This is a genomic window from Pantoea sp. B9002 (assembly GCF_013385945.1).
GTDB lineage: Bacteria > Pseudomonadota > Gammaproteobacteria > Enterobacterales > Enterobacteriaceae > Pantoea.
This window is the reverse complement of the sequence record NZ_JACAPA010000008.1, coordinates 1-57,671: the sequence shown is the minus strand read 5'-3', so window position 1 is coordinate 57,671 and position 57,671 is coordinate 1. Positions and strand designations below refer to the sequence as shown.

Here is a 57,671-nt window from a genome sequence, read left to right as displayed (position 1 = left end):
CAATTCCCGCCACCGAAGGCCTGCAAAGCCGCTGGCTGCAGCTGATGATGGATCCGCAGCTTGATCAGCAAGGCATGCAAGCGCTGATGGATCGTTACGGCGATAAAGCCATGGGCGGCATGAAAATGGATCATGGCAACATGGCGATGAGTGATAGCGCGAAGCCGATGGATCATGGCGATATGGCGATGGATCACGGCAGCCACGGCAAAACTGCCGCCTATGATTTCCATAACGGCAACAAGATCAACGGGCAGGCATTTAACATGACCAAGCCGATGTTCAACGTGGAATTGGGCAAAGTGGAGAAGTGGACGATTTCCGGTGAAGGCGATCAAATGCTGCATCCGTTCCACATTCACGGCACGCAATTCCGCATCCTGTCCGAAAACGGCAAGCCGCCTGCGCCACATCGCGCAGGCTGGAAAGATATCGTCAGCGTTAACGGCTGGCGCAGCGAAGTGCTGGTGCGCTTCAACTATGTCGCCAACGCCGACAATGCGTACATGGCGCATTGCCATCTACTGGAGCATGAAGATACCGGCATGATGCTCGGTTTTAGCGTCAGTTAACCGCAGCCTCCAGCGCCAGGCGGATATCTTCGATCAGGTCGTCAGGATGTTCGATACCAATCGACAAGCGCACGGTCGCATCGGTGATGCCAATACGCTGTCGTACATCCTGCGGCACGCCCGAATGGGTGGTGCTGGCAGGATGGCTGGCGAGCGACTCGGTGCCACCGAGGCTCACCGCCAGCTTGAACAGTTCCAGCGTATTAAGGAAACGGAACGCCGCCGCTTGCCCGCCACGAATATCAAACGAGAAGGTTGAACCGGCGCCGCTGCACTGGCGCTGATACGTTTTGCCCGCCGGACTTTCTGCCGCCAGATACGGCAGCCAATGCAGTTTTTCCACCTGCGGATGATCGCGTAAAAACGCCGCCACTTTCTCGGCATTGCTGGTGGCTTTCTCCATACGCAACGACAGCGTTTCCAGCGAGCGGCCAATCATCCAGCTGGAGTGCGGATCCAGCTGCGTACCGATGGCGCTGCGCAGCGAACGCACTTTCCCCACCAGCGCTTTACTACCCAGCACCGCACCGGCAATCAAATCCGAATGGCCGCCGACATATTTGGTCAGTGAATAGAGCGACAAATCTGCGCCATGCTGCAATGGCTGCTGAAACACCGGCCCCAGCAGCGTGTTATCGCAGGCGAGAATCGGTCGTGAACCTTGCTGCTGCGCAATCACATCCGCCACTTGCTGCATCAACTGAATGTCCACCAAACTGTTGGTGGGATTGGCGGGCGTCTCGATCAGAATCAGCGCCACGCGTCCGCGCTGCCACGCCAGCTTCGCCGCTTCATGCACCTTATCTTCATCGGTGCCATCACTGAAACCCACCGCTTTGATCTCCAAATCGTGCAGCGTTTTGCTCAGCAGCGTTTCGGTGCCGCCGTACAGCGGCTGGGAATGCAGAATCACTTCGCCCGGACGCGCAAACGTCAGCAGCGTGGTGGCAATCGCCGACATGCCGGAGGAGAACAGCGCCGCACTTTCCGCGCCTTCATACACCGCCAGCCGATCCTCAACGATTTCGCTGTTGGGATGGTTGAAGCGTGAATAGACCAGTCCGCCACTTTTGCCTTCCGGCGGCTGCTTGCGCCCGGCGACGAAATCGAAAAAGTCCTGTCCCTCTTCGGCGCTGTTAAACACAAAGGTGGAGGTGAGAAACACCGGCGGTTTCACCGCGCCTTCTGATAACTGCGGATCGTAACCGTAATTCAGCATCTGCGTTTCCGGGTGCAGCTCGCGCGTACCAATCTTGGTTTTTTTACTGGATGAAGCGGTCATAGGAACTCCAGAACTCGGCGGTGAAGGGGCGGACATGTTCCTACAGTTAACGCCAGCGCGATAAATTTCGCCACGGAATCGTTTGCGTTCTGTGCGCGGCGTTAGACGCTGGCTCGACTATGATAGACTTCGTGGCTTTCCAAAAACCGTAACTGGACGCATGCAATGAAACATACCGTCGACGTGATGATCTCCGAGCAAGAGATCGCAACCCGAATTGCCGAACTGGGCAAGCAGATCAACGAGCACTACCGCGACAGCGGCAGCGAAATGGTGCTGGTGGGTTTGCTGCGCGGCTCCTTTATGTTTATGGCCGATTTGTGCCGCGCCATCGACGTGCCGCATGAAGTCGATTTTATGACTGCGTCAAGCTACGGCAGCGGCATGTCGAGCAGCCGCGATGTGAAAATTCTCAAAGATCTTGATGAAGACATTCGTGGCAAGGATGTGCTGATCGTGGAAGACATCATCGATTCCGGCAACACGCTGAGCAAAGTGCGTGAAATCCTGCGCCTGCGCGAGCCAAAGTCATTGGCGATTTGTACCTTGCTGGATAAGCCAGAGCGACGCGAAGTGGACGTCACCGTCGAATACGTTGGCTTTACCATTCCCGATGAGTTCGTGGTCGGCTTTGGTATCGATTACGCCCAGCGCTATCGCCATCTGCCGTATATCGGCAAAGTTATCCCGACCGGTGAATAACCGCACAATCGTCCAAGGCTAAACTTCCCCGCCTGCGATACACTGCGCAGCCCGTAAGCCAACGGTTTATGGGCTGGCTCGACTCTCTGCTAAACTCCATTGATTTCTTAATGTTAATGACCGCGACATCGCTCGTGCGCATTTTCATTTTCATAGGCCTTTGATGTCTCTACAACAAGGTATGGATTCGCAATGACATATGCACTGGAAATTTCCGGGCTGACCAAAACCTATCCCGGCGGCGTACAGGCGCTGAAAGGACTCGATCTCAACGTGGAAGCGGGCGACTTTTACGCCTTGCTGGGGCCAAACGGCGCCGGTAAATCCACCACCATCGGTATTATCAGCTCGTTAGTGAATAAAACCGGCGGCAGCGTGCGCGTGTTTGGTTACGACCTGCAAAAAGACATGGTCAACGCCAAGCGCCAGCTCGGTCTGGTGCCGCAGGAGTTCAACTTCAACCCGTTTGAAACCGTGATGCAGATTGTGGTCAATCAGGCCGGTTACTACGGCGTTGAACGTGCTGAAGCTAACAAGCGCGCGGAAAAATACCTCAATCAGCTCGATCTGTGGGGCAAACGCAACGAACGCGCGCGCATGCTTTCGGGCGGTATGAAGCGTCGTCTGATGATTGCGCGTGCGCTGATGCATGAGCCGAAGCTGCTGATCCTCGACGAACCGACCGCGGGCGTGGATATCGAACTGCGCCGTTCGATGTGGAGCTTCCTGAAAGAGCTGAATATCAAAGGCACCACCATCATCCTCACCACGCACTATCTGGAAGAGGCGGAAATGCTGTGCCGCAATATCGGCATTATTCAGAGCGGCGAGCTGGTGGAGAACACCTCGATGAAAGGGTTGCTCTCCAAGCTGCAATCCGAAACATTTATTCTCGATCTGGCGCCGCGCAGCCCGCTGCCGCAGCTGGAGGGCTTCCAGTATCGTCTGGTCGATACCTCGACGCTGGAAGTGGAAGTGATGCGTGAGCAAGGTCTGAACAGCGTGTTCAGTCAGCTGAGCGCGCAGGGCGTGCAGGTGCTGAGCATGCGCAATAAAGCTAACCGCCTTGAGGAGCTGTTCGTCAGCCTGACACAGGGAAAAACAGGAGTGAAAGCATGACGCACTTGTATTGGGTGGCGCTCAAGAGCATCTGGAGCAAAGAGATCAACCGCTTCGCCCGCATCTGGATTCAGACGCTGGTGCCGCCGGTGATCACCATGACGCTCTACTTCATCATCTTCGGCAACCTGATCGGTTCACGCATCGGCGATATGCACGGTTTCAGCTACATGCAGTTTATCGTGCCGGGCCTGATCATGATGGCGGTGATCACCAACGCTTACGCCAACGTGGCGTCGTCGTTCTTTAGCGCCAAGTTCCAGCGCAACATTGAAGAGCTGCTGGTAGCGCCGGTGCCAACGCACATCATCATCGCCGGTTATGTCGGCGGCGGCGTGGCGCGCGGCGTGTGCGTGGGGATTTTGGTTACCGCGATTTCGCTGTTCTTCGTGCCGTTCCACGTACATTCGTGGTCGATGGTGGCGCTGACGCTACTGCTGACGGCGATTCTGTTCTCGCTGGCGGGCCTGCTGAATGCGGTATTCGCACGCACCTTTGACGATATCAGCCTGATTCCCACCTTTGTGCTGACGCCGTTAACCTACCTCGGCGGCGTGTTCTATTCGCTGACGCTGCTGCCGCCGTTCTGGCAAGCGGTGTCGAAGCTGAATCCGGTGGTGTATATGATCAGCGGCTTCCGTTACGGTTTCCTCGGCATCAACGATGTGCCGCTGGTGTTCACGCTGTCGGTGCTGATCGCGTTTATCGTGGTGTTTTATGTGCTGGTGTATTCGCTGATTCAGCGTGGGCGCGGGTTGCGTACGTAGGTTTTAGTGCGGCGTTCAAGAAGGTCGCCATGAATGGCGACCCTACGATAACAAGGGCGGGATTTAATCCCGCCCTTGTTATATCAGGCGACCTGGACCGGCAACGCCTTAGCGAGGCGCTTCATTTCGTTATCGCCTTCGAAGTAGGCGACTTTCGGCTGCCAGCTGCGCGCGACTTCATCTTCGACCTGCACGTAAGAGCAGATGATCATGATATCGCCAGCGCAGGCGCAGCGCGCGGCGGCACCGTTGACTGAGATGATCTTCGAGCCACGTTCAGCGGCAATCGCGTAAGTGGAAAAACGCTGGCCATTGGTGACGTTGTAAATGTCGATGGCTTCGTATTGCAGAATGCCGGATGCGTCGAGGAAATCCTGGTCAATGGCGCAGGAACCTTCGTAATGCAAATCTGCCTGAGTGACTTTAACGCGATGCAGTTTGCCTTGAAGTACGGTGCGAATCATAACTGTCTAACCTTGTTAAGCTGCCAATAAACGACGGAAAACTACTCCGTCAGATCCACTTGCTGATTATCAATCAGACGCGCATTGCCGAGCCATGCGGCCATCAAAATCACCGCGCGCTGGCTGTCCACGTTCAGCGCTTGTAAGGTTTCGGCATCGCAAATCGCCAGTCCATCCGGACGGAAACCCTTCTCACGCAACGCCACTTCCGCGTGCTCGATAATCTCTTCGACATGGCGCTCGCCGTTGCTCAGACGTGCGGCCATGCTGTTCATCACCTGGCTGAGACCGGCGGCGATGTTACGCTCGTCGGCGGTGAGATAGCCATTGCGCGAACTCAGCGCCAGACCATCTTTCGCGCGCACCGTTGGCACGCCCACAATCTCGATATCGAAGCCCATATCCGCCACCATCTTGCGGATAATCGCCAGTTGCTGGAAATCCTTCTCGCCGAAGCAGGCGATGTCTGGCTGCACCAGATTAAACAGTTTGCTGACGATGGTGGAGACGCCGCGGAAATGTCCCGGACGGCTGGCACCTTCCAGCAGCGATGATAAACCCGGCACTTCCACGAAGGTTTGGCTATCCAGGCCTTGCGGATAGACATCCGCGGGCGCGGGTGCGAACACCAGATCCACACTATGACGATTTAGCTTCTCGCAGTCGTCCTGCAGCGTGCGCGGATAGCGCGCCAGATCGTCGGGACGATCAAACTGCATCGGATTGACGAAAATCGATACCACCACAACGTCGGCGCGCTCGCGCGCTTCATCGACCAACGTCAGATGACCGTCGTGCAGGTTGCCCATAGTGGGCACCAGCGCGATACGTTTACCTGCCTGACGCCAGCGACGAATTTCACGACGCAGCATCGGCAGTGTTTCAATGATCAGCACTGCAAATCTCCTGATTTACTGGAAACTGTGTTCAGCGGCTGGATAGAGGCCCGCCTCAACGTCGGCGATATATTGGCGAATCGCCGCACGAATGTCGCCGGTTTCTGCGAGGAAATTTTTGGCAAATTTGGGAATGTGACCGCCGGTAATGCCAAAGGCGTCGTGCATCACCAGAATCTGGCCGTCAGTGACGTTGCCCGCGCCGATGCCGATCACCGGCACCGACAGCGCTTGGGTCACGCGTTCCGCCAGCGCCACCGGCACGCACTCCAGCACCAGCAGCTGCATACCGGCGGCTTCCAGCGCCAGCGCATCGGCCAGCAGACGTTCAGCGGCGGCTTCATCGCGGCCCTGCACTTTATAGCCACCGAAGATGTTCACCGACTGCGGCGTCAGGCCCAGATGACCGCACACCGGCACGGCGCGCTCGGTTAGCATTCGCACGGTTTCCGCCAGCCACTCGCCGCCTTCCAGCTTCACCATATTGGCGCCCGCGCGCATCAGCTGTGCGGCGTTGTTGAAGGTCTGTTCCGGCGTGGCATAACTCATAAACGGCAGATCGGCCATCAGCAACGCCAGCGGCGCGCCACGGCGCACGGCGGCGGTGTGATAGGCGATATCGGCCACGGTGACCGGCAAGGTCGATTCGTGGCCCTGCACGGTCATGCCGAGCGAATCGCCAATCAGCATCACCTGAATGCCTTCATCGGCAAACAGGCGGGCAAAACTGAAGTCGTACGCCGTCAGCGTGGCAAATTTGCGGCCGCTGGTTTTGAGTTGGCGTAAATGGGAGAGGGTTGTTGGTTTCATCACACGCTCCAGAGTTTTCTGATGCGCGCAGTGTACTACGGCTTACTCAGACCACAAACGGATAGCGCTGCGATCCAGGGTGGCAAGAATCACAGATAAGGCTTGTCCATTCGGCAGCGACACTTGCGGGGCAATTTCCAGCAGCGGCACCAGCATAAAGGCGCGATTGTGCATGTCGTAATGCGGCACGGTCAGGCGCGGCGTGTTAATGGTGGCGTCGCCAAACAGCATGATATCGAGATCCAGCGTGCGCGGTCCCCAGCGTTCAGCTTTGCGCACGCGGCCGTGTTGCAGCTCAATGCGCTGGGTATGATCGAGCAGCGCGTCGGCGTCCAGCGCGGTTTCCAGCGCCACCACCGCATTAAGGTAATCAGGCTGATCCGGCGGGCCGTACGGCGGTGTGCGATACAGGGAAGATGTGGCGATGCGCGAGGTGTGCGGAATGGCATCGAGCGCGGCCAACGCTGCATCAACCTGATGCAGCGGATCGGCCAGATTACTGCCTAATGCGAGGTAAACGCGGGTCATTGCGGACTGTTTGTGCGAGGCCCGGTTGGACGGCGACGCGGACGGCGCGGTTTACGGCGCGGGGCCGGATCGTCGCCCAGCGTGGTCATCATGGTTTTCTGCTGTACCGGTGCCGCCGCCTGGAACTCGCCCCACCAATGCGTCAGCTTTTGCAGCTCAGGATTGTTTTCCACGTCGGCACGCAGCGCCATCAAATCGTAAGCGGCACGGAACTTAGGATGCTCCATCAGCTTCCACGCACGCTTGCCATGACGACGCGACATGCGCAGCTGCAGCTGCCAGATATCACGAATCAGCGTGGTGATACGCTTGGGAATCGCCAGCGCGCGGCAGGCTTCATCCAGCGTTTCGTTCATCGACAAGGCGAAAGCATCGTAGTAGGTCAGGCCGCTTTCCTGCGCAATGCGTTCGGCGGATTCCAGCTGCGGATACCAGAACATCGCGGCAAACAGGAAGGCCGGATTGACGCGCATATCATTTTGCAGGCGGGTATCCGTATTTTTCAGAACCTGCGCCAGCATACGTTCCATCAGGCTGTCGCTTTCGGCGGTGAAGCCGCGCGTTAGCATCGGGAACAGCGGCTGGAACAGCTGATATTCACGCATCATCTGATAGGTGCGGTAGCCGTAACCAGCTTGCAGCAGCTTGAGCGACTCTTCAAACATACGCGCTGGCGGAATGTCATTCAGCAGCGTTGCCAGACGCGGGATCGGCTCGGCCGTTTCTGCCGCGATACGCATCTGCAGCTTGGCGGCGAAGCGCACCACGCGCAGCATGCGCACCGGATCTTCGCGGTAGCGCGTTTCCGGATCGCCAATCATACGAATGATGCCTTCGTGCAGATCGTGCAAGCCACCGACGTAATCACGTACGGTGAAATCGGCCACGCTGTAATAGAGGCTGTTGATGGTGAGATCGCGGCGCTGGGCATCATCTTCAATGCTGCCGAAAATGTTGTCGCGCAGCAGCATGCCGTTCTGGCCGCGCTGCGAGCTGTTGCGATCTTCTTCGCTCTCTTCATGATGATGACCACGGAAGGTGGCGACTTCGATCACTTCCGGACCGAACATCACATGTGCCAGACGAAAACGACGACCCACCAAACGGCAGTTGCGGAACAGCTTACGCATCTGTTCAGGCGTGGCGTTGGTGGTGATATCAAAGTCTTTCGGCTTGCTGCCGAGCAGCAAATCGCGCACGCCGCCGCCAACCAGGTAGGCTTCGAATCCGGCTTTATTCAGGCGATAGAGCACTTTGAGGGCGTTTTCGCTGATATCTTTGCGTGAGATGTTGTGGCTTTCTCGTGGAATGACAGTCATCTGACCAGGACTTTCAGCTTCCACCTCTTCAGGCGCCTCCTCATCACGCTTGAGGACTCTCCGGCAAAAATTAGCGACTCGGGTAAAAATGGGACACCTCGACAGTGAGAAAAAGGGTGTTAATAAAATCAGCGGCTAATCATAGCCTGTTGAGAACCATTTAGGAATGGTGATGTCGTTTCATCCTCTTTAAGACCGTTCTGCAACGGAATCAGGCGGATATTCCACTGCGCGACGGCCTGTTTCAACAGGCTTTCCAGCGATTCATCCTGCCAGCCTGGCGAAACCGGCTGGCCAAGAAAGCGCAAAGCCTGCACCAGCAGCGGCCGCGCATCGCCATCCGGTAGCGCGGGCGCATGATTCTGCTTGGAAAGCTTGTTGCCATCGCGATTAACCGCCAGCGGCAAATGCAGGTAATCCGGCACCGGCCAGGCAAACTGCTGATACAGCGCAATCTGGCGCACCGTTGGCTCAATCAAATCCGCGCCGCGCACGATTTCCGTCACGCCCTGAAAATGGTCATCAACCACCACCGCGAGATTGTAGGCAAACAGCCCATCACGGCGGTGGATAATAAAATCTTCCTGCGCCAGCTGCGCTTCAGCCTGCAAATGGCCGCGCAGGCGATCGTTAAAGCCGTTAACCGGCGCATGCTGACGCAGGCGCAGCGCGGCGTTGTCCGGCGGCAGCTGCAAATCGCGACAGTGACCATCATAAAAACCGCCCAGCTGCTGGATGCGGCTGCGCGTGCAGGTGCAGAAGTAACTTTGTCGATGGGTTTGCAGCCAGCTCAGCGCGGCGCGATAGGCGTCGTGGCGCTGTGACTGCCACAAAACGTCGCCATCCCAGTAAAGACCATAATGTTCCAGTTGCTGCAAAATACGCGTTGCGGCACCGGGAACTTCACGCGGGGGATCGATATCTTCGATGCGCACCAGCCAGCGTCCCTGTTGCGCGCGCGCACTCAGGTAACTGCCTAACGCAGCAATCAGCGAACCAAAATGGAGGTCACCAGAAGGAGAGGGGGCGAAACGCCCAATGCAGTTTGAAGGATTCATAACGAAGTGTACCGCACGTCGGGAAAACAGGGATTTTCCCGGCTGTGCGGTAACAATTTGCTCACGGCCATTAGCCAGCCATCTGCTTCTCGCGGATTTCTGCCAGCGTTTTGCAGTCAATGCAGAGATCGGCAGTCGGACGCGCTTCAAGGCGGCGAATACCAATTTCTACACCGCAGGAGTCGCAGTAACCGAAATCGTCGTCATCCACTTTCTTGAGCGTTTTCTCAATCTTTTTAATGAGTTTGCGCTCACGATCGCGGTTACGCAATTCCAGGCTGAACTCTTCTTCCTGCGCAGCACGGTCGACCGGATCCGGGAAGTTGGCAGCTTCGTCCTGCATATGTGACACAGTGCGATCTACTTCATCCCGAAGTTGGTTGCGCCAGGCTTCCAGAATCTTACGGAAATGGCCTAGCTGGGCGTCGTTCATATACTCTTCGCCCGGTTTCACCTGATAAGGCTCAACTCCAGCGATGGCGAGGATACTCAGGGACGATGTTTTACGGTTTTGCCCTTCTTGCATGTTGTTTCTCCTGGATAACACGCACTTCCCTAGATACGTCAAGTTGCATGTGCGTTGACTGTGTGCCTGCAACCTGAACGATTTAGGGCTTATCGATTCCCATAAAGGGAAAAAAACAGGCCGCTATAAATAGCAGAAGCAATCAAGGTTGGCAATTATTCCTGACCACTACTTGACAAGCCTCTGAACAATCGCGTATTCAGCGCCTCGCCCAGAATATTCCTATCACACCAAATTGCTATAAATATTACAACGCTACGTTAATCGGTTGCGTAAGTAATATCTTTAACGGTGAAATTTGAGCTTGATACGCCAAAACTTCCACACCACAACGCTGCGCCTGTTCCAGTAGTTCTGCGTAGTGCACGTCGATATGGCGTGCCGGGGAAACGTCCTCAATCCCCGTATGCAAAACTGCGAACAACAAAACGGCTCGATGACCTTCTGCCACGATGGTGCTCAATTCGCGCAGATGTTTCTGTCCACGAGCCGTCACCGCATCCGGAAAATAGCCTTTACCTTCCTGTAAAAGGGTGACGGACTTGACTTCAATATAGCAGTTGGATCGGCCATCCGCTTGCAGCAGGAAGTCAATTCGGCTTTTTTCCGTGCCGTATTTCACTTCAGGCTGGCAGCGGCTGTAAGCGGATAATTCCGGAATGCTGTCGAGCGTCAGCGCCTCGCGCACCAGCTGATTGGCGCGCAGCGTATTCACGCAGATCCAGTGGCCTTGTTGGGTCTCGGTGAGTTCCCAGCTGTGCGGATATTTTCGCGTGGCACTGCAGGATGTCGAATACCACACGGTATCGCCCGGCGTGGCGCAGCCGGTCATCGCGCCGGTATTGGCGCAGTGAATGGTCAGCGTTTCACCTTCTGGTGTAACCACATCGGCTAAAAAGCGTTTGTAACGGGCAATCAAGCGGGCGGGTTTGAGCGGCGGATCGAACTCCATTTACTCTCCTGTGGTTGATAGTAGCGGCCAGCGGGCCAGCGCCTGATAACGCGTGCGGCCGCGCGTCACGTTCGAAGTGAACAACGCAAAATGGCGGATATCGGTGCGCCAGTGGAAACCGCGCGCTGGCAGCGCGATCTGTGACGCCGCGTTGCGCAACAGCGTGACGTGCGGATGAAACGGCTGCGGGCTCTGCGCACAGCCATGACGTGCCGCTTGCGCGCGCAGCAGGCTGGCGAGCTGCAGTAATCCGCGCGGCGCACGCTGGCAGCCGAGCCATACCACGCCGGGACGCGGCCAGTGACCGGCGTCATCCAAATCGAGGGCAAAACCGGGCTGTTCGATGCGTGAGGCCAGCAGTTGCAGCTTGCGTGACGTCTCATCGCTGACCTCGCCGAGAAACGCCAGCGTCAGGTGGAGGTTAGCCGCCGCCACCGGTTTTCCGGCTTCGGCAGCAAAATTATCCGCGCGCCACTGTACCAGCTGTTGCTGGAGCGGAGCGGGCAGTTCAAGAGCAAAAAACAGACGTTGCGTTGCCAGGTTGGCCTCCGGTAATCCGCGCCTCAGAGTGCTACAATGCGCGCCATCTTAGCACAGGCATTTTGGGAGTTGAGTTTGAGTGAGTTACCGGTAAGCGAGGTGCTGCCTGCGTTGCTGGACGCGCTGGCGCAGTCGCCGCAGGTGTTGCTGGCGGCGCCGACCGGCGCAGGTAAATCGACCTGGCTGCCGTTACAGCTGCTGCAACACGCCCAATTGCCCGGCCGCATCATCATGCTCGAGCCGCGCCGACTGGCGGCGCGCAACGTGGCGCAGCGTCTGGCAGAACTGCTTGGCGAGCAGCCGGGCGGCACCGTTGGCTATCGCATGCGCGGTGAAAACTGCTGCGGTGCCAACACGCGCCTCGAAGTGGTCACCGAAGGCATTTTGACGCGCATGTTGCAGCACGATGCAATGCTGGAAGGCGTCTCGCTGGTGATTCTCGATGAATTCCATGAACGCAGCCTGCAGGCCGATCTGTCGCTGGCGCTGCTGCTCGATGTGCAGCAAGGATTACGCGACGATCTGAAAATCCTGCTGATGTCAGCCACGCTCGACAATCTGCATTTGCGTCAGCTGCTGCCAGATGCGCCTTTTGTGGTCTCTGAGGGCCGCAGCTTCCCGGTTACGCGCCGCTATGCTTCGCTCAACAGCCAGCAACGTTTTGAAGAAGCGGTAGCGCGTGAGGTGGCGCAACTGCTGCGCGAAGAGTCAGGATCGCTGCTGCTGTTCCTGCCCGGCGTGGCGGAGATCGAACGGGTGAAGCGCGAGCTGGAAGCGCGGGTCAGTGACGAGGTGGATCTTTCTCCTTTATATGGCGCGCTGTCGCTGGAGGCGCAACGCCGCGCCATCCTGCCGTCTCCGGCGGGTCGCCGCAAAGTGGTGCTGGCGACCAACATCGCCGAAACCAGCTTGACCATCGAAGGTATCCGTTTAGTGGTCGATAGCGCGCTGGAGCGCTCGGCGCAGTTTGACGTGCGCAGCGGCGTGACGCGGCTGCAAACGCAGCGTATCAGCCAGGCGTCGATGACGCAGCGCGCCGGTCGTGCTGGCCGTCTGGAACCAGGCATCTGCCTGCACTTACTGCCGCAGGAGCAGGCGCTGCGTGCTGCGGCGCAGAGCGAACCGGAAATTCTCAACAGCGATTTGACCTCGCTGCAGATCGATCTGCTGCAATGGGGTTGTCAGAATGCGTCGCAGCTTATGTGGCTTGACGCGCCGCCGCCGCGCAACTTGCGTGCGGCGTGCGAGCGGTTAGCGCAGCTAGGCGCGCTGGAGAATCACCAGCTCAACGCGCGCGGTCGCAAGATGGCCGCGCTGGGCAGCGATCCGCGCCTGAGCGCCATTCTGGTGGCCGCCGGGCAAAATAGTGATGCCATCGCCAGCGCCGCGCTGCTGGTGGCGATTCTGGAAGATCCGCCACGCAGCGGCAGCGCCGATCTGCGTGATGCGCTTAATCATCCGCAGCCGCACTGGCAGCGCCGCGCGCGTCAGTGGCAGAAGCGCCTCAACGCCAGCGGCGGCACCATTAATCCCGACCTGTTCCCGCAGCTGCTGGCCGCCGGTTTTGCCGATCGTCTGGCGCAGCGTCGTGGCGACAGCGCGCGCTATCAGCTGGCGAACGGCATTGGCGCGATGCTCAACGAGCAGGATGGTTTGAGCCGCTATGAGTGGCTGATTGCGCCGACGCTGTTGCAGGGCGCCAGCGCCGCCGATGCGCGCATGTTGCTGGCGCTGCCGGTGGATATCGACACGCTGCGCCGCGCGTGTCCAACCTTAATTGAGCAGCGCACCGACGTGGAGTGGGACGAGGAGAAAGGTACTTTGCGCGCGTGGAAACGCGAACTCATTGGTGCGCTGGTCCTGAAAGCACAGCCGCAGGCGCGTCCGGAGGCGGAAATATTGCATCCGGCGATGCTGCGCTGGATCCGCGAAAAAGGATTGTCGGTGTTGGGCTGGAAAGAAGACGCTGAACAGCTACGCTTGCGGGTGCATTGTGCCACGCAGTGGCTGCCGGAAGAGGCGTGGCCGCCGCTGGACGATGAGAGCCTGCTCGACACGCTCGAAAGCTGGCTGCTGCCGGAGATGAGCGCGGTGCGCGATCTGAAAGGATTGCAGAGCATCAATCTTGTCAGCGCATTATTACATTTGCTGACATGGTCACAACGTCAGCGGCTGGATACTGTGCTGCCAACTCATTACACTGTGCCGACCGGAAGCCGCCTGCCGATCCGCTACGATGCGGAGAAGCCACCCGCGCTGGCGGTGCGGATTCAGGAGATGTTTGGTGAAGCACAGAATCCGGCGGTGGCCGATGGCCGCGTACCGCTGGTGTTAGAGCTGCTCTCGCCCGCGCACCGTCCGCTGCAGATCACCCGTGACCTCGCGGCGTTCTGGCGTGGTGCGTATCCCGAAGTGCAGAAAGAGATGAAAGGGCGCTATCCAAAGCATCCATGGCCGGACGATCCGGCCAACGCCTTACCCACAAGGCGGACCAAGAAATTTTCATCGTGAAACGCTGTGGATCGAATTCAGAGGGTTCTGCCATGCGTAGCACGAGAAAGCAGTTAGAGTAACGGCCGCCGCCGTAGCAATACCTGGAGAATAAAAGCATGTCTGGGAACGATCGCGAACCTATTGGGCGCAAAGGAAAAGCGCCAAAGCCGCCGCGCAGCACTGCGCGTCGGGGTCGCCGCAGGGAACTTGATGATGATATCGATCAGGACGATTTTGACGAAGAAGATGAGGAGAGTGGACCGGTGCCACCAAAAAGTAAAAAACGTCCGCCACGCGGCAAACGTCGCTGGTTAGGCTGGTTGATTAAACTCTTCCTGGTCTTTGTGGTGGTGATGGCTGCCTGGGGCGTCTATCTCGACTCGGAAATCCGCAGCCGCATCGACGGTAAAGTGTGGCAATTGCCGGCCGCCGTTTATGGCCGCATGGTCAGCCTCGAACCGGGCATGTCGTACGACAAAAAAGAGATGATTGCGCTGCTGGAAGGCACGCAGTATCGCGAAGTGTCGCGCATCACCCGTCCGGGCGAGTTTAGCGTCAAAGGCAACACCATTGATCTGCTGCGCCGTCCGTTTGATTTCCCGGACAGCAAAGAGGGGCAGATCAACGCGCGCCTGACGTTTAGCAACAATGAGCTGAGCGAGATTAAAAACCTCGATACCGGCCGCGATTTTGGCTTCTTCCGCCTCGATCCGCGCCTGATCACCATGTTGCAGTCGCCGAACGGTGAACAGCGTCTGTTCGTGCCGCGCGCCGGTTTCCCGGATCTGCTGGTTAGCACCTTGATCGCCACCGAAGACCGCCATTTCTACGAGCACGACGGCATTAGCCCGTACTCAATTGGTCGTGCGTTCCTCGCCAACATCACCGCCGGTAAAGCGGTGCAGGGCGGCAGTACGCTGACGCAGCAGCTGGTGAAAAACCTGTTCCTCACCAACGAGCGTTCGCTGTGGCGTAAAGCGCGTGAAGCCTATATGGCGGTGATCATGGATGCGCGCTACAGCAAAGATCGCATCCTCGAGCTGTATCTCAACGAGGTGTATCTCGGCCAGACCGGCAACGATCAGATCCGCGGCTTCCCGCTGGCGAGCTTGTACTACTTCGGTCGTCCGGTGGATGAGCTGAGCCTCGATCAGCAGGCGATGCTGGTCGGCATGGTGAAAGGCGCGTCGCTGTACAATCCATGGCGTAACCCGAAACTGGCGCTGGAGCGACGTAATCTGGTGCTGCGTTTGTTGCAGCAGCAGAACGTCATCGATCAGGAACTGTATGACATGCTGTCGGCGCGTCCGCTTGGCGTTCAGCCGAAAGGCGGCGTGATCACGCCTCAGCCAGCGTTCATGCAGATGGTGCGTAACGAGCTGCAAGCCAAGCTCGGCGACAAAATGAAAGATCTCTCCGGCGTGAAGATTTTCACCACGCTGGATGCGATTTCGCAGGATGCCGCGGAGAAAGCGGTAATTGAAGGCATTCCAACGCTGAAAAAACAGCGTGGCCTGAAAGATCTGGAAACCGCGATGGTGGTGGTTGACCGATTCAGTGGTGAAGTGCGCGCCATGGTTGGCGGTGCCGATCCGCAGTTTGCCGGTTACAACCGCGCGCTGCAGGCACGTCGTTCGATTGGCTCGCTGGCAAAACCGGCCACCTATCTTACCGCGCTGAGCCAGCCGAACAGCTATCGCCTCAACAGCTGGATCGCCGATGAGCCGATTGCGCTGAAACAGCCGAACGGCAGCATCTGGAAACCGATGAATGACGATCGTCGTTTCAGCGGCAAAGTGATGCTGGTGGATGCGCTGACCAACTCGATGAACGTGCCAACCGTCAACCTCGGTATGACGCTGGGACTGGATGCCGTGGTTGATACCTGGAACAAACTCGGCGTGCCGAAAGATCAGCTGCATCCGGTGCCGTCAATGCTGCTGGGCGCACTGAACCTGACGCCGATTGAAGTGGCGCAGGCGTTCCAGTCGATTGCCAGCGGCGGTAACCGCGCTGAGCTGTCGGCGGTGCGTTCGGTGATTGCGGAAGATGGCACGGTGCTGTATCAAAGCTATCCGCAGGCGCAGCGCGTTGAACCGGCGCAGGCGGCGTATCTGACGCTCTACACCATGCAGCAGGTCGCCGATCACGGCACCGCGCGTGCGCTGGGTGCACGTTATCCTAAAGCGCATCTGGCAGGCAAAACCGGTACCACCAATGACCTGATCGACAGCTGGTTCGCCGGTATTGATGGCAAAGAAGTGGCGATTACCTGGGTTGGTCGCGATAACAACCAAACCTCGAAGCTGTACGGTGCCAGCGGTGCAATGCAGCTTTATCGTCGCTATCTCGACAACCAGGCGCCAATGCCGCTGGTGCTGACGCCGCCGGAAGATATCACGCAGATGAACGTCGATTCTGCCGGTAACTTTATCTGCGGTACGGGCAGCAGCACATGGCGATCGCTGCCGGTGTGGTCACTGGATCCGAACGCGCTGTGTCAGCAGCAGCAAGAGCAGGTTCAGCAACAACAGCAGCAGTTGCAGCAGCAACAAGAGCAGCAACAGCAGCAACAACAACAGCAGCAGCCACAGAATGAGCAGAAAGATTCTGACGGTGTGGCGGGTTGGATTAAAGATATGTTCGGCAGCAAATAAGTTGCTGAGAAAACAAAGGGCGCTGCGGCGCCCTTTTTCATGCCTGCATTTTTGTTAAGCACGATCATGGATATACGCGATCTGGGCGCTAACGCCCCGCGAACAGCCATTAATCGTTGCGAATATGACACTATTTCGCCTAAAATCCGTGCGTCATAATAATCATTCTCGTTTGTATTCGCCTGCATCGACTTTTTTCGAGAGACCTCACTTATGAATACGCGAAACACCAATCCTTGTTTCTTACGCCCGCGTTCGCTGGCTTGGTTTATTTCACTGACTCTGGGTACGTTCAGCGTGCAGGCGTTGGCAGAAGATACCGTGGTTGTTAGCGCCGATGGCGGCAGCGGTGTCGAGCAAGAGAAAGCGTGGGGCCCGTCGCCAACCATCGCGGCCAAACGCAGCGCCACCGGCACCAAAACCGATACGCCGATTGAGAAGAACCCGCAGTCCATCTCGGTGGTCACGCAGGAAGAGATGGCGATGAAAAACGTCACCAGCGTGAAAGGGGCTTTCAACTACACGCCAGGCGTGTTGACCGGTAACCGCGGTAGCTCCAATGTGATCGATGCGCTCTCTATTCGCGGCTTCAGCGAAACCAACACCAACCAATATCTTGATGGCCTGAAACTGCAGGGTGATAACTACTCTGAGTTTGCTATCGATCCCTATTTCCTCGAGCGCGCCGAACTGTTGCGCGGTCCGGTTTCGGTGCTGTACGGCAAGAGCAATCCGGGCGGCGTGGTGTCGCTGGTGAGTAAGCGTCCAACGCAGGAGACGCTGCGTGAAGTGCAGTTCCAGATGGGCACCAACAATCAGTTCTCCACCGGTTTCGATTTCGGCGGCTCGCTGGATGATGACGGCGTTTACAGCTATCGCCTGACCGGCCTCGCGCGCAGCGCCGATGCGCAGCAGGAGATGAACAAAGAGAAGCGCTACACCATTGCGCCGTCGTTCAGCTGGCGTCCGGATGAGAATACGCGTTTCGATCTGCTGACCTACTTCCAGAACGAACCGGAAACCGGCTATTACGGCTGGTTGCCACGTCAGGGCACCGTGGTGGGCATCACGCGTCCTGACGGCAGCAGCTACAAGCTGCCGACCAACTTTGATGAAGGCGAAGACAGCAACAAGATTTCGCGCAACACCAAGATGGTGGGCTACAACTTCGAGCACAGCTTCAATGATACCTGGACGGTGCGGCAGAATCTGCGCTATGCGGATCTGAGAACGGATTATCGCAGTATTTATGGCAATGGTTTTAATGCCCTAACACAGCAAATTACTCGCGGTTCGGCGGTTTCTAATGAAAAGCTGAATCAGTTTGCAGTCGATAACCAGGCGCAGGCTAAATTTGCGACGGGGCAGGTTGATCACACGTTGTTGCTGGGTGTCGATTTCCAGCGCACGCGAAACGATATTGATGCGCAATTTGGTACCGCATCACCGCTGAATGCCGTTAATCCGCAATATGGCGACGACAGCGTGACGCCGTTTGATACGCCTTATCAGCACCTTAATAAGCAGCGCCAAACCGGTTTATACGCGCAGGATCAGATGGAGTGGAACCGCTGGGTGTTAACCCTCGGCGGCCGTTACGATTACGCCATGAACTCGGTTTACGATCGCGTAGCCAATAGCGTTGATCGCCAGAACGATCAGGCTTTCACCTGGCGTGGCGGTCTGAACTATGTGTTTGATAACGGTATCGCGCCTTACTTCAGTTACAGCGAAGCCTTCATTCCGAACTCAGGTTCAACCTTTGATGGCCAAGCCTTCGATCCTTCACGCGCGAAGCAATATGAAGCCGGTGTGAAATACGTACCGAAAGATCGTCCGGTAGTATTAACTGCAGCGGTCTATCAGCTGACTAAAACTAAAAACCTGACGGCCGATCCGGATACGGTTAACCATCCATTTGCCAGCATTCAGAGTGGTGAAATCCGTTCACGCGGCGTGGAGCTGGAAGCCAAAGCAGCGCTGAATGCCAACATCAATATGACCGCCTCTTATACCTATACCGATGCGGAATACACCGAAGACACCAACCTCAAAGGCAAAACGCCAGTGCAGGTGCCGAAGCATATGGCATCGCTGTGGAGTGATTACACCTTCCATGAAACGGCGCTGTCGGGCGTGACCGTGGGTGCGGGTGTGCGTTATGTGGGCGAGAGCAAAGGGTTGTACGCCAGCGGCGACGATGTGAACCAAAACTTCGACGTAGCCGGTTACACCACCGTTGATGCCGCGCTGAAATACGATCTCGCACGCTTTGGCATGCCGGGCTCCACCATCGGCGTTAACGTCAATAATCTGTTCGATCGTGAATACGTCGCCAGCTGCTACCGCGATTATGCCTGCTATTGGGGCGCTGAGCGCCAGATTGTCGGTACTGCGACTTTCCGTTTCTAATCGTGTTACGTAGGTCGCCATCAATGGCGACCCTACTGATTAACCAGGGATTATCATGCAGCATCCGCACCACGCAGAAACCACCTTCAGGCTGGATAACGTCAGTTTTCGTGTGCCAGGCCGCACGCTGCTGCATCCGCTGTCTCTTACTTTTGCACCGGGCAAAGTCACCGCGCTGATTGGTCATAACGGTTCCGGCAAATCCACGCTGCTGAAAATGCTTGGTCGTCACCATGCGGCGAGTGAAGGGCGCGTGTTGCTGAATGAGGAGGCGGTTGATAACTGGGGCAGCAAAGATTTTGCGCGTCAGGTGGCGTATCTGCCGCAGCAGCTGCCGGCGGCGGAAGGCATGACGGTGCGCGAGCTGGTGGCGATTGGCCGCTATCCGTGGCACGGCGCACTGGGCCGTTATGGTCAGGAAGATCGCGACCGGGTGGAAGAGGCGATTACGCTGGTGGGATTAAAGCCTTTTGCCGGGCGTCTGGTGGATAGCCTTTCCGGCGGTGAGCGCCAGCGTGCCTGGCTGGCGATGCTGGTGGCGCAGAACAGTCGCTGCCTGTTGCTGGATGAACCGACGTCGGCGCTGGATATCGCCCATCAGGTTGATGTGCTGGCGCTGATTCAGCGTCTCAGCCGCGAACGTGGGCTGACGGTGATTGCGGTGCTGCACGACCTCAACATGGCGGCGCGCTATTGCGATCGTCTGGTGGCATTGCGCGGTGGCGAAGTGATTGCCGAAGGCGGCCCCGAGGTGATCATGCAGGCCGATGTGCTGGGCAACATTTACGGTATTCCGATGGGCATTTTGCCGCATCCGCTGGGCGGCGCGCCCGTCAGTTTCGTTTACTAAGGCCTCGCCATGTTCGACATTTCTCGCCGCCGCCTACTGACAGCGCTGGCGCTTTCCCCGTTGATGTCCGCGTTGCCGCTGCGTGCCGCCGTGCCGGACGCGCAGCGCATTCTGGCGCTGGAGTGGCTGCCGGTGGAGCTGCTGATGGCGCTCGGCGTGACGCCACTCGGCGTGGCCGACATGCACAATTACAACATTTGGGTCGGCGATCCGCAGCTGCCGTCCAGCGTTATCGATCTTGGATTACGCACCGAACCCAATCTGGAGCTGATGACGCAGCTCGAACCTTCGCTCATCCTGCACTCCAATGGTTACGGCCCGGCGCTGGATAAGCTGCAGCGCATCGCGCCGACCATGGGTTTTGACCTCAACAGCGGCGATGGCAAACCGCTCAGCACCGCGCGTCACTCGCTGCAGGCGCTCGGCGCGCGTCTTGGCCGTGAAGCGCAGGCCGTGCAGCATCTGCAGTATGTGGATGAACAGCTGGCGGCGGCGCGTGAACGCCTCAAGCCGTGGGCCGATCGTCCGGTGCTGCTGATGTCGCTGATGGACAGCCGCCACGCGATTACCTTCGGTAAAAACAGTTTGTTCCTTGAGGTGATGGAGATCCTTGGCTTGAGCAATGCCTGGCAGGGCGAAACCAACTTCTGGGGCAGCGCAGTCGTTGGGCTGGAGCGGCTGGCGGAAGTGGGTGATGTGCAGGTGATCTGCTTCGATCACGATAACGATCGCGATATGCAGCAAGTGATGGCTACCGCGCTGTGGCAGGCGCTGCCATTTGTGCGCGCGCAGCGTTTCCAGCGCGTGCCGGCGGTGTGGTATTACGGCGCGACCTATTCGGCGCTGAAATTTGTCCGCGTGCTGGAACACGCGCTGGAGTCGCACTGATGCGCAATCGTCTTTTTCCCGTCGCGCTGCTGAGTGCGGTCTTTCTGCTGGCGCTGGCCTTAACCGTCATCAATCTGCGCCAGGCGCTGCCGAGCGATCAGTGGTCGCAGGCGTTTTTCGCGCCTGACATCAACAACATCCAGCAAGTGGTGTTTCATCACAGTTTGCTGTCGCGGCTGGCGCTGTCGCTGCTGGTTGGCGCGGGCCTTGGCCTCGCCGGCTTGCTGTTTCAACAGGTGCTGCGTAATCCGCTGGCGGAACCCACCACGCTTGGCGTGTCGTCGGGCGCTCAGCTGGGGATTACCGTCGCGACGTTGTGGCATTTGCCGGGCGGCGAGCTCACGCAGCAGTTTGCGGCGATGGGCGGTGCGGTGATTGTCGGTATTCTGGTGTTCGGCGTGGCCTGGGGTAAACGTCTGTCGCCGGTGACGCTGATTCTGGCTGGACTGGTGCTGAGTTTGTACGCCGGTTCGGTGAACCAAATCTTCGCTATCTTCAATCACGATCAACTGCAGAACATGTTCCTGTGGAGCACCGGCGCGCTCAACCAGCTGGATGGACACAACGTGGCCCAGCTGTGGCCGCGTCTGCTGCTGGCGTTTGTGGTGGCGCTGGCGCTGCTGCGTCCACTGACGCTGATGGGACTAGATGATGGCGTAGCGAAAAACCTTGGTCTGGCGCTGTCGGCGGCGCGTATTGCCGCGCTGGCGCTGGCGATTTTGCTTAGCGCGCAGCTGGTCAATGTTGCGGGCATCATCGGCTTTATCGGCCTGTTCGCGCCGCTGCTGGCGAAGATGCTCGGCGGACGTCGTCTGATGAGCCGCATGATTTTGGCCCCGCTGATCGGTGCGCTGCTGCTGTGGCTGGCCGATCAGTGTGTGCAGTGGCTTACCAGCCACTGGCGCGAAGTGTCTACCGGCACGGCGACCGCGCTGATCGGCGTGCCGATTTTGTTGTGGTTACTGCCGCGTCTGCGTACCGGATCGGTGCCGCCGGCGCTAAATCAGGGCGATAGCGTGCCGGCTGAGCGGCAGAACGTCTTGCGCTGGTGTTTAATCGGATTGCTGATTCTGGGCGTATTGAGTTGGGTTGGCATTACCTTTGGCCGCGATGCGCACGGCTTTGCGTGGGTGGGCGGTGATATGCTGCAGCAGCTGCTGCCGTGGCGCGCACCGCGCGTATTGGCCGCGCTGATTGTGGGCATGATGCTCGGCGTGGCGGGTGCGCTGATCCAGCGGCTCACCGGCAATCCGATGGCAAGCCCGGAAGTGTTAGGCATTAGCTCGGGTGCGGCGTGCGGCGTGGTGGTAATGATGTTCTTCGTGCCGGGCGATGCGGTGGCGTGGCTGTTGCCTGCCGGTGCGCTGGGCGCGGCGTTGACGCTGTTGATTATTATGCTGGTGGCGAGTCGCGGCGGCTTCTCGCCAGAACGCATGTTGCTGGCGGGCATGGCGCTTAACAGCGCGTTTGTCACACTTTTGATGGTGCTGCTGGCCAGCGGCGATCCACGCATGGCGGGCTTGCTGAGCTGGATTTCCGGTTCAACCTACAACATCAATATGCAGCAGGCGGTGCAAAGCGCGGTGGTGGGTTTAGTGCTGATTTCACTGGCACCGCTGGCGAGTCGCTGGTTGACGCTATTGCCACTCGGCAGCGCTACCGCGCGTTCAGCGGGCATGGCGCTCACCACTTCGCGCCTCAGCCTGCTGCTGCTGGCAGCGGCATTGACTGCCACGGCCACGTTAACCATCGGGCCGCTGAGCTTTATCGGGCTGATGGCGCCGCATATCGTGCGCATGCTCGGGTTCCGCCGTGCGTTACCGCAGGTGCTGATGGCCGGTTTGTTGGGCGGCGGTTTGATGATTTTCGCGGATTGGTGCGGCAGGATGCTGGCGTTCCCGGATCAGATCCCGGCAGGGTTGATGGCGACCTTCTTTGGTGCGCCGTACTTTATTTGGCTATTGCGCCGAGCATGATGTTGGTCGCCATGAATGGCGACCCTACGAAAATGCGTAGGATCGCATTTAGCAGTTTTACAGCTTAGCGAAGCTGCGGCGTGCCGCATCGATGGTGCGCTGAATATCTTCTTTGCTGTGCGCCAGTGACATAAAGCCCGCTTCGAAGGCGGATGGCGCGAGGTACACGCCTTCTTCCAGCATCAGGTGGAAGAAACGCTTGAAGCGTTCAACGTCACACTGAGTCACGTCCTGATAGCAGGTCACTTCATCAGCATCGGTGAAGAAAATCCCGAACATGCCGCCAACGTGGTTGATCACCAGCGGAATGTTTTCGGCCTTCGCCGCAGCCAGCAAGCCTTGCGCTAACTGCGTGGTCAGATCGGTCAGCGTGCTGTGGGTGCCTGGCTGCGCAATCTGCGACAGACACGCGAAGCCCGCCGCCATGGCAATCGGGTTACCGGACAAGGTACCGGCCTGATAAACCGGACCGGTTGGTGCCAGCGCATCCATTACATCGCGACGACCACCAAAGGCACCGACTGGCATGCCGCCGCCGATGATTTTACCAAGGCAGGTCAGGTCTGGCGTCACGTCGTAATAGGCCTGAGCACCGCCTAATGCGACACGGAAGCCGGTCATCACTTCGTCGATAATCAGCAGCGCGCCGAATTCGTCACACAGCGCGCGCAGGCCCGGCAGGAAGTCTGGCTGCGGTGGAATGCAGTTCATGTTGCCCGCTACCGGTTCAACGATGATGCAGGCGATATCCTCAGGATACTGCTCGAAAGCCGCACGCACGGTGCTGAGATCGTTATAAGTGCAGGTCAGCGTGTGCTTAGCGAAATCGGCCGGTACACCTGGCGAGTTTGGCTGGCCCAGCGTCAACGCGCCGGACCCGGCTTTCACCAGCAGGCAGTCGGCGTGGCCGTGATAGCAGCCTTCGAACTTGATGATTTTGTCGCGATGGGTGAAGCCGCGCGCCAGGCGAATGGCGCTCATGGTGGCTTCGGTGCCGGAGTTAACCATGCGCACCATGTCCATGCTTGGCACCAGCTCGCACACCAGCTCGGCCATTTTCACTTCCATCTCGGTTGGCGCGCCGAAGCTCAGACCGCGCGCAGCCGCTTCAATCACCGCGTTACGGATGTTGGCGTTGTTATGACCCAGCACCATCGGGCCCCACGAACCGACATAATCGATATAGCCTTTGCCGTCGGCGTCATACAGATACGCACCGTCAGCGCGTTCGATGAACAGCGGCACACCGCCCACACCGGTAAATGCACGTACCGGGGAGTTCACACCGCCGGGGATCAGGCGTTGCGCTGCGGCATACAGGTTTTCTGACTTACTCATTGTTCTGCTCCTGCTGTTCGGGAAAAAATCTGGCGCCATTCTACGGGAATAACGGCTTGCGCTAAAGTTTAGGGTATATACTTTCCTGCGCATGCGGCGGCACGCAGTGTCAAGCTTGAGACTTGATTGCACTGGACGGCTGGCAGATAATAGCGAGATTAAGGTCGTTTTCTGACCTCGACGTTTACCCGGAGTAAAAGATGAGTGACGACTTAGCAGCGCTGCCTTTGCAATTCACTGATGCAGCAGCAAAAAAAGTGAAAAACCTGATTTCTGATGAAGAGAATCCCGAGCTGAAATTGCGCGTCTATATTACCGGCGGCGGTTGCAGCGGTTTCCAGTACGGCTTCACATTTGACGATCAAATGAATGACGGCGACATGACCATCGAGAAACAAGGCGTGGCGCTGGTGGTGGATCCGATGAGTCTGCAATATCTGGTGGGCGGTTCAGTGGATTACACCGAAGGCCTGGAAGGTTCACGTTTTATCGTGACCAACCCGAATGCCAAAACCACCTGCGGTTGCGGTTCTTCCTTCAGCATCTAATGCTGCTTCTGGCTGCCGTTCTGGTAGCCAGATTCCTACCACTCAATTGTCACTAAACGCGCAGATTCACGGCGCGTGGCATCGCGTTTTAACACACGTTCGGTAATGCGCGGCTGCGCGCTGAAATGACGTCCACAATCCACTTTGGGCAGAGTGTGTTCACTCTGGCGTGAGATATCGCAACGCGAGAATAACGTCAAGGTGACGGCAATAGAGCCGGTCGACGTGGCCGCACTCAGAGGTGCAGCGATCACGAGCCCTATGGCCAGCAGCAGTGCTCTGGTCATGAATAGTTCCTGGTGAAGACAAAATTGCGCTAAGCGCTAAAAATGGGCACAGAGCATACGTGGCTGCTGCGCCTTGTATTATGATTTACGACAATTCTTGCCGAATCTTTAATCTTTATTGGTGCTTTTTTTCGTCGGATGTAAATCTGCACACAGCTGTTTCGCTGCCAGCAGCATGCGAGGCCCCGGACGGCTTAGCCAATCGTCATTGATGGCGATCACCGGCACATCCAATTGCGGCTGCCAGAATTTAGCAATGCTGGCAGCCTGAGCGGCATCACCCCCGATGACAATCGCCTGCGGATGGCGCATCAGCACCTGTTCGCGGCTCACTTGTGGCCAGCTAACGCTGCTATCGGCAAAAATATTCTTGCCGCCGCACAGTTCAATCACCTGGTTTTGCAGGGTGTTACGCGAAGCCGTAAACAGCGGCTGCTGACCAAACTGCAAAAACAGCGGCAGCGGCGTACTTTGCTGATACTGCTGGCGCAGCGCCGCTTCCTGCGCGCGTAAGGCCTGCGCCGCATCAATGGCTTGCTGCGGCTGCGGACTCCAGCGCCGTAACGCCGCCAGCGCATCGATCATTTGATCAATGGTTTGCGGATCGATCCACTCAACCTTAATCCCGAAACGCTGCAGCTGTTCGATTTGCCGCTGCGGATTACCGCCGCGCCACGCCAGCACCACATCCGGCTTGAGCTGCAGAATGCGCTCCACTTTAATGCCTTGCCAGTTAGCCACCTGTTCCAGCGTGTTGGCCTGCGCGGGATAATCGGAGAAGGCGCTGACGGCCAGCGGCGTAATGCCTGCGGCAAAGGCCAGTTCCGTCAGATGGGGCGAAAGGGTGATGACGCGCGGCGCGGCGGCGAACAGGCTGTTGCACAGCAGCAACAGCCCAAGCAGCAGGATTTTAGCCACGCGCCAGCTGAACCAGCAGGTTTTCAACCATCAGCGAAGACTGTTTTGCCGCAACGCTGAGGAACTCGTCGAAGCTGAGGTGTGATTCCTGATCGGCGACGTCAGAAATGGCGCGCACCACCACAAATGGCACCTTGAACTGATGGCAAACGTGACCAATCGCGGTCGCTTCCATCTCCACCGCAATCGCCTGCGGGAAGGTGGTGCGGATGCGTTCCAGCGGTGCAGCGCCGTTGATAAACGCATCGCCGCTCACTACCAAACCGCGTACCGCGTTGAGGTCAAGCTGCTTGATAACCAGCTCAGCGGCGGCAATCAGTTTGTCATCCGCCACGAAAGCCGCGGGGCAGCTGGCCATCTGGCCTGGCTCGTAACCGAAGGCGGTGACGTCGACATCGTGATAGCGCACTTCATCCGACACCACGATATCGCCCACTTTCAGCGTTGGCGCCAGGCCGCCAGCAGAACCGGTGTTGATTACCACATCCGGCTTGCACAGCTGAAGCAGCAACGTGGTGCCGAGCGCGGCAGCCACTTTGCCGATGCCTGATTTCAGCAGCGCCACCTCAACACCGTTCAGCGTGCCGGTGTAAATTTCGCAGCCGGCCAGCGCCAGTGTCTGGCGGTTTTCGATTTTGTCACGCAGCAGAGTAACTTCCTGCTCCATCGCGCCAATAATGCCTACTTTCATAAGAATCTCGCTAATTTAATGGATGTAACCCGCAAAAGTGAGGCATAGTCTAACATGGCTGATTGAGGAAGAATTCACGAAAAAATAAGGGGTAATTATGGCGACGATCAATTTCAGGAAGAAGATCAGTTTCACCCGCCCTTATACCAGCCGCAAAGATCCCGAAGGGGAATACTTTATTACCCGCCACTTTGAAAGCGATCGCGGACGTATTATTAACTCCGCCGCGATTCGTCGTCTGCAACAGAAAACTCAGGTATTCCCGCTGGAGCGCAATGCGGCGGTGCGATCGCGTCTGACGCACTCGCTGGAAGTGCAGCAAACCGGGCGATATATCACCAAAGAGATTCTGCAAGCGCTGAAAACTCAGGGCGGCGGGCTGGCGAATTATGGGCTGGATGAGTTTGAAGGCGCCTTCGAAAGCCTGATTGAGATGGCCTGTTTGCTGCACGATGTCGGTAATCCGCCGTTTGGTCATTTTGGTGAAGCGGCGATCAATGACTGGTTCGACGATAATCTGCCAGCCGAGCTCGTCGATCCGCTGGTAGCGGGCGTTGCCGATGAAGCTGAGCGCGCCGCGTTTGACCAGTTAAATGCCATGATCCGTCAGGATTTGTGCCATTTCGAGGGCAACGCCCAGGCGATTCGCTTGGTGCACACGCTGCTGCAACTCAATCTCAGCTATGCGCAGGTAGCCTGTATTTTGAAATATACCGCGCCCGCATGGTGGCAAGGCGATAAACCGGCTGAATTTAGCGTATTAATGAAAAAACCGGGCTTCTATTTATCCGAGCGTGAATATGTGGCTGAGTTGCGCGAAGCGACGAATATTAAACAGCACCATCGTTTTCCGCTCACCTGGATAATGGAAGCCGCCGATGATATCTCTTATTGCATTGCCGATCTGGATGACGCCGTGGAAAAAGATATTTTCCATGTTGAAACGCTGTATAAGCATTTATTGGATGCCTGGGGCACGGTAAAAAACGGCGATGTTTTCAGCCGCACTATCGGCGATGCCTGGAAAGAGGCTAATCAGAAAAAACGCCGCAGTATCAGCGATCAATTCTTTATGTCATTGCGGGTTAACGTGCAAAACGTGCTGGTTAGCCATGCGGTTAAGCGTTTTATTGACAACCTGCCGGCTATTTTCGAAGGCGATTTTAATCACGCTTTACTGGAAGATGATGGCGAAGAAGGGCGCTTGCTGAAATTATTTAAAACGGTCGCGCGTCAGCAAGTGTTTAATCATCCGGAAGTTGAACAACTGGAATTGCAGGGTTATCGGGTGATTAAAGGTCTGCTCGAAATATATCAATCATTGCTGTTGCTGGATTACGAGCAATTTACCACCTTGATGAACGAGGATTTTCTGGCAAAGCATCCGATTGAAACCCGGTTGTTTCATAAGCTTTCCGGCAAACATCGCAAAGCCTATCAGCAACACATGCGTTCATTGATTGTTGAGCATAAATATCAGCGCTTGTTGTGGGAACGTTATTATCGTGCGCGTCTGATTCAGGACTACATTAGTGGGATGACGGACAATTATGCCTGGGATGAATATCGTCGTTTAATGGCGGTTGAATAAGCGCAGAATTGTAAAGGCGAAGAACAATTTTTTACCTTTGCCTAAAACTTTATTAGGAACTTCGCGCTAAAAACTTAATCTCACCATCACGACCACAGCAATGGTCTGGCCGTAATTCTTAGAGAGACACAGATTAATGAAAAAAAACACAATTATGCTGGCGTTGGCGCTGAGTTTCGGCGCGACGGCATTGAGCCCTGTGAGTGTATTTGCAGCCGAAACAGCTTCTTCTTCCAGCCAGCAGTTGCCAAGCCTGGCACCGATGCTGGAAAAAGTCATGCCGTCCGTGGTGAGTATCAGCGTGGAAGGCACGACGACGGTTAAAACACCGCGTATGCCGCAGCAGTTCCAGCAATTCTTTGGTGATAATTCTCCGTTCTGCCAGGACGGTTCACCGTTCCAGAGTTCGCCCATGTGCCAAAACGGCGCGGGCGGTGACGGCGGCGGCGCGGATGGCGGTGCTAACGCGCAGAAACAGCAGTTCCGCGCCCTCGGTTCCGGCGTGGTGATTAACGCGGATAAAGGCTATGTGGTGACCAACAACCACGTGGTGGATAACGCGACCAAAATTCAGGTGCAGCTCAGCGATGGCCGTCGTTATGACGCCAAAGTGATCGGTAAAGATCCGCAGTCAGACATCGCGCTGATTCAGCTGCAGGATGCGAAAAACCTCACCGCAATCAAGATTGCCGATTCCGACAACTTGCGCGTCGGTGATTACACCGTGGCGATCGGTAACCCGTACGGCCTTGGCGAAACGGTGACCTCGGGGATTGTTTCGGCGCTGGGCCGCAGCGGCCTGAACGTTGAAAACTATGAAAACTTCATCCAGACCGATGCGGCGATCAACCGTGGTAACTCCGGCGGCGCGTTGGTTAACCTTAACGGCGAGCTGATTGGTATTAACACCGCGATTCTGGCACCGGATGGCGGCAACATCGGTATCGGCTTTGCGATCCCAAGCTCAATGGTGAAAAACCTTACCGCGCAGATGGTTGAATACGGCCAGGTGAAACGCGGCGAGCTGGGCATTATGGGCACCGAGCTCAACTCCGAGCTGGCGAAAGCGATGAAAGTCGACGCGCAGCGCGGCGCCTTTGTTAGCCAGGTGCTGCCGAACTCCGCTGCGGCAAAAGCCGGCGTGAAAGCCGGTGACGTAGTGGTGTCAATGAACGGCAAAGCGCTGACCAGCTTCGCGGCGCTGCGTGCCGAAGTCGGCTCGCTGCCGGTCGGCACCAAACTGCAGCTGGGTCTGCTGCGCGAAGGCAAACCGGTGAACGTCACGGTTGAATTGCAGCAGAGCTCGCAGGATAAAGTGCAGTCCGCCACCATTTACACCGGCATTGAAGGTGCCGATCTCAGCAATATCGATACTAACGGCCAGAAAGGCGTGCGTGTCGATAACGTTAAAGCGGGCAGCGCAGCAGCGCGTATTGGCCTGAAGAAAGGTGACGTGATTCTGGGTGTCAACCAGCAAGCCGTGGCTAATCTTGGCGAGCTGCGTAAAGTGCTCGACACCAAACCTTCGGTGCTGGCACTGAATGTGCAACGCGGTGACAGCAGCCTGTATCTGCTGATGCAGTAAGTTTTAGGTTGTTGATAACAGGCGAGCTTCGGCTCGCCTTTTTTGTGTCTGTGCAAATGTCCGGTACTGAATGTGACGCTTACCGCAAATCCCGCATAATCCCGCTGGCTATGTGCAGTTGCACAATGTCAGCATCCGTAACGGATGCGTATTCTGTCTGTTCGTCCTTATCTCCGGAGTGTTTGATGGCCACCTATCATCTCGATGCGCGACTGGCTCAGGATATTGTTGCCCGCACCATGCAAATTATTGATAGCAATGTCAACGTGATGGACGCGCGCGGCCGCATCATCGGCAGTGGCGATCGTGAGCGCATTGGCGAATTGCACGAAGGCGCGCTGTTGGTGCTGTCACAAGGCCGCGTGGTGGACATCGACGAAGCGGTGGCAAAACATCTGCACGGTGTGCGTCCCGGCATCAATTTGCCGCTGCGTATTGATGGCGACATCGTCGGTGTTATCGGTTTGACCGGTCAACCGGCGACGTTGCGTCACTACGGCGAATTGGTGTGTATGACCGCCGAAATGATGCTGGAACAGGCGCGTTTGCTGCACATGCTGGCGCAGGACAGTCGCTTGCGTGAAGAGCTGGTGCTGAATCTGGTGCGCAGCGAAACCTTATCGCCAGCGCTTAGCGAATGGGCGCAGCGGCTCGGCATCGATCTCAATCAGCCGCGCGTGGTGGCGGTGGTGGAAGTGGACAGCGGCCAGCTCGGCGTCGATAGCGCCATGTCCGAGCTGCAGCAGCTGCAAACGCTGCTGACCACGCCGGAACGCGACAACCTGATTGCGATTGTTTCACTCACCGAAATGGTGGTGCTGAAACCGGCGCTGAATGCGCATGGCCGCTACGATCAGGACGATCATCGTCGCCGCGTGGATCAACTGCTGCAACGCATGAAGGAGAGCGGACAGGTGCGAATGCGTATCGCGCTCGGCAACTACTTTACCGGTCCCGGCAGCATCGCACGTTCGTACCGCACCGCGCGCACCACCATGATGGTGGGCAAACAGCGCATGCCGGAACAGCGCAGCTATTTTTATCAGGATCTGGTGCTGCCGGTGCTGCTGGACAGTTTACGCGGCGGCTGGCAGGCCAACGAACTGGCGCGCCCGTTGGCAAAGCTGAAAAGCATGGATAACAATGGCTTGCTGCGACGCACGCTGGTGGCGTGGTTCAGTCATAATGTGCAACCGAGCGCTACGGCACGCGCGCTGTTTATTCATCGCAACACGCTGGAGTATCGCCTCAACCGTATTTCCGAGCTCACCGGGCTGGATCTGGGTAACTTTGACGATCGTTTGCTGCTGTACGTGGCGCTTCAACTGGATGAGCAGAGTTAATGAGGAATCTGTGGATTGCGCTGCTATGGCTGTATAGCGCGCTTAGTGTGGCTAACGATCCGGCCTTTCTCTCTTTAAACGATCTGCAGAAAGTTAAGCAGCAGTTGGCACAACATCAAGCCGCGCCGCCAACGCTCGACGCGTGGTATCAGCTAAAACAGCAGGCGGATAACGCGCTGAAACACCCCAATCCCAGCGTCACCGATAAAGGCATGCTGCCGCCGAGCGGGTCGAAGCAGGATTATTTAAGCCTGAGCGCCTATTGGTGGCCGGACGCCAGCACCGCCGACGGCCTGCCGTGGCAGCGTCGCGATGGCGAAGTGAATCCTGCCAGTAAGAATGATCAAAGTGATGGTGTACGGCTGGCGCGCTTTACCGCTGATTTTCAGGCGCTGACGCTGGCCTGGTATTTCTCTGGCGATCAACGTTATGCCGACAAAGCGCTGGCGATGATGCGTCACTGGTTTATCGATCCCGCCAGCCGTATGCATCCCAACCTTAATTTTGCCCAAGGCATTCCGGGCCGATCCGTAGGCCGCCATGATGGCGTGCTCGATGGGCGCTACTTTGCCACGCGCGTGGTGGATGCGTTGACTTTGCTACGCAATGCGCCCGGTTGGCAGCCAGCCGATCAGCAGGCGATGCAGCAGTGGTTTAGCGAGTATCTGCACTGGCTGCGGCACAATCCGTTAGCACTGAAAGAAGCGGCGGCGGCGAACAATCATGGCAGTTGGTATTGCACGCAGGTGGCGGGGATTGCGTGGTATCTGGGCGATCGTGAGACAGTCAAAGCGATGGTAGAGCTGGCGCGCAGTAAAATTGCGCTGCAAATTCGTGCCGATGGCAGCCAGCCCGCTGAACTGGCGCGCACGCGATCCTTTCATTACAGCTACTTCAATCTGCAGGCGCTTACTGCATTGGCGCAGTTGGCCGGTAAAGCGGGATTGGGTGATTTATGGCATAGCCAGCAGCAAGGCGGCTCGTTGCTGACTGCGCTCGACATGATGGCGCCGTACAGCGATGCCAGTAAAGTCTGGCCGTGGAAAAACCGCGATCGGGTGAGCCAGCGCATCATTCCGCTGCTTTCCATGGCCGATAACAGCTTGCAGCAGCCGCGTTATCAGCAGTGGATCATGCAGACGCAGTGGAAAGATCAAAAGAGTGGGGCGGTGATGCAGGCACAGCGTGATACCTGGCTGCTTTCACTGCCTTTTCAGCAGCCATAAAAAAAGGCCAGCATCGGCTGGCCTGTTATCTAAAGCGCGAAATTAACGGTTGTTGCGGGTCAGCTGATCGAGGTCTGATTCGATTTCAGCAATCTTGTTCGAGACCACGCTTTCCAGATGACGCAGATCCGCCAGAATTTTACGCTTCAGATCCACTTCAACCTGGTCGCGCTGGCAAATCTGGTCCAGCTCATCGATCACATAACGCAGGTTCGGGCTGATTTCCTGCACTTCTTTGTAACCCTGGCTGGTGTGATCGGCGACAACGGTTTTACGCTGACGTGGGTATTTGAATTTCACGCTTTTAGCGAAGAATTCACCTTTATCTTTGCGGAAGTAGATTTTAAGAATGTCGTTGTTAGCTTCCTGACGCAGGCTGTAACGGTCGATGTCGTCAGGGTTGCTGATACCTAAGCTTTTCAGGTTGTCGTACATAGCGTTTATATTCCATCTAAGAGTGGGTGAGCGCGCAGGACTATCATCATCATTCGGGATGCAGCAGAAACGCGGCAACCGGAACGCTTACGGCATACTTAATCAACTGTAGACACAAAAACCGGGATGAACAGTGCGCGACCGGAGTTAACTTGGCGCGGATTATGAACTGTTTGAAAAATAAACGCACGTGTTAATTCGCGGCGCGAAACAGGTAATTCAGGCGGGAGTGTAAACAAATAATTACGGGCCTGTAGGCAGGCCCGTTGGGAAGATTTTCAGGCAGGAGAAGCTTAGTCGATGCTGCGCAGCAGTTCGTTAATGCCTGTTTTGCTGAGAGTTTTAGCGTCAACTTTCTTCACGATTACCGCGCAGTACAGGCTGTAGCTACCATCTTTTGACGGCAGGTTACCTGAAACCACCACGGAACCCGCAGGTACGCGGCCGTAATGCACTTCGCCAGTTTCGCGGTCGAAGATTTTGGTGCTCTGGCCGATATAGACGCCCATGGAGATTACTGAACCTTCTTCGACGATCACGCCTTCAACGATTTCTGAACGTGCGCCGATGAAGCAGTTATCTTCGATGATGGTTGGGTTAGCCTGCAGCGGCTCCAGCACGCCACCGATGCCCACGCCGCCTGACAGGTGGACGTTTTTACCGATCTGCGCGCAAGAACCTACGGTCGCCCAGGTATCAACCATGGTGCCTTCATCAACGTAAGCGCCGATGTTGACGTAGGAAGGCATCAGCACAGTATTACGTGCGATGAATGCGCCCTGACGCACGGCAGCCGGTGGCACAACGCGGAAACCGGCGTTTTTGAAACGCGCCTCATCCCAGCCAGCAAACTTCATTGGCACTTTGTCGTAGAAGCGGGTTTCAGAACCTTCCATGACCTGGTTGTCGTTGATGCGGAACGACAACAGCACTGCTTTCTTCAGCCACTGATGCGTTACCCACTCACCGTTGATCTTTTCAGACACGCGCAGTTCACCGCTATCCAGCAGGCCAATAACCTGGGTGATAGCATCGCGGGTCGCGCTGTCTACGCTAGATGGCGTGATGTCGGCGCGGCGCTCAAAGGCAGATTCGATAACGCTCTGTAACTGTTGCATATTTATTTCCTGATTCTGTCAAAACGGATGTCCGTAAATTCGGACATGATTAATATGTCTACCCTAAATCATTCAAGCTGCAGGACAAAACGATTTAGCGTTTTGAACAGCGCTTGCGCTGGCCCCGTAAGAGGTGAGGCCAGCGGCCGAATAACGCGGCGACGCAGCGAGAGCCTGGGAGCATACATCAGTATGTGACCAGGTCGAGCGAGGAAAGCCAACGCCCCTGCGGTTTGAATGATGACGGGTAGATCATTGTTTATCGTTTGGATTAAGGGCCTCTGTCAACCTCTGTTGCAACACATTGCGCATTTCCACCCCAAGCGCACGTCGCTCGCTATCGGCGAGGATGAAAAGATCCTCAACCCGTTCACCAATCGTACTGATGCGTGCGCCGTGTAGCGACACGCCCAAATCGGCGAACACTTCCCCCACGCGCGCCAGCAAGCCGGGTTGATCGAGCGCGACCAATTCCAGATAACTGCGGCGATCGGTGTGTGTCGGCAGGAAATTGACTTCGGTATCGACACTGAAATGCTTGAGGCGCGCAGACTGGCGGCGCGTACGCGGCGGCACCCATTCGTTTTGCGTGATGGCTTGTTCCAGCGCCTGAATGATCAGCGGATGGCGATCGGCGGCCAGCGGGCTGCCATCTGGCTCCAGCACAATAAAGGTGTCCATCGCCATGCCATCGCGGCTGGTAAAGATCTGCGCATCATGGACGCTGAGATTGCGGCGATCCAGTTCGCCGGCCACCGCCGCAAACAGGTGCGGACGATCCGGGCTCCAGATAAAGATCTCGGTACCCCCGCGCGTGGCCTGCGGGCTGACCAACACCAGCGGTTTGTTGAGATCGTGATGAATTAAGTGGCGCGCATGCCATGCAAGCTGATTTGGGGTGTGGCGCAGGAAATAGTCGGCGCGGCAGCGGCTCCAGATATGGTGCAAACGCTCTTCGTCGAGATTTTCCATACGCAGCAGCGCCAGCGCTTGCAGACGGTGATGGCGCACGCGCTCGCGCAGATCCGGGCTGTTTTCCATGCCGCGACGCAGCTGTTTTTCGGTCGCGAAGAACAGCTCGCGCAACAAACTCTGCTTCCAGCTGTTCCACAAGCTTTCATTGGTGGCGCAGATATCGGAAACCGTCAGGCACGCCAGATAGCGCAAGCGGTTTTCGTTCTGCATCACTTCGGCGAACTGCTGAATCACGGTGGGATCCTGAATATCGCGGCGCTGCGCGGTGACTGACATCAATAAATGATGGCGTACCAGCCAGGCAACCAGCTGGGTTTCGCGGGAGTTCAGGCCGTGTAATTCGGCGAAGTCGAGCGCATCCTGCGCGCCGAGAATGGAGTGATCGCCGTTGCGACCTTTGGCGATATCGTGCAGCAGCGCGGCCATCAGCAACAGTTCCGGCTGCGGCAGGCGCGGCCAGAGCTCAACGCACAACGGATGCATCGGGCGCGTGGCTTCGTCGGCAAAACTCTCCAGCTTCTGCAGCACGCGAATGGTGTGCTCATCCACCGTGTAAGCGTGGAACAGATCGAACTGCATCTGACCGACGATGTTGCCCCACAGCGGCGTATAAGCCCACAACACGCTGTGACGGTGCATCGGCACCAGCGCGCGCTTTACCGCGCCAGGATGACGCAGAATTGCCATAAAGGTTTCACGCGCTTCAGGAATCTGACACAGCGGCTGTTTCAGGTGGCGGCGCGCATAGCGCAGCTGCCGCAGCGTGGTGGAGTAAATACCTTTGATGTTTTCGTTACGCACCATCACGTAAAACATTCGCAGAATGGCTTGCGGCTCACGCTCAAACAGCGTGAGATCGCGCAGGTCGATGAGGTCTCCGCGAATCTGGAAATCGTCATCGATGTTGCGCGGCTTTTCAGTGGTCGAAAGCGCCAGAATCGCTTCATCGAACAGCTGCAGCAGCATCTGATTGAGTTCGCCGATGCGGCGCGTGACGCGGTAGAAGTCCTTCATCATGCGCTCAACCGGCTCGTTGACTTCGCCCAGATAGTTGAGGCGTTGAGCGACAGTCAGCTGGCGATCAAACAGCAGACGATTGTCATAGCGCGGCAGCGTTAAGTGCAGCGCAAAGCGAATGCGCCACAAAAATTCCTGACACTCATTGATTTCATTGCGTTCCGCTTCGGTGATAAAGCCGAAACCGACCATCTCATCCATGGTGGTGGCGCCAAAGTGACGGCGCGCCACCCATTGCAGCGTGTGAATGTCGCGCAGGCCGCCGGGGCTACTTTTGATATCCGGTTCAAGGTTGTAGCTGGTGCCGTGATAGCGCTGGTGGCGCTCCTGCTGCTCTTCAATTTTGGCAGCGAAGAAGCGCGACGACGGCCAGAAGCCATCGCTGAAGATGTTCTTTTGCAGTTCGAGAAACAGCGCCACATCGCCGGTAAGCATGCGCGATTCGATCAGATTGGTGGCGACCGTAAGATCGGATAAACCTTCCAGCAGGCACTCTTCCAGCGTACGGACGCTGTGGCCGACTTCCAGCTTCAAATCCCACATCAGCGTTAGCAACTCGCTGGTGCGCTGCGCGGCCGCGTCGTCCAGCGGCTGGCGGCTGAGGATCAGCACGTCAATATCGGAGAGCGGATGCAGTTCGCCGCGACCATAGCCGCCAACGGCAACCAGCGCGATCTCCTTCATCTGGTCGAAACCAAAGAAGCGCCACAGACGACGCAATAAGCGGTCGATAAACAGCGTGCGCGCATCAATCAGGGATTCGATATCGGTACCCGCATCAAATGCGATGCCCAGATGCTGCTGGAATTGCTCAAGATACTGCTTGAGCTTGTCGCGCGTCAGGGCGTCATCGGGCCAGCTGGCGGGGGAATCGGTCAGGCCTTTGTGTACTGCTTCGGTCACGCTACCACTCATCAACATGCCTCTTCATTACGCACATAAAAAAGGCCAGCTATAAGCCGGCCTGGTACTGTTAGCGAGATGATTACGCGACGTTTGCGAGCACCGCTGGAATGGTGTCGTCTTCACGCAGCGTCAGAATCTCACAGCCGTTTTCTGTCACCACAATAGTATGCTCATACTGCGCGGACAAGCTGCGATCTTTGGTTTTCACGGTCCAGCCATCCTTCATGGTGCGGATGCGGTAATCACCGGCATTGACCATCGGTTCGATGGTGAAGGTCATGCCCGCTTGCAACACCACGCCGCTGTCATCCGCGTCATAATGCAGTACCTGCGGCTCTTCGTGGAAGCCTTTGCCGATGCCGTGACCGCAATATTCGCGCACCACCGAAAAATCCTGTGCTTCGACATATTGCTGAATCGCGCGGCCCAGCTCACGCAGACGAATACCCGGCTTCACCAGACGCAGGGCGATATAGAGACTTTCCTGAGTAACGCGACACAGGCGTTCGCCCTGAATGGTCGCTTTACCAACGATGAACATTTTTGAGGTATCGCCGTGATACTCATCTTTGATCACCGTGACATCGACGTTAACCACGTCGCCATCTTTCAGCACGCGATCGTCGCTCGGAATACCGTGACATACCACTTCATTCACCGAAATACACACCGATTTCGGGAAGCCGTGATAGCCGAGGCAGGCGGAAATCGCCTGCTGCTTTTGGGTGATGTGTTCGTGGCAGAGACGATCCAGTTCACCGGTGGTGACGCCAGGCACCACGTGCGGTGCAATCATCTCCAGCACTTCAGCGGCAAGACGGCCCGCGACGCGCATTTTTTCGATTTCTTCAGGGGTTTTAATTGAAATAGCCATTAAATTAATCCGCAATCGTCGAAATTTTCGACAATAATGAGTTCTGTGGCAGTCATGTTAGCAGCCAGCAAAAGGGCTGCCAAATGGCGATTGTCTGCGCCTGTGGCGCTCAACTACTATTGGCGTATTCCTGCGCATTGTGGTATAAAGCGCGCCGACGATTCTCTGTCACCGACGTTTGGCTGACAGGAAACGCATAAAACTCATTATGTGTACTAAAACACACATGTATCGACACATACGCCGGGGTGCCTTGAAAGAGGTCGGTCGTATGGGATACATGGAGGCCCAACCCCAAATCAAACTTTAGAGGTAATCATGGCAACTGTTTCAATGCGCGACATGCTCAAGGCTGGTGTTCACTTTGGTCACCAGACCCGTTACTGGAACCCGAAAATGAAGCCATTCATCTTCGGCGCACGTAACAAGGTTCACATCATCAACCTCGAGCAGACTGTGCCAATGTTCAACGACGCTCTGGCTGAGTTGAAAAAGATCTCTTCCCGTAAAGGTAAGATCCTGATCGTTGGTACTAAGCGCGCTGCTGCCGAAGCGGTAAAAGAGTCAGCTCTGAGCTGCGACCAGTTCTTCGTAAACCACCGCTGGTTGGGTGGCATGCTGACTAACTGGAAAACCGTTCGTCAGTCAATCAAACGCCTGAAAGATCTTGAGTCTCAGTCTCAGGACGGTACTTTCGACAAACTGACCAAGAAAGAAGCGCTGATGCGCACTCGCGAACTGGCCAAGCTGGAAAACAGCCTGGGCGGTATCAAAGATATGGGCGGTCTGCCGGATGCACTGTTCGTTGTTGACGCTGATCACGAGCACATCGCTATCAAAGAAGCAAACAACCTGGGTATCCCAGTATTTGCTATCGTTGATACCAACTCTGATCCAGACGGCGTTGACTTCGTTATCCCAGGTAACGACGATGCGATCCGTGCTGTAAGCCTGTACTTGACTGCCGTTGCCACTACCGTGCGCGAAGGCCGTTCACAGGATCTGGCTGAGCAGGCTGAAGAAGCTGCTGAAGCTTAATAAGGTTCGCTCTTTCTAAGAGCCCTTAGACATCAGATGTTATCTGTTAAGGGGGCCGTTCAGGCCCCTTTATTTTATCTAAGTCTGTCACGCTCACTGCAGAGCGAGCGGGGCAGAGTAAATTTTCCGCAACAAGTTTCTGACAGTGTGTAAGCACACAGAGACGAATCGAGGATTCTGGAATGGCTGATATTACCGCTGCATTGGTAAAAGAACTGCGTGAGCGTACTGGCGCAGGCATGATGGATTGCAAAAAAGCGCTGACCGAAGCGAACGGCGACATCGAGCTGGCGATTGAGAACATGCGCAAATCTGGCGCAATCAAAGCCGCTAAGAAAGCAGGCAACGTTGCTGCTGATGGCGTGATCAAAACCAAAATCGCTGACGGCTTCGCGGCGATCCTGGAAGTAAACTGCCAGACCGACTTCGTTGCTAAAGATGGCGGTTTCCAGGCGTTTGCTGAAAAGGTTCTGGATGCAGCTGTCGCTGGCAAAGTTACCGATGTGGAAGTTCTGAAAGCGCAGTTCGAAGAAGAACGCGTAGCGCTGGTTGCGAAAATCGGTGAGAACATCAACATCCGTCGTGTTGCTATCCTGGAAGGCGCTGAGCTGAACAGCTATCAGCATGGCGCACGTATCGGTGTGGTTGTTTCTACCACCGGTGCTGACGAAGAACTGAGCAAGCAAGTTGCTATGCACATCGCTGCAAGCAAGCCAGAATTCGTTAAGCCAGAAGACGTGTCTGCAGAAGTGGTTGAGAAAGAGTACCAGGTTCAGCTGGACATCGCCATGCAGTCTGGCAAGCCAAAAGAAATCGCAGAGAAAATGGTTGAAGGCCGCATGAAGAAATTCACCGGCGAAGTTTCTCTGACCGGTCAGGCTTTCGTTATCGACCCAAGCAAAACCGTTGGCCAGGCGTTGAAAGAGAAAAACGCTGACGTCATCAACTTCATCCGCTTTGAAGTGGGCGAAGGCATTGAGAAAGTTGAAGCTGACTTCGCAGCAGAAGTTGCTGCAATGTCCAAACAGTCTTAATGGTCCGAAAGAACCGCCACAAGGCGGTTCTTTTTTGTCTGCGATTTAGTGCAGCACTTTCAGTCTCATCCCAATAGCTTTTCTCGTGGGCTTTGCGGATGATCGACCAGATTTTACTTCTCCTTTTCATCATATCTTCCAGGAAGAACTGACCATGGCGACCAACGCAAAACCTGTATATCAACGTATCCTGCTAAAACTGAGTGGCGAAGCACTGCAAGGTGCCGAAGGTTTTGGCATCGACGCGAGCGTGCTTGACCGCATGGCGCAAGAGGTTAAAGAGCTGGTTGAATTGGGCATCCAGGTGGGTGTGGTTATTGGTGGCGGTAACCTGTTCCGCGGCGCAGGTCTGGCCCAGGCGGGCATGAACCGTGTGGTCGGCGACCATATGGGCATGCTGGCAACAGTAATGAATGGCCTGGCAATGCGTGACGCGCTGCACCGTGCGTATGTCAATGCGCGCTTGATGTCAGCGATTCCGCTGAACGGCGTGTGTGATAACTACAGCTGGGCAGAAGCGATCAGCCTGCTGCGCAATAACCGCGTCGTGATCTTTGCGGCCGGTACCGGCAACCCGTTCTTTACCACTGACTCTGCAGCCTGCCTGCGCGGCATCGAAATCGAAGCCGACGTGGTACTGAAAGCCACCAAAGTAGACGGCGTCTACTCTGAAGATCCGGTGAAAAACCCGGATGCCACGCTGTATGACCAACTGAGCTATGCAGAAGTGTTGGATAAAGAGCTTAAAGTGATGGATCTCGCCGCCTTTACGCTGGCGCGTGACCACAAACTGCCTATCCGCGTCTTCAACATGAACAAGCCTGGCGCATTGCGTCGCGTCGTGATGGGTGAAAAAGAAGGCACCCTGATTACGCATTAATACCCGACGCACGTTAAAATAAGGTATATTCTTTTGCCGCGATGCTCCGTCATCGCGCAGCAATTAGGATGATCGATGTTTATCGATACCGCTTCCGGTTAGCCCGGAAATGGCCAGGTCAACCGAATTCAAGGGTTTCAACGTGATTAACGACATTAAAAAAGATGCAGACACGCGCATGGAAAAATGTGTGGATGCATTCAAGAACAACATCAGCAAAATCCGCACCGGTCGTGCTTCGCCTTCACTGCTCGACGGCATTGTGGTTCCTTATTACGGTACACCTACGCCGCTGCGTCAGCTGGCTAGCGTGACGGTAGAGGATTCACGTACGTTGAAAATCAACGTATTTGATCGCTCGCTGAGCGCTGCCGTTGAGAAAGCGATTATGACGTCTGATTTGGGTCTGAACCCAAGCTCAGCCGGTAGCGATATTCGTGTGCCGCTGCCAGCGCTGACCGAAGAGCGTCGTAAAGATCTGATCAAGATCGTGCGTGGTGAAGCTGAGCAGGGCCGTGTTTCTGTGCGTAACGTCCGCCGTGACGCCAACGACAAAATCAAAGCGCTGCTGAAAGACAAAGAGATCAGCGAAGACGACGAACGTCGTACGCAGGACGAGATCCAGAAAATGACCGATGCGCACATCAAGAGTGTTGATGCGGCATTGGCCGATAAAGAAAAGGAACTGATGGACTTCTAATTTCATCAAGTGCTTTTCAAAACGCCGTTCAGAGACGAGACGTGTTCGACTCTGGCGGCGTTTTACATTGTGTCCGGCGCTGTTGCGGACACCCTCCACGACTTCACAGGGATAGCATGATGAAGCGATTAACTCTGCTGGGATCGACCGGCTCCATTGGTACCAGCACGCTGGCGGTGATTGCCGCAAATCCTGAACTTTATCAGGTGACCGCGCTGGTGGCCGGCCAGAATGTGGCGTTGATGGCTGAGCAATGCCTGCAATTCCAACCGCGCTATGCTGCGATGTCCGACGAGACTTCCGCACAAGCGCTGCGTGAGCGACTGAAAGCACTCAACGTTAATACCGAAGTGCTCTCCGGCGTTCAGGCAGCCTGCGAATTGGCCGCGCTCGATGACGTGGATCAGGTAATGGCGGCGATTGTTGGCGCCTCAGGTTTACAGCCCACCATGGCAGCAATTCGCGCCGGTAAAACCGTGCTGCTGGCCAACAAAGAGTCGCTTGTCACATGCGGCCGTCTGTTTATGGAGGCGGTACGCCAACATCAGGTGCAATTGCTGCCGGTCGATAGCGAGCACAACGCCATTTTTCAGAGTTTACCCGCTTCCATACAGCATCAGTTGGGGTACGCTGATCTGCGGGGAAACGGCATCGAGTCGATTCTCCTTACGGGATCGGGTGGTCCTTTTCGTGACACGCCATTAGCGGATTTAGCCGGTATGTCGCCGGATCAGGCTTGTGCGCATCCGAACTGGTCAATGGGGCGTAAAATCTCCGTTGATTCGGCCACCATGATGAATAAAGGTCTTGAATACATTGAAGCCCGCTGGCTGTTTAATGCGACTGACGCGCAGATGGAGGTGATCCTGCATCCGCAATCGGTTATCCATTCGATGGTGCGTTATTGCGACGGCAGCGTGCTGGCGCAACTGGGCTCTCCGGATATGCGGACGCCTATCGCGCACAGCATGGCATGGCCAGCACGTATCTCTGCGGGCGTAACGCCGCTCGACTTCACGCGCATGAAGTCGTTGACGTTTGCCGAGCCGGACTACGAGCGCTATCCCTGCCTGAAGCTTGCGATTGATGCCTGTGCCACAGGTCAGGCCGCTACGACGTCGCTGAATGCAGCGAATGAAGTGGCGGTGGCAGCTTTTCTGCAGCACCAGATTCGCTTTACCGATATCGCCGCCATCAACAGCGAAGTGCTGGCGTCCCTGAGTTGTCAGGAGCCGGGCAGCATTGACGAGGTGATGGAGATCGATCGGTTAGCGCGCGTGCGTGCCAATGAATTGTTACCGCGCTTTCGTTTAGCAGGTTGATAGTTCCCGCTATTTGTTCGCTCTGGGTGAAAATGGTATAGTCGCTCGCTCGCGTTTCACAGCCCGACATTGTTTCGATGTCATCTGGCGTGTTTGCCGGAGTTTGCTGCAGGCGCAATGTATTCAGAAACCACAGCATTTCTGATGAAAGGAATTATTACGCGTTATGTCGTCCAACAATCACAACACAATCGATGACGAGTCGTACTGCACGCCACGTCACGTGGCCATCATTATGGATGGTAATGGTCGCTGGGCAAAAAATCAGGGCAAACTGCGTATTTCAGGCCACAAAGCCGGGGTAAAATCAGTACGCCGGGCTGTCAGCTTTGCGGTCAGCCATAAACTGGAAGCGCTCACGCTTTATGCGTTCAGCAGTGAAAACTGGAGCCGTCCGATTCAGGAAGTGACAGCGTTAATGGAGTTGTTTGTCTGGGCGCTCGACAGCGAAGTCAAAAGCCTGCACAAGCACAATGTGCGTCTGCGCATTATTGGTGATATCAGTCGTTTCAATAACCGAATTCAGGAACGCATTCGCCGCGCCGAGGAACTGACTCAGCAAAATAATGGACTGACCCTTAACATTGCTGCCAACTATGGCGGCCGTTGGGATATTATCCAGGGTGCCAGAAAATTGGCCGAACAGGTTCAGGAAGGTTTACTGCGTCCTGACCAGATTACCGAAGAAAGCCTGGCTCCGTATCTGTGTATGCAGGAGCTGGCGCCAGTGGATTTAGTGATAAGGACCGGGGGAGAGCATCGGATTAGCAACTTCCTGCTGTGGCAAATCGCCTATGCTGAGTTTTGGTTTACCGATGTTCTTTGGCCTGATTTTGATGAAAACGTTTTTGAAGGTGCACTGAATGCATTCTCTACGCGGGAGCGACGCTATGGCGGTACTGCACCAGGCGGCGCCTAAGCAATTTGGGGGTAACCTTTGCTGAAGTCTCGTCTGATTACCGCGTTAATTTTGATTCCGCTGGTGATCGCTGCACTGTTCTGGTTACCCCTGTCCGGTTTTGCGATCATCACTATCATCATCTGCATGCTTGCCGCCTGGGAATGGGGGCAGTTTGCCGGCATGAAAACGCGTCAGCAACGTATCTGGCTGGCCGTGCTATGCGGTCTGTTGCTGTCCGCGATGCTCTTTACCCTTGAACCCTATCAACGCAATCTGCACCAATTCCAGATGGAAGGCTCGCTCTGGGCATCGCTGGTGTGGTGGATTGTCGCGCTCATCTTAGTGCTGTTCTATCCCGCTTCTGCTGCATTGTGGCGTCATTCGCGTACGCTGCGCCTGCTGTTTGGCGTGCTCACCTTGATTCCGTTCTTCTGGGGCATGATGGCGCTGCGTCAGTATCATTACGATACCGATCATTTCGCCGGAGCATGGTGGCTGCTGTTCGTGATGTTCCTTGTCTGGGGCGCAGATTCCGGTGCTTACATGTTTGGTCGTCTGTTTGGCAAACACAAGCTGGCACCGAAAGTCTCTCCGGGTAAAACCTGGGAAGGTTTCTTCGGTGGCCTGTTGTCATCTGCCATCATTGCCTGGCTGTTTGCCCTGCTGGCACCGCTTTCGGTGGCGCCGGGCACGCTGATTATCTGTGCGGTGATTGCAACGCTGGCATCGGTATTGGGCGACCTGACAGAAAGTATGTTCAAGCGTGAAGCGGGCATTAAAGACAGCGGTAACTTGATTCCGGGGCACGGTGGTATTCTCGATCGTATTGATAGCCTGACTGCTGCGGTGCCGGTGTTTGCCTGCCTGCTGCTGTTGGTGTTCCGCACCCTCTGAGGATAGCCGACGATGTTGAGTATACTCTGGAGTTTTGCCGCCTTTATCGTGGCGCTTGGCGTGCTGATTACCGTGCACGAGTTTGGCCATTTCTGGGTGGCGCGCCGCTGCGGTGTCAAAGTCGAACGTTTCTCGATTGGCTTTGGTAAAGCGCTGTGGCGTCGCAGCGATCGTCAGGGCACCGAATATGTCATCGCGCTGATCCCTCTCGGCGGCTACGTCAAAATGCTCGACGAACGCGTTGAGAGCGTTCCCGCCGAGCTGCGTCATCAAGCCTTCAACAACAAAACCGTGCTGCAGCGTGCTTCAATCATCGCAGCCGGTCCTATCGCCAACTTCATCTTCGCCATCTTTGCTTACTGGGTCGTGTTTATTCACGGCGTGCCGGGTGTACGCCCCGTAGTTGGTGAAATTCTGAACGGTTCCGTCGCTGCCGAAGCGCAAATTACCTCCGGCATGGAACTTAAAGCGGTAGATGGTATCGAAACGCCTGATTGGGATGCTGTGCGTATGGCGCTGATCGGTAAAATCGGCGACAGCGATGCCACGCTTACCGTCTCGCAATTTGGCGAAGAAGCCACGCAGCAAAAGCAATTAAATTTGCGCGATTGGCAATTTGAGCCTGATAAACAGGATCCGGTGGTCGCTTTAGGTATTCGTCCACGTGGGCCGCAGATTGAAACGACCTTAGCTGAAGTTCAGGCAAACTCACCGGCAAGCAATGCTGGTTTGCAAGCGGGCGATAGGATCGTTAAAGTCGATGGTCAGCCATTGTCACAGTGGCAGGCTTTTGCGGCACAGGTGCGGGATAATCCGGGCAAAAACATGGCGCTAGATATCGAGCGCAACGGCGAACCTGTGGCGTTGACGTTAACGCCGGAAGCGAAACCGGGCAATGAAGCGGAAGGCTTCGCGGGTGTCATCCCACGTGTGATTCCGCTGCCTGATGAGTACAAAACGGTAAGGCAGTATGGACCTTTTGCGGCGATCGGCGAAGCCAGTGTAAAAACCTGGCAGTTGATGAAGCTAACAGTCTCCATGCTGGGCAAGTTGATAATCGGGGATGTGAAGCTGAATAACCTGAGCGGGCCGATTTCGATCGCGCAGGGTGCCGGGTTATCAGCAGAGTACGGGGTGATTTATTACCTGATGTTCCTGGCGCTGATCAGCGTCAACCTGGGCATCATTAACCTGTTCCCTCTGCCGGTTTTAGATGGTGGTCATCTGCTCTTTCTGGCGATCGAAAAGATCAAAGGTGGACCGGTGTCCGAGCGAGTTCAGGACTTTAGTTATCGCATTGGCTCAATCTTGCTAGTGCTGTTAATGGGGCTTGCACTTTTCAATGATTTCTCTCGTCTGTAATAGCTGGAACGCATACAGGCGCGGGATGTGTTAGGAAAACGCATAACAACGATGGCGATGAAAAAGTTGCTCATAGCGTCGCTGCTGTTTAGCAGCGCCACCGTTTACGGTGCAGACGATTTCGTAGTGAAGGACATTCATTTCGAAGGTCTCCAGCGAGTCGCCGTCGGCGCGGCTCTGCTCAGCATGCCGGTACGTGTCGGTGATACGGTGAATGACGATGACGTCAGAAACACCATTCGCTCACTGTTCGCCACCGGTAACTTTGAAGATGTGCAGGTTCTGCGTGACGGTACAACCCTGATTGTTCAGGTGAAAGAGCGTCCAACCATTGCCAACATCACTTTCTCCGGCAACAAAGCGGTGAAAGAAGATCAGCTGAAACAGAACCTCGAAGCGTCTGGCGTACGCGTTGGCGAAGCGCTGGACCGCACCACGCTCTCTTCAATCGAGAAGGGCCTGGAAGACTTCTACTACAGCGTCGGTAAATACACCGCCAGCGTCAAAGCGATTGCTACGCCGCTGCCGCGCAACCGTGTGGATCTGAAATTCGTCTTCCAGGAAGGCGTTTCAGCGCAGATCCAGCAGATCAACATCGTCGGTAATAAAGCATTTAGCTCTGACGAACTGATCTCGCGCTTCTCACTGCGTGACGAAGTGCCATGGTGGAACGTGGTGGGCGATCGTAAATACCAGAAACAGAAGTTAGCGGGCGATCTCGAAACCCTGCGCAGCTTCTATCTGGATCGCGGTTATGCGCGTTTCAACATCGATTCCACGCAGGTGAGCCTGACGCCAGATAAGAAAGGCATCTACATCACCGTGAACATCAACGAAGGCGATCAGTACAAGATTGCCGGCGTGATCGTGAACGGCAGCATGGCGGGCCATTCTGCTGAAATCGAAAAGATGACCAGAATTCCAGCGGGTGAGCTGTATAACGGCACCAAAGTCACCCAGATGGAAGATGACATCAAGAAATTGCTGGGTCGCTACGGTTACGCCTATCCGCGCGTAATGACGCAGCCAGAAATCAACGATGCTGACAAAACCGTCAAGCTGCATATCAACGTGGATGCGGGCAACCGTTACTACGTTCGTAAAGTGCGCTTTGAAGGTAACGACACTTCAAAAGATTCAGTACTGCGCCGTGAAATGCGTCAGATGGAAGGTGCCTGGTTGGGCAGCGACCTCGTCGATCAGGGTAAAGAGCGTCTGAATCGTACCGGTTACTTCGAAACCGTGGATGTGGATACGCAACGTGTTCCGGGTGCACCGGATCAGGTTGATGTGGTCTACAAGGTGAAAGAGCGAAATACCGGTACCTTCAACTTTGGTGTCGGTTACGGTACTGAAAGTGGCGTCAGCTTCCAGGTGGGCGTAACCCAGGAAAACTGGCTCGGCACCGGTAACACCGTTGGCATCAGCGGTACCAAAAACGATTACCAAACCTATGCTGAGTTCTCACTGACCGACCCGTACTTCACGGTCGATGGTGTGAGCCTTGGCGGTCGTTTGTTCTATAACGACTTTAAAGCCGATAACGCGGATCTGTCTGACTATACCAACAAAAGTTATGGTCTCGACGGTACGCTCGGCTTCCCGGTCAACGAAAATAACACGCTGCGTGTTGGTTTAGGTTACGTGCATAACGACCTGTCCAACATGCGTCCACAGGTTGCGATGTGGCGTTATCTGGATTCGGTCGGTCGCCATCAAGGCTTGAACGATGACGGTGATTTCTCTGCAGATGACTTCACCTTCAACTACGGTTGGACCTATAACACCTTAGACCGTGGCTTCTTCCCAACGCGCGGTAACCGTACCAACCTGAACGGTAAAGTGACGATTCCAGGCTCTGATAACGCGTTCTATAAAGCGACGTTGGATAGCCAGCAATATGTACCGCTGAACCGCGATGGTACGTGGGTGGTGTTAGGCCGTGGCCGTGTAGGATATGGTGACGGACTTAATGGAAAAGAGATGCCGTTCTATGAGAACTTCTACGGCGGTGGTTCGAGCACGGTTCGTGGCTTCCAGTCCAACACCATTGGTCCTAAAGCTGCGTATCTGAACGATGGCTCGTCAACCTGTAATATCTCTGATCCAAACGGCGTCTGTAAGTCGGATGATGCGGTCGGTGGTAACGCCATGGCGATTGCCAGCCTTGAGCTGATCACGCCAACTCCGTTCCTGAGCGAGAAGTATGCGAATTCCGTGCGTACCTCGGTGTTCATGGATGCCGGTACCGTTTGGGATACCAAATGGCAGAACACCGCGGAAACACGCGCGGCGGGTGTGCCAGATTACAGCGATCCTAATAACATTCGTGTCTCTGCCGGTGTGGCACTGCAGTGGATGTCACCGTTAGGACCGCTGGTATTCTCATACGCCCAGCCGATGAAGAAAGTCGAGGGAGACAAGTCAGAGCAATTCCAGTTTAACATTGGTAAAACCTGGTAAGGCTCTGAGCAGGGAAGTGAAAATACCGTCTTGCACGCGTGCTGCCTGATAATGCGGCACGCTGCAAACACACACGTTGAGGTAAGGAGTTTATAGTGAAAAAGTTGTTCTGTGCTGCTGCTCTGGGTGTTGCATTAGCTGCTTCTGCGGGTGCCCAAGCGGCTGATAAAGTTGCCGTCGTGAACCTGAGCCAGGTTTTCCAGCAGTCTCCGCAGCGTGCCGCTGTTGCTAAACAGCTTGAAGGTGAATTCCAGAGCCGCGCCTCTGACCTCCAGTCTCAGCAGCAGAAGATCCAGCAAGAAATTCAGGATCTGCAGCGTAATTCATCGACCATGAAAGCGAGCGACCGCACCAAGAAAGAGAAGCAAATCTCTTCTGAGCGTGCTGCCTTTGAACAAAAAGCACAGGCTTTTGACAAAGACAACCAAACTCGTCAGATGCAGGAGCGTAACAAGCTGCTGGCTAAAATCCAGACCGCTGTTCAGTCTGTAGCGAAAAGCGAAGGTTACGATCTGGTTCTGGACTCTCAGGCCGTGCTGTACTCTTCTTCTGATGCTAAAGACATCACTGCTGACGTTGTAAAACAGGTTAAATAATTGATGTCATCAATTCGACTGGCTGATTTAGCCCAGCAGTTGGATGCAGAATTGCACGGAGATGGCGATATCGTCATCTCCGGCATTGCTTCTATGCAATCCGCCACAACTGGCCAAATCACTTTTCTTGCAAACAGCCGCTACCGCGAGCAGCTCGCTACTATCCAGGCTTCAGCCGTGGTGCTGACGGAAGCGGATCTGGAGTGGTGTAAAACGGCCGCCCTGGTGGTGAAAAATCCTTACCTGACTTATGCCCGCATGGCACAACTGCTGGACACAACGCCGCAGCCCGCGCAGAATATTGCGCCCAGCGCGGTGATCGATGCAACGGCTAAGCTGGGTAACAACGTTTCGGTAGGCGCAAATGCGGTGATCGAGTCCGGCGTAGAGCTGGGTGACGACGTCGTTATTGGCGCAGGATGTTTTGTTGGTAAGCAGACGCGTATCGGTCGCGGCTCACGTTTGTGGGCTAACGTCACGATTTATCACGAAATCCAGATTGGTCAGGATTGTCTGATTCAGTCCGGCACCGTCATTGGTGCTGATGGTTTCGGGTATGCTAACGATCGCGGCAATTGGGTGAAAATCCCGCAGCTGGGTACCGTAGTGATAGGTGATCGGGTAGAAATTGGTGCCTGTACCACCATCGATCGCGGCGCGCTGGATAACACTCTGATCGGCAATGGTGTTATCATAGATAACCAGTGTCAGATTGCGCACAACGTCGTGATTGGTGATAACACCGCAGTTGCGGGTGGTGTGATCATGGCGGGTAGTCTGAAGATTGGACGTTACTGTATGATTGGCGGCGCCAGCGTCATTAACGGCCATATGGAAATCTGTGACAAAGTGACCGTAACGGGCATGGGCATGGTAATGCGCCCCATCACAGAGCCAGGCGTGTATTCGTCGGGTATTCCACTGCAACCCAACAAAACCTGGCGTAAAACAGCAGCGCTGGTGATGAACATCGATGAAATAAGCAAACGCTTAAAAGCCATCGAACGTAAGGTCGGCAAAGACGACTAAACGCATCCCACGCTACTCGCTTTCATAACAAGAAGTGTACTTTCTTCCACCTTCGGGTCACCCGAGAATGGCAGCAGGTATCGTAAGAAAGCGAAACGCCCCGAACTAATTTGCGGCCTGCGGAAGATCATTTTGATCGGTGCAGGCCGTGTTATTGTTGCCATCAGATTTTTTAGGACAGGAAGAGTATTTTGACTATTGAAACGCATACTCTGAAAATTGAAGAGATTTTAGAACTGCTGCCACACCGCTATCCTTTCTTGCTGGTTGATCGCGTGCTGGATTTTGAAGAGCATAAATATCTGCGCGCGGTGAAGAACGTTTCTGTTAACGAACCGTTTTTCCAGGGACATTTCCCTGGTAAGCCGATTTTCCCAGGCGTTCTGATCCTGGAAGCGATGGCGCAAGCGACCGGTATTCTGGCGTTCAAAAGCGTTGGGAAACTGGAACCAGGCGAACTCTATTACTTCGCTGGTATCGATGAAGCCCGTTTCAAACGTCCGGTTGTGCCGGGCGATCAGATGATCATGGAAGTGACCTTCGAGAAAACCCGTCGTGGTCTGACGCGCTTTAAAGGCGTGGCGACCGTGGACGGCAAAATTGTCTGTGAAGCGACCATGATGTGTGCCCGTAGCCGGGAGGCATAATAAGTGATTGATTCAACCGCCAATATCCATCCCAGTTCTGTCATTGAAGAGGGTGCCGTGATCGGCGCCAATGTTCACATCGGCCCGTTTTGCTTTATCGGCGCTAATGTGGAAATTGGTGAAGGAACCGTACTCAAATCGCACGTGGTGGTGAACGGCCACACGCGTATCGGCAAAGACAATCAGATCTACCAGTTCGCTTCCATCGGTGAAGTGAATCAGGACCTGAAATATGCGGGCGAACCGACGCGCGTTGAAATTGGCGATCGCAACCGCATCCGCGAGAGCGTCACCATTCATCGTGGCACCACGCAGGGCGGCAATGTGACTAAGGTCGGCAGCGATAACCTGCTGATGGTGAATGCTCACATTGCGCATGACTGCGTGATCGGCAATCGCTGCATCTTTGCCAACAACGCCACGCTGGGCGGTCACGTCACCGTTGATGATTTTGCGATTATCGGCGGCATGACGGCGGTACATCAGTGGTGCATCATTGGTGCTCACGTGATGGTTGGCGGTTGTTCAGGCGTCGCGCAGGATGTGCCGCCTTATGTCATTGCGCAGGGCAACCACGCAACACCATATGGTATTAACATCGAAGGTCTGAAGCGTCGCGGCTTTAGCAAAGAAGCGCTGCATGCCATTCGCAACGCGTACAAACTGCTGTACCGCAGCGGCAAGACGCTGGATGAAGTGAAACCAGAGATTGAAGAGCTGGCGAAACAACACAGCGAAGTGCAGCCTTTCTATGACTTCTTTGCCCGTTCAACGCGTGGATTGATTCGTTAATCCATGTCAGCGCGTCCCCTAACGATTGCCCTGGTCGCCGGAGAAACCTCCGGCGATATTCTTGGTGCAGGTCTCATCCGTGCGTTAAAAGCGCGCCATCCTGATGCGCGCTTTGTTGGCGTGGCCGGTCCGCTGATGCAGGCCGAAGGCTGCGAAGCCTGGTATGAGATGGAAGAGCTGGCGGTGATGGGCATCGTCGAAGTGCTGGGACGCCTGCGGCGCCTGCTGAAAATTCGTCGTGACCTGACGCAGCGCTTCACCGAACTCAAGCCGGATGTGTTCGTGGGCATTGATGCGCCGGATTTCAACATCACGTTGGAAGGCAACCTCAAGCGCACGGGCATCCGCACCATTCATTACGTCAGCCCTTCGGTTTGGGCGTGGCGTCAAAAACGCGTATTTAAAATCGGTCGCAACACCAATCTGGTGTTGGCGTTTTTGCCGTTTGAAAAAGCGTTTTACGATCGTTATAACGTGCCGTGCCGCTTTATCGGTCACACCATGGCTGATGCGATGCCGCTGCAGCCGGATAAGCTGGCTGCGCGCCGCGACTTGGGCATTGCCGATGAGGCGATTTGCCTTGGCTTGTTACCGGGCAGTCGCGGTGCGGAAGTTGAAATGCTCAGCGCCGATTTCCTGCGCGCCGCGCAGCTGCTGCGTCAGCGCTATCCAACGCTGGAAATCGTGGTGCCGCTGGTGAACACCAAACGGCGTGAGCAGTTTGAGCAGATCAAAGCGCAAGTTGCGCCTGAACTGCCGATGCATTTGCTAGATGGCAAAGGCCGTCAGGCGATGCTGGCCAGCGACGCGGCAATTCTGGCGTCCGGCACCGCCGCGCTGGAGTGTATGCTGGCAAAATGCCCGATGGTGGTCGGTTATCGTATGAAGCCGTTTACTTTCTGGCTCGCAAAACGCCTGGTGAAAACGCCGTACGTTTCCCTGCCAAATTTGCTGGCCGGTCGTGAACTGGTGAAAGAGCTGCTGCAAGACGAATGTCAGCCGGAAGCCTTGGCTGCGGCACTTGAGCCGTTACTGCATGCCGGGCCTGAGCGCGAAGCGTTACTGAATACCTTCACCGAATTGCATCAACAGATTCGCTGGAATGCCGATGAGCAAGCGGCGGATGCGGTACTGGAGATCATCAATGGATGAATTCATTTATCCCAACGCGCAGCTGATTGCGGGCGTTGATGAAGTCGGACGCGGTCCGCTGGTGGGCGCAGTGGTCACGGCAGCCGTGATCCTCGATCCGGCCAACCCGATTATCGGATTGGCCGACTCCAAAAAGTTGTCAGAGAAGCGCCGTTTAGCGCTGTATGACGAGATCAAAGAGAAGGCGCTGGCCTGGAGTTTAGGGCGTGCCGAACCGGAAGAGATTGATCAGCTGAATATTTTGCACGCTACCATGCTGGCGATGCAGCGCGCGGTGGCGGGTTTACCCATCGTGCCGGGTTTCGTGCTGATTGATGGCAACCGTTGCCCGGCATTACCGATGCCTTCGCAGGCGGTGGTGAAAGGGGATAGCCTGGTCAAAGAGATCAGCGCGGCTTCGATCATTGCCAAAGTCACGCGCGATCGTGAAATGGCCGAGCTGGATCTGCTGTTCCCTGAGTATGGTTTTGCGCAGCACAAAGGTTATCCAACCGCGCTGCACATGGAAAAGCTGACGCAGCACGGCGCCACACCTCATCATCGCCGCAGCTTTGCGCCGGTGCGCAACGCCTTGATTGATGCCGACGTGCTGGCAGCACGCCAGCCGACTACGCTTTAATAGCCTGACGCTGTTTTAACCGGAAACTGATATGGCTGAACCTCGTTTTATACATCTGCGCGTCCACAGTGATTACTCCATGGTTGATGGTCTGGCGAAAACCGGACCTTTAATCAAGAAGGCGGCTGCGCTTGGCATGCCGGCGATCGCCATTACCGACTACATCAACCTGTGCGGGCTGGTGCGTTTTTACGGTAGTGCGCACGGCGCGGGGATCAAGCCGATTGTTGGTGCTGACTTCCAGGTTGCCAGCGAATTGATGGGCGATGAGCTGACACAGTTAACTCTGCTGGCGGCCAATAACACCGGTTATCAAAACCTGACCTTGCTGATTTCGCGTGCGTATCAGCGCGGTTACGGCATCGCGGGTCCCATCATCGATCGTGACTGGCTGCTGGAGCTGGGTGAAGGCCTGATTCTGCTGTCGGGCGGACGTCGCGGCGATGTCGGCCGCAGCCTGCTGCGCGGCAATAGCGCAATGGTAGCGCAGTGTTTGAGCTTTTATCAGGAACACTTCCCGAATCGTTATTACCTGGAATTGATGCGCACTGGTCGCGCCGATGAAGAAGCGTATCTGCATGCCGCCGTCGAGCTGGCGGTGGCCGAAGGCGTTCCCGTCGTTGCCACCAACGAAGTGTGCTTCCTGAATGAAGAAGATTTTGATGCGCATGAAATCCGCGTCGCGATTCATGACGGCTATACGCTGGACGATCCCAAGCGTCCGCGCAATTACAGTCCTCAGCAATATATGCGCAGTGAAGAGGAGATGTGCGAGCTGTTCTCGGACATCCCGGAAGCACTGGAAAATAGCGTAGAGATTGCTAAGCGCTGTAACGTGACGGTGCGCCTCGGCGAATATTTCCTGCCGCAGTTCCCCACCGGTGATATGAGCACCGAAGACTTCCTCGTGGCGAAGTCACAGGAAGGTCTTGAAGAGCGTATGGAATTCCTCTTCCCGGATCCGGCGGTGCGCGCTGAAAAACGCGTGGAATATGATGAACGTCTGGAGATTGAACTCACCGTTATCAACCAGATGGGCTTCCCCGGCTACTTCCTGATCGTGATGGAGTTTATCCAGTGGTCGAAGGACAACGGCATTCCCGTCGGTCCAGGCCGTGGTTCGGGTGCCGGTTCTTTGGTGGCGTATGCGCTGAAAATTACCGATATCGATCCGCTGGAGTTTGACCTGCTGTTCGAACGCTTCCTGAACCCGGAACGTGTCTCGATGCCCGACTTCGACGTCGACTTCTGCATGGAGAAGCGCGATCAGGTAATCGACCACGTGGCCGATATGTATGGACGCGATGCGGTATCACAGATCATTACCTTCGGTACCATGGCGGCAAAAGCGGTTATCCGTGATGTGGGCCGCGTACTCGGCCATCCGTACGGTTTTGTTGATCGTATCTCGAAATTGATCCCGCCGGATCCGGGCATGACGCTGGAGAAAGCCTTCCTGGCTGAACCGCAGCTGCCGGAGATCTACGAGGCAGACGAAGAGGTCAAAGCGCTGATCGACATGGCGCGCAAACTGGAAGGTGTCACGCGTAACGCCGGTAAACACGCCGGTGGTGTGGTGATTTCGCCGACCAAAATCACCGATTTTGCGCCGCTGTACTGCGATGAAAATGGGCAATTCCCGGTTACCCAATTTGATAAGAATGACGTGGAATATGCCGGGCTGGTGAAGTTTGACTTCCTCGGCCTGCGTACGCTCACCATCATCGACTGGGCGCTGAAGATGATTAACCCGCGCCGTGAAAAGCAGGGTTTGCCACCGATTGATATCGCCGCCATCCCGCTGGAAGACAAAAAAAGTTTCGACATGCTGCAACGCTCGGAAACCACGGCGGTGTTCCAGCTTGAATCGCGCGGTATGAAAGATCTGATCAAACGTCTGAAGCCTGACTGCTTCGAAGATATGATCGCACTGGTGGCGCTGTTCCGTCCGGGACCGCTGCAATCGGGCATGGTCGATAACTTTATTGACCGTAAGCACGGCCGCGAAGAGATTTCGTATCCGGATATTCAGTGGCAGCACGAAACCCTGAAACCGGTGCTGGAGCCAACCTACGGCATCATTCTGTATCAGGAACAGGTGATGCAGATTGCGCAGGTGCTGTCCGGCTATACGCTGGGCGGCGCAGATATGTTGCGTCGTGCGATGGGTAAAAAGAAACCCGAAGAGATGGCGAAGCAGCGTTCGGTGTTCCAGGACGGTGCGGAGAAGATGGGCGTCGACGGTGAACTGTCGATGAAAATCTTCGATCTGGTAGAGAAGTTCGCCGGTTATGGCTTTAACAAGTCGCACTCCGCCGCTTACGCGCTGGTTTCCTATCAAACGTTGTGGCTGAAAGCGCACTATCCGGCTGAGTTCATGGCAGCGGTAATGACTGCCGATATGGACAACACCGAAAAGGTGGTTGGGCTGGTGGACGAATGCTGGCGCATGGGCCTCAAAGTGCTGCCACCGGACATTAACTCCGGTTTATATCCGTTCCATGTGAATGATGAAGGCGAGATCGTTTACGGCATCGGCGCGATCAAAGGCGTGGGTGAAGGCCCGATCGAAGCGATCATTGATGCGCGTAACGAAGGCGGTTATTTCAAAGAGCTGTTTGATCTCTGCGCGCGTACCGACACCAAAAAGATCAACCGTCGCGTGATGGAAAAATTGATCATGTCGGGTGCGTTCGATCGCCTCGGTCCACATCGTGCAGCGTTAATGAGTGCGCTCGGCGATGCGCTGAAAGCCGCCGATCAACACGCCAAAGCCGAAGCCATCGGCCAGGCGGATATGTTTGGCGTGCTGGCGGAAGAGCCGGAGCAGGTGGAGAAATCCTATGCCAGCATCACGCCATGGCCGGAACAAATTCAACTGGATGGCGAACGTGAGACTTTGGGTCTCTATCTCACAGGCCATCCGATTAATCAGTATTTGAAAGAAATTGAGCGTTACGTCGGCGGCATGCGCCTGAAAGACATGCATCCGACAGATCGTGGTAAAGTAACCGTCGCGGCGGGGCTGGTGATTGCCGCCCGCGTGATGGTCACCAAGCGCGGCAACCGAATTGGTATTTGTACGATTGACGATCGTTCTGGTCGTCTTGAAGTGATGTTATTTACCGATGCGTTAGATAAATACCAGCAGTTGCTGGAGAAGGACCGTATCCTGATCGTCAGTGGACAGGTCAGCTTTGATGACTTTAGCGGTGGCCTTAAAATGACCGCTCGAGAAGTGATGGACATCGACGAAGCGCGGGAAAAATACGCGCGCGGACTTGCTATCTCGCTGACGGACAGGCAAATTGATGACCAGCTTTTAAACCGTCTCCGCCAGTCTCTGGAGCCTCATCGCTCCGGGACCATTCCGGTGCATCTCTACTATCAGAGAGCCGATGCGCGGGCGAAGCTACGCTTTGGTGCAGCGTGGCGAATTTCGCCCAGCGATCGTTTACTCAACGATTTGCGGTCGTTAGTAGGATCGGAACAGGTGGAACTGGAGTTTGACTAAAACAGGAACATTATGAGTCTTAATTACCTGGATTTTGAACAGCCAATCGCAGAGCTTGAAGCGAAAATCGACTCGTTAAAATCGATTGGCCGTTCGGATGAGAAACACGATATTAATTTGGATGAAGAAGTGCAGCGTCTGCGTGAAAAAAGCGTTGAGCTGACCCGTAAAATCTTCTCCGATTTGGGTGCATGGCAAGTGGCGCAACTCGCGCGTCATCCGCTGCGCCCTTATACACTGGACTATATCCGCAACGCGTTTGATGATTTCGACGAACTGGCCGGCGATCGTGCTTATGCCGATGATAAAGCGATTGTCGGCGGTATTGCCCGTCTCGACGGTCGTCCAGTGATGATCATTGGTCATCAGAAAGGTCGCGAAACCAAAGAGAAAATCCGTCGTAACTTCGGTATGCCGGCACCAGAAGGCTATCGCAAAGCGCTGCGTCTGATGGAAATGGCTGAACGCTTTAAGATGCCGCTGATCACCTTCATCGATACACCGGGAGCTTATCCGGGCGTGGGTGCAGAAGAGCGCGGCCAGTCTGAAGCGATCGCACGCAACCTGCGTGAAATGTCTGGCCTGAAAATTCCGGTGATTTGTACCGTAATTGGCGAAGGCGGTTCCGGTGGTGCGCTGGCAATCGGCGTGGGCGATAAAGTGAACATGCTGCAGTACAGCACCTATTCGGTGATTTCACCGGAAGGTTGTGCGTCAATCCTGTGGAAAAGCGCTGACAAAGCACCGCTGGCTGCGGAAGCGATGGGTATCACGGCTGAGCGTCTGAAAGAGCTGAAGCTGATCGATTCCATTATTCCTGAGCCGCTGGGCGGCGCGCATCGTCATCCAATTGATATCGCTGCCAGCCTGAAGCAGCAGCTGTTAGCGGATCTGGCCGATCTCGATGTGCTGAGCACCGAAGAGTTGCTCAACCGTCGCTATCAGCGCCTGATGAACTACGGCTACGCTTGATACATCAGAGCTAAGCAAGAAGCGGACCTCGGTCCGCTTTTTTTATGTCGAACGAACACCATTCTGATCAGCCATCCGTAGGGCTGATGAATC

The 57,671-nt window shown here is 55.8% G+C and carries 50 protein-coding genes (1 of these 50 running past the window's edge); 32 read left to right on the top strand and 18 right to left on the bottom strand.

Translation table 11 applies throughout. The features are described 5' to 3' along the window. Positions 1 to 572 carry the 3' portion of a multicopper oxidase CueO gene (gene cueO, locus HX773_RS05045; protein WP_176970673.1) on the top strand. 1,018 nt of this gene lie to the left of the window's left edge, so the window shows 572 of its 1,590 coding nt (coding positions 1,019-1,590); the start codon falls outside the window, past its left edge; it ends in the stop codon at positions 570 to 572. On the opposite strand, the gene HX773_RS05040 is transcribed toward cueO, so the two are convergent. Beyond that, entirely contained in the window at positions 565 to 1,854 is a 1,290-nt protein-coding gene (locus tag HX773_RS05040; protein ID WP_176970672.1) for a cystathionine gamma-synthase family protein, read from the bottom strand. The two genes, cueO and HX773_RS05040, sit on opposite strands and share 8 nt — an antisense overlap. Before the next feature lie 165 nt (positions 1,855 to 2,019). Here HX773_RS05040 and hpt point away from each other — a divergent pair, with 165 nt between their 5' ends. The 3 genes from hpt to HX773_RS05025 all read left to right on the top strand — a co-directional run bounded on the left by hpt (position 2,020) and on the right by HX773_RS05025 (position 4,442). Further along, positions 2,020 to 2,556 carry a hypoxanthine phosphoribosyltransferase gene (gene hpt / locus HX773_RS05035; protein WP_176970671.1) on the top strand — a complete coding sequence of 179 codons (537 nt, stop codon included), beginning with the start codon at positions 2,020 to 2,022 and terminating at the stop codon, positions 2,554 to 2,556. Positions 2,557 to 2,748: 192 nt separating this feature from the next. After that, positions 2,749 to 3,675 carry an ABC transporter ATP-binding protein gene (locus HX773_RS05030; protein WP_176970670.1) on the top strand — a complete coding sequence of 309 codons (927 nt, stop codon included), beginning with the start codon at positions 2,749 to 2,751 and terminating at the stop codon, positions 3,673 to 3,675. Then, positions 3,672 to 4,442: an ABC transporter permease gene (locus HX773_RS05025; RefSeq protein ID WP_101762076.1), complete on the top strand. Its 771-nt coding sequence runs from the start codon at positions 3,672 to 3,674 to the stop codon at positions 4,440 to 4,442. The genes HX773_RS05030 and HX773_RS05025 overlap by 4 nt, the downstream gene beginning before the upstream one ends. 83 nt (positions 4,443 to 4,525) lie before the next feature. Here the strand turns inward: HX773_RS05025 and panD are convergent, their stop codons facing one another. The 9 genes from panD to thpR all read right to left on the bottom strand — a co-directional run bounded on the left by panD (position 4,526) and on the right by thpR (position 11,535). Beyond that, positions 4,526 to 4,906 (bottom strand): aspartate 1-decarboxylase, encoded by a 381-nt coding sequence (gene panD, locus HX773_RS05020; protein ID WP_007888760.1) that lies wholly within the window; start codon positions 4,904 to 4,906, stop codon positions 4,526 to 4,528. Between the two features lie 41 nt (positions 4,907 to 4,947). Continuing rightward, positions 4,948 to 5,802 carry a pantoate--beta-alanine ligase gene (panC, locus tag HX773_RS05015; RefSeq protein WP_176970669.1) on the bottom strand — a complete coding sequence of 285 codons (855 nt, stop codon included), beginning with the start codon at positions 5,800 to 5,802 and terminating at the stop codon, positions 4,948 to 4,950. A 15-nt stretch (positions 5,803 to 5,817) separates the two neighbouring features. Continuing rightward, positions 5,818 to 6,612: a 3-methyl-2-oxobutanoate hydroxymethyltransferase gene (gene panB / locus HX773_RS05010; RefSeq protein ID WP_176970668.1), complete on the bottom strand. Its 795-nt coding sequence runs from the start codon at positions 6,610 to 6,612 to the stop codon at positions 5,818 to 5,820. 42 nt (positions 6,613 to 6,654) lie between these two features. After that, entirely contained in the window at positions 6,655 to 7,140 is a 486-nt protein-coding gene (folK, locus tag HX773_RS05005) for a 2-amino-4-hydroxy-6-hydroxymethyldihydropteridine diphosphokinase (RefSeq protein ID WP_176970667.1), read from the bottom strand. Beyond that, positions 7,137 to 8,549, bottom strand: coding sequence for a polynucleotide adenylyltransferase PcnB (gene pcnB / locus HX773_RS05000; RefSeq protein WP_206098210.1), 1,413 nt, complete (start codon positions 8,547 to 8,549; stop codon positions 7,137 to 7,139). The genes folK and pcnB overlap by 4 nt, the downstream gene beginning before the upstream one ends. Positions 8,550 to 8,587: 38 nt before the next feature. After that, the gene (gene gluQRS, locus HX773_RS04995) at positions 8,588 to 9,517 is read right to left on the bottom strand and encodes a tRNA glutamyl-Q(34) synthetase GluQRS (protein WP_176970666.1); all 930 of its coding nucleotides are present in this window, start codon (positions 9,515 to 9,517) and stop codon (positions 8,588 to 8,590) included. A gap of 70 nt (positions 9,518 to 9,587) precedes the next feature. Then, the gene (dksA, locus tag HX773_RS04990) at positions 9,588 to 10,043 is read right to left on the bottom strand and encodes an RNA polymerase-binding protein DksA (protein WP_007888770.1); all 456 of its coding nucleotides are present in this window, start codon (positions 10,041 to 10,043) and stop codon (positions 9,588 to 9,590) included. 247 nt (positions 10,044 to 10,290) lie between these two features. Then, positions 10,291 to 10,995: a DNA/RNA nuclease SfsA gene (gene sfsA / locus HX773_RS04985; RefSeq protein WP_176970665.1), complete on the bottom strand. Its 705-nt coding sequence runs from the start codon at positions 10,993 to 10,995 to the stop codon at positions 10,291 to 10,293. Continuing rightward, entirely contained in the window at positions 10,996 to 11,535 is a 540-nt protein-coding gene (thpR, locus tag HX773_RS04980) for an RNA 2',3'-cyclic phosphodiesterase (RefSeq protein ID WP_176970795.1), read from the bottom strand. A 36-nt stretch (positions 11,536 to 11,571) separates the two neighbouring features. On the opposite strand from thpR, the gene hrpB reads away from it, so the two are divergent. From hrpB to fhuB, 6 genes are all read left to right on the top strand, one after another. Beyond that, complete coding sequence (gene hrpB, locus HX773_RS04975) at positions 11,572 to 14,046, top strand: ATP-dependent helicase HrpB (RefSeq protein WP_176970664.1); 2,475 nt, start codon at positions 11,572 to 11,574, stop codon at positions 14,044 to 14,046. Positions 14,047 to 14,144: 98 nt separating this feature from the next. Beyond that, complete coding sequence (mrcB, locus tag HX773_RS04970; protein ID WP_176970663.1) at positions 14,145 to 16,685, top strand: bifunctional glycosyl transferase/transpeptidase; 2,541 nt, start codon at positions 14,145 to 14,147, stop codon at positions 16,683 to 16,685. Positions 16,686 to 16,898: 213 nt separating this feature from the next. Beyond that, a complete protein-coding gene (gene fhuA, locus HX773_RS04965) occupies positions 16,899 to 19,097 on the top strand; it encodes a ferrichrome porin FhuA (protein ID WP_176970662.1) in 2,199 nt (732 codons plus the stop codon). A 55-nt stretch (positions 19,098 to 19,152) separates the two neighbouring features. Beyond that, positions 19,153 to 19,947: a Fe3+-hydroxamate ABC transporter ATP-binding protein FhuC gene (gene fhuC / locus HX773_RS04960; protein ID WP_176970661.1), complete on the top strand. Its 795-nt coding sequence runs from the start codon at positions 19,153 to 19,155 to the stop codon at positions 19,945 to 19,947. Positions 19,948 to 19,956: 9 nt separating this feature from the next. Beyond that, positions 19,957 to 20,835, top strand: a complete 879-nt coding sequence (gene fhuD / locus HX773_RS04955; RefSeq protein ID WP_176970660.1) for a Fe(3+)-hydroxamate ABC transporter substrate-binding protein FhuD — start codon at positions 19,957 to 19,959, stop codon at positions 20,833 to 20,835. Then, a complete protein-coding gene (gene fhuB, locus HX773_RS04950) occupies positions 20,835 to 22,811 on the top strand; it encodes a Fe(3+)-hydroxamate ABC transporter permease FhuB (RefSeq protein WP_176970659.1) in 1,977 nt (658 codons plus the stop codon). The genes fhuD and fhuB overlap by 1 nt, the downstream gene beginning before the upstream one ends. A gap of 57 nt (positions 22,812 to 22,868) precedes the next feature. Here fhuB and hemL read toward each other — a convergent pair whose 3' ends face one another. Beyond that, a complete protein-coding gene (hemL, locus tag HX773_RS04945; RefSeq protein ID WP_008108498.1) occupies positions 22,869 to 24,149 on the bottom strand; it encodes a glutamate-1-semialdehyde 2,1-aminomutase in 1,281 nt (426 codons plus the stop codon). Between the two features lie 200 nt (positions 24,150 to 24,349). Between hemL and erpA the strand changes: the two genes are divergently transcribed. Then, positions 24,350 to 24,697 carry an iron-sulfur cluster insertion protein ErpA gene (gene erpA, locus HX773_RS04940; RefSeq protein WP_007893884.1) on the top strand — a complete coding sequence of 116 codons (348 nt, stop codon included), beginning with the start codon at positions 24,350 to 24,352 and terminating at the stop codon, positions 24,695 to 24,697. A gap of 35 nt (positions 24,698 to 24,732) precedes the next feature. On the opposite strand, the gene HX773_RS04935 is transcribed toward erpA, so the two are convergent. The 3 genes from HX773_RS04935 to mtnN all read right to left on the bottom strand — a co-directional run bounded on the left by HX773_RS04935 (position 24,733) and on the right by mtnN (position 26,593). Further along, on the bottom strand, positions 24,733 to 24,984 hold the full coding sequence (locus HX773_RS04935; RefSeq protein ID WP_176970658.1) for a hypothetical protein: 252 nt from the start codon (positions 24,982 to 24,984) through the stop codon (positions 24,733 to 24,735). 108 nt (positions 24,985 to 25,092) lie between these two features. Beyond that, the gene (gene btuF / locus HX773_RS04930) at positions 25,093 to 25,902 is read right to left on the bottom strand and encodes a vitamin B12 ABC transporter substrate-binding protein BtuF (RefSeq protein WP_176970657.1); all 810 of its coding nucleotides are present in this window, start codon (positions 25,900 to 25,902) and stop codon (positions 25,093 to 25,095) included. Next, on the bottom strand, positions 25,895 to 26,593 hold the full coding sequence (gene mtnN, locus HX773_RS04925) for a 5'-methylthioadenosine/S-adenosylhomocysteine nucleosidase (RefSeq protein ID WP_176970656.1): 699 nt from the start codon (positions 26,591 to 26,593) through the stop codon (positions 25,895 to 25,897). Before mtnN ends, btuF begins: the two co-directional genes overlap by 8 nt. Positions 26,594 to 26,690: 97 nt before the next feature. On the opposite strand from mtnN, the gene dgt reads away from it, so the two are divergent. The 4 genes from dgt to HX773_RS04905 all read left to right on the top strand — a co-directional run bounded on the left by dgt (position 26,691) and on the right by HX773_RS04905 (position 32,338). Beyond that, positions 26,691 to 28,184: a dGTPase gene (gene dgt / locus HX773_RS04920; protein WP_176970655.1), complete on the top strand. Its 1,494-nt coding sequence runs from the start codon at positions 26,691 to 26,693 to the stop codon at positions 28,182 to 28,184. Between the two features lie 136 nt (positions 28,185 to 28,320). Beyond that, a complete protein-coding gene (gene degP, locus HX773_RS04915) occupies positions 28,321 to 29,769 on the top strand; it encodes a serine endoprotease DegP (protein ID WP_176970654.1) in 1,449 nt (482 codons plus the stop codon). Between the two features lie 185 nt (positions 29,770 to 29,954). Continuing rightward, the gene (locus HX773_RS04910) at positions 29,955 to 31,112 is read left to right on the top strand and encodes a CdaR family transcriptional regulator (protein WP_061718082.1); all 1,158 of its coding nucleotides are present in this window, start codon (positions 29,955 to 29,957) and stop codon (positions 31,110 to 31,112) included. Continuing rightward, positions 31,112 to 32,338: an alginate lyase family protein gene (locus HX773_RS04905; RefSeq protein WP_176970653.1), complete on the top strand. Its 1,227-nt coding sequence runs from the start codon at positions 31,112 to 31,114 to the stop codon at positions 32,336 to 32,338. The genes HX773_RS04910 and HX773_RS04905 overlap by 1 nt, the downstream gene beginning before the upstream one ends. A gap of 42 nt (positions 32,339 to 32,380) precedes the next feature. Here the strand turns inward: HX773_RS04905 and HX773_RS04900 are convergent, their stop codons facing one another. The 4 genes from HX773_RS04900 to map all read right to left on the bottom strand — a co-directional run bounded on the left by HX773_RS04900 (position 32,381) and on the right by map (position 37,663). Continuing rightward, the gene (locus HX773_RS04900; protein ID WP_007893894.1) at positions 32,381 to 32,773 is read right to left on the bottom strand and encodes a DUF3461 family protein; all 393 of its coding nucleotides are present in this window, start codon (positions 32,771 to 32,773) and stop codon (positions 32,381 to 32,383) included. 293 nt (positions 32,774 to 33,066) lie between these two features. Beyond that, positions 33,067 to 33,891, bottom strand: a complete 825-nt coding sequence (gene dapD / locus HX773_RS04895; protein ID WP_008108489.1) for a 2,3,4,5-tetrahydropyridine-2,6-dicarboxylate N-succinyltransferase — start codon at positions 33,889 to 33,891, stop codon at positions 33,067 to 33,069. 252 nt (positions 33,892 to 34,143) lie between these two features. After that, positions 34,144 to 36,798 carry a bifunctional uridylyltransferase/uridylyl-removing protein GlnD gene (gene glnD, locus HX773_RS04890; RefSeq protein ID WP_176970652.1) on the bottom strand — a complete coding sequence of 885 codons (2,655 nt, stop codon included), beginning with the start codon at positions 36,796 to 36,798 and terminating at the stop codon, positions 34,144 to 34,146. Between the two features lie 70 nt (positions 36,799 to 36,868). Further along, the gene (gene map / locus HX773_RS04885; RefSeq protein ID WP_176970651.1) at positions 36,869 to 37,663 is read right to left on the bottom strand and encodes a type I methionyl aminopeptidase; all 795 of its coding nucleotides are present in this window, start codon (positions 37,661 to 37,663) and stop codon (positions 36,869 to 36,871) included. Between the two features lie 318 nt (positions 37,664 to 37,981). On the opposite strand from map, the gene rpsB reads away from it, so the two are divergent. The 17 genes from rpsB to accA all read left to right on the top strand — a co-directional run bounded on the left by rpsB (position 37,982) and on the right by accA (position 57,578). Continuing rightward, the gene (rpsB, locus tag HX773_RS04880) at positions 37,982 to 38,701 is read left to right on the top strand and encodes a 30S ribosomal protein S2 (protein WP_007893898.1); all 720 of its coding nucleotides are present in this window, start codon (positions 37,982 to 37,984) and stop codon (positions 38,699 to 38,701) included. Positions 38,702 to 38,883: 182 nt separating this feature from the next. After that, a complete protein-coding gene (gene tsf / locus HX773_RS04875; protein ID WP_176970650.1) occupies positions 38,884 to 39,735 on the top strand; it encodes a translation elongation factor Ts in 852 nt (283 codons plus the stop codon). A gap of 154 nt (positions 39,736 to 39,889) precedes the next feature. Then, on the top strand, positions 39,890 to 40,615 hold the full coding sequence (gene pyrH / locus HX773_RS04870) for a UMP kinase (protein ID WP_007893903.1): 726 nt from the start codon (positions 39,890 to 39,892) through the stop codon (positions 40,613 to 40,615). Positions 40,616 to 40,757: 142 nt separating this feature from the next. Beyond that, the gene (gene frr / locus HX773_RS04865; RefSeq protein ID WP_036649587.1) at positions 40,758 to 41,315 is read left to right on the top strand and encodes a ribosome recycling factor; all 558 of its coding nucleotides are present in this window, start codon (positions 40,758 to 40,760) and stop codon (positions 41,313 to 41,315) included. A 119-nt stretch (positions 41,316 to 41,434) separates the two neighbouring features. Beyond that, positions 41,435 to 42,637 (top strand): 1-deoxy-D-xylulose-5-phosphate reductoisomerase, encoded by a 1,203-nt coding sequence (gene ispC / locus HX773_RS04860; RefSeq protein WP_176970649.1) that lies wholly within the window; start codon positions 41,435 to 41,437, stop codon positions 42,635 to 42,637. Positions 42,638 to 42,803: 166 nt separating this feature from the next. Then, positions 42,804 to 43,556 carry a (2E,6E)-farnesyl-diphosphate-specific ditrans,polycis-undecaprenyl-diphosphate synthase gene (ispU, locus tag HX773_RS04855; RefSeq protein WP_007893909.1) on the top strand — a complete coding sequence of 251 codons (753 nt, stop codon included), beginning with the start codon at positions 42,804 to 42,806 and terminating at the stop codon, positions 43,554 to 43,556. Between the two features lie 18 nt (positions 43,557 to 43,574). Next, on the top strand, positions 43,575 to 44,432 hold the full coding sequence (cdsA, locus tag HX773_RS04850; protein WP_176970648.1) for a phosphatidate cytidylyltransferase: 858 nt from the start codon (positions 43,575 to 43,577) through the stop codon (positions 44,430 to 44,432). A 12-nt stretch (positions 44,433 to 44,444) separates the two neighbouring features. Beyond that, positions 44,445 to 45,794 (top strand): sigma E protease regulator RseP, encoded by a 1,350-nt coding sequence (rseP, locus tag HX773_RS04845; RefSeq protein WP_101762045.1) that lies wholly within the window; start codon positions 44,445 to 44,447, stop codon positions 45,792 to 45,794. A gap of 51 nt (positions 45,795 to 45,845) precedes the next feature. Next, entirely contained in the window at positions 45,846 to 48,257 is a 2,412-nt protein-coding gene (gene bamA / locus HX773_RS04840) for an outer membrane protein assembly factor BamA (protein ID WP_176970794.1), read from the top strand. A gap of 95 nt (positions 48,258 to 48,352) precedes the next feature. Further along, a complete protein-coding gene (locus HX773_RS04835) occupies positions 48,353 to 48,853 on the top strand; it encodes an OmpH family outer membrane protein (protein WP_176970647.1) in 501 nt (166 codons plus the stop codon). Between the two features lie 3 nt (positions 48,854 to 48,856). Next, positions 48,857 to 49,882 (top strand): UDP-3-O-(3-hydroxymyristoyl)glucosamine N-acyltransferase, encoded by a 1,026-nt coding sequence (gene lpxD, locus HX773_RS04830; protein WP_110867574.1) that lies wholly within the window; start codon positions 48,857 to 48,859, stop codon positions 49,880 to 49,882. A gap of 191 nt (positions 49,883 to 50,073) precedes the next feature. Then, positions 50,074 to 50,529, top strand: coding sequence for a 3-hydroxyacyl-ACP dehydratase FabZ (fabZ, locus tag HX773_RS04825; RefSeq protein ID WP_176970646.1), 456 nt, complete (start codon positions 50,074 to 50,076; stop codon positions 50,527 to 50,529). A 3-nt stretch (positions 50,530 to 50,532) separates the two neighbouring features. Continuing rightward, entirely contained in the window at positions 50,533 to 51,321 is a 789-nt protein-coding gene (gene lpxA, locus HX773_RS04820; RefSeq protein WP_176970645.1) for an acyl-ACP--UDP-N-acetylglucosamine O-acyltransferase, read from the top strand. A 3-nt stretch (positions 51,322 to 51,324) separates the two neighbouring features. Then, positions 51,325 to 52,473: a lipid-A-disaccharide synthase gene (lpxB, locus tag HX773_RS04815; protein WP_176970644.1), complete on the top strand. Its 1,149-nt coding sequence runs from the start codon at positions 51,325 to 51,327 to the stop codon at positions 52,471 to 52,473. Next, a complete protein-coding gene (gene rnhB, locus HX773_RS04810; protein ID WP_176970643.1) occupies positions 52,466 to 53,092 on the top strand; it encodes a ribonuclease HII in 627 nt (208 codons plus the stop codon). The genes lpxB and rnhB overlap by 8 nt, the downstream gene beginning before the upstream one ends. Positions 53,093 to 53,123: 31 nt before the next feature. Then, positions 53,124 to 56,606, top strand: a complete 3,483-nt coding sequence (gene dnaE, locus HX773_RS04805; protein ID WP_176970642.1) for a DNA polymerase III subunit alpha — start codon at positions 53,124 to 53,126, stop codon at positions 56,604 to 56,606. A gap of 12 nt (positions 56,607 to 56,618) precedes the next feature. Then, on the top strand, positions 56,619 to 57,578 hold the full coding sequence (gene accA / locus HX773_RS04800; protein WP_176970641.1) for an acetyl-CoA carboxylase carboxyl transferase subunit alpha: 960 nt from the start codon (positions 56,619 to 56,621) through the stop codon (positions 57,576 to 57,578). Positions 57,579 to 57,671: the final 93 nt, after the last annotated feature.

Excerpts from the sequence above, each read along its gene's own strand:
- HX773_RS05040 (WP_176970672.1), bottom strand. The coding sequence starts at position 1,854 with ATGACCGCTTCATCCAGTAAAAAAACCAAGATTGGTACGCGCGAGCTG.
- hpt (WP_176970671.1), top strand. The coding sequence starts at position 2,020 with ATGAAACATACCGTCGACGTGATGATCTCCGAGCAAGAGATCGCAACC.
- HX773_RS05030 (WP_176970670.1), top strand. The coding sequence starts at position 2,749 with ATGACATATGCACTGGAAATTTCCGGGCTGACCAAAACCTATCCCGGC.
- HX773_RS05025 (WP_101762076.1), top strand. The coding sequence starts at position 3,672 with ATGACGCACTTGTATTGGGTGGCGCTCAAGAGCATCTGGAGCAAAGAG.
- panD (WP_007888760.1), bottom strand. The coding sequence starts at position 4,906 with ATGATTCGCACCGTACTTCAAGGCAAACTGCATCGCGTTAAAGTCACT.
- panB (WP_176970668.1), bottom strand. The coding sequence starts at position 6,612 with ATGAAACCAACAACCCTCTCCCATTTACGCCAACTCAAAACCAGCGGC.
- folK (WP_176970667.1), bottom strand. The coding sequence starts at position 7,140 with ATGACCCGCGTTTACCTCGCATTAGGCAGTAATCTGGCCGATCCGCTG.
- gluQRS (WP_176970666.1), bottom strand. The coding sequence starts at position 9,517 with ATGAATCCTTCAAACTGCATTGGGCGTTTCGCCCCCTCTCCTTCTGGT.
- dksA (WP_007888770.1), bottom strand. The coding sequence starts at position 10,043 with ATGCAAGAAGGGCAAAACCGTAAAACATCGTCCCTGAGTATCCTCGCC.
- sfsA (WP_176970665.1), bottom strand. The coding sequence starts at position 10,995 with ATGGAGTTCGATCCGCCGCTCAAACCCGCCCGCTTGATTGCCCGTTAC.
- hrpB (WP_176970664.1), top strand. The coding sequence starts at position 11,572 with ATGCGCGCCATCTTAGCACAGGCATTTTGGGAGTTGAGTTTGAGTGAG.
- mrcB (WP_176970663.1), top strand. The coding sequence starts at position 14,145 with ATGTCTGGGAACGATCGCGAACCTATTGGGCGCAAAGGAAAAGCGCCA.
- fhuA (WP_176970662.1), top strand. The coding sequence starts at position 16,899 with ATGAATACGCGAAACACCAATCCTTGTTTCTTACGCCCGCGTTCGCTG.
- fhuC (WP_176970661.1), top strand. The coding sequence starts at position 19,153 with ATGCAGCATCCGCACCACGCAGAAACCACCTTCAGGCTGGATAACGTC.
- fhuD (WP_176970660.1), top strand. The coding sequence starts at position 19,957 with ATGTTCGACATTTCTCGCCGCCGCCTACTGACAGCGCTGGCGCTTTCC.
- fhuB (WP_176970659.1), top strand. The coding sequence starts at position 20,835 with ATGCGCAATCGTCTTTTTCCCGTCGCGCTGCTGAGTGCGGTCTTTCTG.
- hemL (WP_008108498.1), bottom strand. The coding sequence starts at position 24,149 with ATGAGTAAGTCAGAAAACCTGTATGCCGCAGCGCAACGCCTGATCCCC.
- erpA (WP_007893884.1), top strand. The coding sequence starts at position 24,350 with ATGAGTGACGACTTAGCAGCGCTGCCTTTGCAATTCACTGATGCAGCA.
- HX773_RS04935 (WP_176970658.1), bottom strand. The coding sequence starts at position 24,984 with ATGACCAGAGCACTGCTGCTGGCCATAGGGCTCGTGATCGCTGCACCT.
- mtnN (WP_176970656.1), bottom strand. The coding sequence starts at position 26,593 with ATGAAAGTAGGCATTATTGGCGCGATGGAGCAGGAAGTTACTCTGCTG.
- dgt (WP_176970655.1), top strand. The coding sequence starts at position 26,691 with ATGGCGACGATCAATTTCAGGAAGAAGATCAGTTTCACCCGCCCTTAT.
- degP (WP_176970654.1), top strand. The coding sequence starts at position 28,321 with ATGAAAAAAAACACAATTATGCTGGCGTTGGCGCTGAGTTTCGGCGCG.
- HX773_RS04910 (WP_061718082.1), top strand. The coding sequence starts at position 29,955 with ATGGCCACCTATCATCTCGATGCGCGACTGGCTCAGGATATTGTTGCC.
- HX773_RS04905 (WP_176970653.1), top strand. The coding sequence starts at position 31,112 with ATGAGGAATCTGTGGATTGCGCTGCTATGGCTGTATAGCGCGCTTAGT.
- HX773_RS04900 (WP_007893894.1), bottom strand. The coding sequence starts at position 32,773 with ATGTACGACAACCTGAAAAGCTTAGGTATCAGCAACCCTGACGACATC.
- dapD (WP_008108489.1), bottom strand. The coding sequence starts at position 33,891 with ATGCAACAGTTACAGAGCGTTATCGAATCTGCCTTTGAGCGCCGCGCC.
- glnD (WP_176970652.1), bottom strand. The coding sequence starts at position 36,798 with ATGAGTGGTAGCGTGACCGAAGCAGTACACAAAGGCCTGACCGATTCC.
- map (WP_176970651.1), bottom strand. The coding sequence starts at position 37,663 with ATGGCTATTTCAATTAAAACCCCTGAAGAAATCGAAAAAATGCGCGTC.
- rpsB (WP_007893898.1), top strand. The coding sequence starts at position 37,982 with ATGGCAACTGTTTCAATGCGCGACATGCTCAAGGCTGGTGTTCACTTT.
- tsf (WP_176970650.1), top strand. The coding sequence starts at position 38,884 with ATGGCTGATATTACCGCTGCATTGGTAAAAGAACTGCGTGAGCGTACT.
- pyrH (WP_007893903.1), top strand. The coding sequence starts at position 39,890 with ATGGCGACCAACGCAAAACCTGTATATCAACGTATCCTGCTAAAACTG.
- ispC (WP_176970649.1), top strand. The coding sequence starts at position 41,435 with ATGAAGCGATTAACTCTGCTGGGATCGACCGGCTCCATTGGTACCAGC.
- ispU (WP_007893909.1), top strand. The coding sequence starts at position 42,804 with ATGTCGTCCAACAATCACAACACAATCGATGACGAGTCGTACTGCACG.
- rseP (WP_101762045.1), top strand. The coding sequence starts at position 44,445 with ATGTTGAGTATACTCTGGAGTTTTGCCGCCTTTATCGTGGCGCTTGGC.
- bamA (WP_176970794.1), top strand. The coding sequence starts at position 45,846 with ATGGCGATGAAAAAGTTGCTCATAGCGTCGCTGCTGTTTAGCAGCGCC.
- lpxD (WP_110867574.1), top strand. The coding sequence starts at position 48,857 with ATGTCATCAATTCGACTGGCTGATTTAGCCCAGCAGTTGGATGCAGAA.
- lpxB (WP_176970644.1), top strand. The coding sequence starts at position 51,325 with ATGTCAGCGCGTCCCCTAACGATTGCCCTGGTCGCCGGAGAAACCTCC.
- rnhB (WP_176970643.1), top strand. The coding sequence starts at position 52,466 with ATGGATGAATTCATTTATCCCAACGCGCAGCTGATTGCGGGCGTTGAT.
- dnaE (WP_176970642.1), top strand. The coding sequence starts at position 53,124 with ATGGCTGAACCTCGTTTTATACATCTGCGCGTCCACAGTGATTACTCC.
- accA (WP_176970641.1), top strand. The coding sequence starts at position 56,619 with ATGAGTCTTAATTACCTGGATTTTGAACAGCCAATCGCAGAGCTTGAA.